The following is a 55,768-nucleotide window of genomic DNA, read 5'->3' as shown; positions in this document are numbered from 1 at the left end:
CGCGGCGTCTGGTGCGGTGCATCGCAAGGCGGAGGGTCGTCCGCGTACTGGGCGTACGCGGGCGATCCCGACAACGCGGCGAGGCGCCGTGCCAGACGCCGCGGGGCAGGCGGGACTTTCGAAACACGCCCTAGCCGCGACCTCCGGTGCGTCCCTCGGACAGTGCCGCGTTGCGCAGGTGTTCGGCGAGCGCCTCGGTGGCCGTCGACGAGGCGCGGTCCTTGACGCCCCAGGCCAGCAGATGGTGGCGACGGGCCCAGGGATCCTGCAGTTCGCACACGGTGAGTGCCTGGTCGGGGTCGATGGCGCGACGCGGTACGACGGCCAGCCCGACGCCTGCGGCCGCGAGGGCGACGAGGACGCCGAGGTCGGCGACGGTGGTGCGGTAGCGCGCCACCGGAGCGTGCGGCCCGAGGTGCTTCTCGATCCAGCGGCGCAGCGAGGAGCCGGCGTCGAGCCCGACGAGCGGGTGCTCGGCGACCTCGCTGTAGGTCAGCGAGGTCCGACCGGCGATGATCCCTCCCGCCTGGCCGATCACCACGAGGGAGTCGTCACCGAGGGGCTCCAAGTGCAGGCCGCAGTCGCGGGCCTCGTCGTCGACGACGACTCCCAGGTCCGCCTCGCCGTCGGCGAGCATCCGCACCGTTTGCGGCGTGCGGCTCTCGTACACCGTGACGTCGACGTCCGGGTGCGCGCGGAGGAACGACACCAGGGCCTGTGGCACGAGCCGATGCATCGCGGACCCGCCCGCCAACAGGGTCAGCGGAGCGGTCGGGGACCGGGTGTAGCTGGCGACGGCGCTTTCGAGCCGCGCGGTCTGGTCCAGCACATCGCGTGCGTGGCGCGCCAGCGTCGTCCCCGCCGGCGTGGGCCGTACGCCCCGTCGTCCGCGGATCAGCAGAGCCACGCCGGCGTGGTGCTCCAGCGAACGCACCCTGGCGCTGGCCGAAGGAAGGCTCAGGTGCATCCGCTCAGCACCCGCCGTGATGGACCCCTCCGTCACGATGTGGAGAAAGAGCCGCAGGTCGTCCAGGTCATAGCGCACCGTCCCAGCCTAAGGCTCAGGCTTAGGCAGGCTGCGCCGAATACGCATTGTGGACCCACCGGTCGCGCGGCGATGCTCGGCGGGTGTTCGAGTTGTTTCCTGTCCTGCTTGCCGGTGTCGCGGCGGGCGTGCTGAACGCCATGGGTGGTGGGGGCACGTTCGTGGCGCTGCCCGCTCTGGTGGCGTTCGGCCTGTCGCCGGTGGCGGCGAACGCGTTGTCGCGAGTCGCCCTCGTACCGGGTGCCGTGGCCAGTGCGTGGGTCTACCGGGGCGAACTCACCCCGATCGGGGACACGTCGACCAAGGCGCTGACGGCGATCAGCGTGACCGGCGGCGCAGTCGGTGCCGGGTTGCTGCTGGCGCTGCCGGCCTCGTCGTTCGACGCCGCGGTGCCGTGGCTGCTCGCCCTGGCCACGGTCGTCCTCGCCTTTGGGCGCCGCATCTCCCGGGCGTTGAGCACTGTGCGGGGCCGCACGGCCGGTATGAGTTCCCGAGCCGTCCTGATCGGACAGTTCTGCCTCTCCGTGTACGGCGGATACTTCGGCGGTGCCGTAGGCATCATGATGCTGGCTCTATGGAGCATCGGCCTCGGTCTTGACGCCGGGGACAGCAACCCGATGCGGACCGTGCAGCTCGCGGCCATCTATCTCGGCGCGACTGTGCTGTTCCTCGTGGCCTCGGACGCACTGAGTGATCCGCTCGTCCTCACCGTGGCCGTGCTCGGGGCGGTGGTCGGCGGCTTCGCCGGCGCCCACTTGGCGCGCCGTCTGCCCGCCCGGCTGCTGCGCGGCGTCATCCTCACCACCGCCGTCCTCATGACCGTTCTGTATTTTCTACGCGATTTTCTGCGCGGCTGACCATGTGGGGGAAGCTGCGATGATCGTCCCCGATCGTTGGGAGCTGAGGCTGACCGACATGAGCGAAGGCGACACGGGAGCCACCGCACCGTATACGGCTGCGGCGCGAGCGAGGCTGGTGATGGCCTACGACGCCTGCGTACTGGCCGACCTCGCGCGAGCCGCGGTTCCCATCGGCGAGCACGAGCTGAACAGCGACGGGACCACCCGTTCGCCGGGGGCCGTGCTGGCCGACGCCGCCCGAGTGCTCGCGGCTGCGCGGCGGTTCTTCGAAACCGCCGCTGTGTTCGAGCGCGTGGGCGGCGCCGACTGGCAGCTGATCGGCGACATCCTGGGGGTGTCTCCACAAGCCGCCCGGGTGCGCTTCGCCATGGCCGAGACCGGCTTCCGGGAGGAACTGCGCCGCCCCGAAGGAACCGGTCCCACCGAAGCCGGTGAGGCGAGCCGTCTGCGCGCCCACATGGTCAGGGAGCCGCTGGAGACGGCCCTAGACCTCGACGACTGGGTACTGCGCCATCAGGACGGCGACGGCGACCTCGGCACCACACCGGTCTCCGGCGGCTTGGCCCGGACCGATCCTCGACGGCACGCCGAGAGGCAACCCTGACCGGGCGCTCCGGGGAGCCGTTGGCCGGAACGGCCCCCCGGGTCGTCGTGGGTTCTCAGGCGCCGATGTCGCGGCCGTCGGCGCGCCACACCGAGACCACGGCCGGGCGGACGATCTTGCCGGGTCCGTCGGGCCAGGTGCTGGCCGGCTTCTCGACGGATGCGCCGTCGACCTCGCCCGGGTGCTGCACGGCCACCACCACGCGCCGGTCCTGGACGATCGGCCCGCAGGTCTCGGCGCCGGTGGGCACCGTCAGGAACTGCTTGAGCTCACCGCGCCGGTCGCCACGCGTGGCGACACCGAAGAGGCCGTCGTGGGAGCCGAGTTGGCTGCCGTCGGTGGCGATCCACAGGTTGCCGTGCGGGTCGAAGGCCACGTTGTCCGGGCAGGAGATGGGGCTGACCTTCTCCTTGGGGAACCCGGCGAAGTAGGTGGACGGGTCGGCGGGGTCGCCGGCGACGAGGAAGACCGACCAGGCGAAGGTGGTGCTCTCGGGCTGGTCCCGGCCCTCGGTGAGCTCCAGGATGTGCCCGTGCTTGTTGGCGTTGCGGGGGTTGGCCTCGTCGGCGGGCGCTTGGCCGCTCTTGCCGCGGTTGGTGTTGTTGGTGAGGACGACGTAGACCTTGCCGGTGTGCGGGGAGGGCTCGATGTCCTCGGGGCGGTCCATCTTGGTGGCGCCGACCTTGTCGCCCGCCAGCCGCGTGAACACGAACACCTCTTCGGCGGTCATGCCCTGGACGTGGGAGACGGCGCCGTGGGCGGTGGCGGTGGCGAGCGGAATCCAGGTGCCGGAGCCGTCGAACTCGCCGTCGGCCGGCAGCTTGCCGCTGCCGTCGATCTCCGAGGCGGGGGAGTCGCCGGTGAGCTTGGCGACGTAGAGGGTGCCCTCGTCGAGCAGCGTCAGGTTGTGTTCACGCGCCGCGCGGCTGTTCCCGTGCTGCATCTGCTTGCTGCCGACGAACTTGTAGAAGTAGTCGAACCGTTCGTCGTCGCCGGAGTAGACGACGGGCCGCCCGTCCGCGGTGAGCCGCACGGTGGCGGCCTCGTGCTTGAAGCGACCGAGAGCGGTGTGCTTGCGGGGCGTGGAGGTGGGGTCGTACGGGTCGAACTCGACGACGTAGCCGAAGCGGTGGACCTCGTTGGGCTCCTGGGCGATGTCGAACCGCTTGTCGAACCGTTCCCACTTCCGCTCGGTGGCACCGGTTCCGATGCCGTACCGCTTGTCGGTGGTCCGGCCGCCGTTCGCGAAGTACTGGTTGAAGTTCTCCTCGCCGTGGAGGGTGGTGCCCCACGGGGTGGTGCCGCCGGAGCAGTTGTTGAGGGTGCCGAGGACCTTGCGGCCGCTCGGGTCCGCGGAGGTCTTCAGCAGGGCGGACCCGGCGGCCGGCCCGGTGAGACGGAACTCGCTGGTGGCGGTCACACGGCGGTTCAGGGGGTGGCGCGGGACGGCGGTGAGGCGCCCGGTGCGCTTGTCGTTCTGGACCACGACGGCGGACAGACCGTGAGCGGCCCAGGCGACCTCGGCCTGCTGCCGGGTGGGGTTCTCGGGGTCGTACCCCCGGAACATGATCACCTCGTCGGTGTACTCGTGGTTGGCGACGAGGAGCTGGAGGTCGTGCTCGCCCTGGATCGGCAGGAGGGCGAGGAAGTCGTTGTTGTACCCGAACTGGCCGGCCTGGGCGGCGGCGGTCTGGTTCTCGGGGTCGAAGGCGGGGGCGCCGCGGAGGATGGGGTCGCCCCAGCGGATGACGACGTTCTGGTCGTAACCGGCGGGGATGGTCACGGCGTCGGCGGTGTTGGGGGCGACGGAGGTGAAGCGGAGGCCGCGGGCGGCGTCACCGCTGCCCTCCGCTGTGCCCTGCCCCTTCGGGGCGGCCTGGGCCTCGGGCGCCGCGGCCGTGAGGGCGGCCGTGCCGGTGGCGGCGGCCACGGTCACGACGGCGGCGGCGCGCAGGGCGGAACGGCGGCTGAGGGCACCGGCGATGACATCGCCGACGTACTCGCCCGAGCTGGTGTTGGGCACCTCGTGGAAACACGCGTCGCCGCAGCGGTAGCGGCAGGTCAGGGCGGACCGTCCGCCGGGATGCGAACCTGACGGCGTTCCGATCAGCGGCAGCAGCTTGCGCACTTTACTCCCCTATACGAACCCTTGGTAGAGCGTGACGCTAGGAGGGCCGAGTGTGCGGTAGCCATGCCAGTGAATGAACTGTCGGTGAACGAGAGGAAACCGTACGGAGGTCGACGGGGCGTGCCGTGCCGGCCCGCGGAACGGGGCCGTGGGGACGTGTGACGGCGGAAGCGAGCACTTCACGCCGGCGGGACATCCCACAACCCCGCCGGTACGACTCACTCTTTCCCGGGCTGCGGCCAGGGCCGGCCAGATGGCGGTCGGGTGGGCGGCGTTCGAGCCGTGGCTGATGGAACTGCCGTAACCGGGCCCCCAACCCAGGCCGACCGGGGCCAAAAACCGGAACGCGGCGTGCGACGGCCCTGTTCGGCGTCCTGAGTCACCAGGGGGCCGGATGGGTGCGACCCGTGTTCCTGTCGTGGGGTGGTCGGTGACGCGGCGGGGTGTGAGCGGCGAGTGCACGGGCGCGGCTGTTCACGGGCGGGAGGGTGGCTCCTCGAACAGGACTCTCAGTGCGACCTTTCGGTAGTGCTGGATGTGCCGCAGTGAGAGGTCCGCGGCGCGTTCCGCGTCTCCGGCCGCGATCGCCTCGTACAGGCCGCGGTGGTCGTCCCACAGCGGGTGGGGATCGTCGATCTGCTGGAAGAGCCAGCGCAGTCGTCCTTCGAGCGAGCCGAGCGTGGTGCTGAGCAGGTCGTTGCCGGCGAGTTCCATGATCTGGTGGTGAAAGGCGGCGTTGGCGCGCGAGATGCGCTCGGGAGTGCCGGACATGGTGGCTCGCCGTGCCGCCTGCAACAGCTTGGACAGGTGCTGGAGTTGGTCCGCGGTCGCGCGCTCGGTGGCGCGGCGCGCCGCCAGGACCTCCAGGGCCTCGCGCATGTCGAAGAGGTTCTCGACGTCCTCGCGGGTCATGCCGCGCACGACGATGCGGCGGGGTGAGAGCGCCTGGAGGAAACCCTCGGACAGCAGAATGCGGATCGCCTCGCGCACCGGCACGCGTGAGACCCCGAACTCCTCCGCCACTTCACGTTCCAGGAGGCGGTCTCCCGGTCTCAGGCGGCCTGTGATGATGCGGTCGCGCAGGCCTTCGCAGACCTGATCGCGCAGCCACATCGAACCGGTGGCCGAGGTGGCGGCCGGCTGCTGTGCCGCCGGGGCGGCGTCAACCGCTGCGGTCTTCTTCGGGTTCACAAGCCCTCCGGGCGTGTCGTGGAAAACAAGGTATACCAAAACCTTGACGCGGAGTTCTCGCGCCCTCCATTTTAGGTATACCAAGCCGGTGAACGGCCTGGCTGTGACGTTGCTGCAGCTGTCCTGGTCCCGCCTGGACCCCGTCCTGGCCCGGTGCCGGACCGTGCCCCTTTCACCTCCTTTCCCATGCTGAATCGAGGGTTCACCATGAGTGCCTCAGCAAGACAGCCCGCCTCAGGGCCTGCCCCGGGGAGCACCCCGGACGCGGACGTCGAGACCGCACCCGGTTCCACCTCCCCCGCGGGCGCCCGGCCCAGCCGGGTGCGCTGGACCATGTTCGTGCTGCTCCTCGGTGTCGTCGCGCTCAACTACATCGACCGCAGCTCCGTCTCGGTGGCCCTGCCACTGATCACGAAGGATCTCGGCCTCTCCAAAGAGACCACCGGCTTCGTCCTGAGCGCGTTCTTCTGGACATACGCGCTGATGCAACTGCCCAGCGGCTGGCTGATAGACCGCTTCGGCGCCCGGTTCATGGCGTCCGGCGCCTGCGTCGGCTGGGGCGTCGTCCAAGCGCTCACCGCCGGCGCGACAAGTGCGGGCTCGCTGCTCGGGCTGCGACTCGCGCTCGGCGCCGTCGAAGCCCCTGTGATGCCGGCCGGCGGCAAGCTCAACGCCCAGTGGCTGCCCGCCCGGGAGCGCGGCAGGGGCGCGGTGCTGCTGGACGGCGGCGCCCCGCTCGGCGCGGCGCTCGGCGGCATCATCATCTCCGGCCTGATCACCTGGACCGGCAGCTGGCGCGTCAGCTTCGTCATCGCCGGTGTGCTGACCTCCGTCGTCGGGCTCTACGCGGCCTGGTACATCCGCAACACTCCGCGCGAGCATCCCCGCGTCAACGAAGCGGAGGCCACGTACATCGAACAGGCCCACGCGGAGGAGGACGCGCAAGCGGAGAAGGGCGGCCGCGCCGGGCTGCTGCCCTACCTCAGGCACCGCTCCTTCTGGGCGATGTGTCTGGGCTGGATGGGCTTCAACGGCGTCTTCTACGGGCTGCTCACCTGGGGTCCCCTCTACCTCTCCGAGGCCAAGGGCTTCGACATCAAGTCGATCGGCTGGTCCACCCTCGCCATCTTCGGCGCCGGCTTCGTCGGTGAACTCGCCGGCGGCTGGCTGTCCGACCGCTGGCAGGCCAAGGGCACCTCGGTCAACACGGTCATGCGCACCCTGCTGGGTGTGGCCGGTGCCGTCGTCGTAGCCGGACTGCTCGGCGTGGTGCTGGTGCCGGACGCCGTCACGGCCGTCGTCCTGCTCTCCACCGTGCTGTTCTTCCTGCGCTGGGCCGGCCTGTACTGGTCGCTGCCGTCCATCCTCGCGGGCCGCGCCAACGCCGGGATCGTCGGCGGCGCCATGAACCTCTCCGGGAACATCGCCGGCATCGTCACACCGATCGTCGTGGGCTTCATCGTCGGCGGCACGGGCTCCTACACCTGGGCCCTTCTGTACTTCGTCGGCGCGGGTGTGCTCTTCACCGCGTCGTCCCTCGCCCTCGACTGCAGCAGGAGGCTCACGACCCGATGACGACGTTCCCGACGACCTCCACAGTGACGACCGCGTTGACGCGCGCGAAGCCCGACGGGCTGCCCCATCGGCTGGGCATGCTCACCCCGTCCTCCAACACCTGCCTGGAGCCGGTGACCTATCGGCTGCTGGGAACCACCGGCGCCGACGCCGGTGTGACGGCGCACTTCGCCCGCGTGCCCGTCACCCGCATCGCGCTGGACGGCGGCTGCGACGCGCAGTTCGACACCGCGCCGATGCTCACCGCCGCCCGGCAACTCGCCGACGCCAAGGTCGATGTGATCGCGTGGAACGGCACCTCCGGCTCCTGGCTCGGCGTCGACCGCGACCGCGCACTGTGCGCCGCGATCACCGAGGCCACCGGCGTGCCCGCCACCACCTCCACCCTCGCGCTGCTCGACGCCTGCGCCGCCTACGGCGTGACCCGGCTGGGACTCGCCCTGCCCTACACCCGCGATGTGGCCGAGCGGATCGCGGCGACGTACGCCAAGGAGGGCGTCGTCTGCACCCTGGAGGCCGAGCCGTTCGGGATCAGCGACAACGAGGCCTTCGCCCGCATCCCGCAGGGCGAGGTCGCCCGCCAGATCCGCGACGCCGCGCGCGGGGACGCCCACGCGGTCGCCGTCGTCTGCACCAACGTGCACGGCGCCGGGATCGCCGGGGAGCTCGAACGGGAGCTGAGGATCCCGGTGTTCGACAGTGTCACCGCGACCCTGTGGAAGTCGCTGGACCTGGCCGGCGCCGCGCCCGCGCTCCCCGGCCACGGCGACCTGCTGCGTACCGGCAGCCTGCGCGCCCGCTTCCAGGAGGTGCTGACGGACCTGCTCGCCGCGACCGGTGCCGACCGCACCACCTTCCGTGTCGACCTGCCCGAGCACGGGCTGCACGTCGACCTCACGGCGGGCGAGGCACACCGCGAGGGTGTGCGGTCCATCCGCCGTGACGCCTCCCTCGACCAGCGGCGGCTGAACACCGTCGAGTGGCTGGAACGCAACCGGACCCCTCTCGTCCAGCCGCACTTCGAGGCTGTCCCGCACCCGCCGCAGGCGCTGATCGACGTCTACGGAGTGCACGCCCAGATGCTCGGCCCGGTCGAACGCGACGGTTCCCTCGCGGGCTGGCTCTCCGTGCACAGCATGGAGGAGCGCGACTGGTCCGACGCCGACACCGCCGCGCTGACCGCCGCCACGGCCCGCATCCACAGCGCCCTCGACCACCGACTCTGACCTCTTCGTACGAAAGGCGATCCGCACCGTGACGCAGGAAAGCACCATCCAGGCCACGACGACCGGGTCCACGGCCCCCAAGGACATCAAAATCGCCCTCGGTGTCGACGTGGACGCCGTCGCCGGCTGGCTCGGCTCCTACGGCGGCGAGGACTCCCCGAACGACATCCAACGGGGCGTCTTCGCAGGCGAGGTCGGAACCCCGCGGCTGCTGAAGCTGTTCGAGCGGTACGGCATACGCACCAGCTGGTTCATCCCGGGCCACTCCATCGAGACTTTCCCCGAGCAGACCCGGATGGTCGTCGAGGCGGGCCACGAGGTCGGCGCCCACGGCTACTCGCACGAGAACCCGATCGCGATGACCCCGCGGCAGGAGGAGGACGTCCTCGCCAAGTGCGTGGAGCTCATCGAGCAGTACACCGGCCGCAAGCCGCGCGGCTATGTCGCGCCCTGGTGGGAGATGTCGCCGTACACCGCGGAGCTCCTGCACAAGTACGGCTTCTCCTACGACCACTCGCAGAACTACCGCGACTTCACGCCCTTCTACGCGCGCGTGGGCGACCAATGGACCAAGATCGACTACACCGCCGAGGCCAAGGACTGGATGAAGCCCCTGATCCACGGCCACGAAGTCGATCTCGTCGAGTTCTGCGGCAACTGGTACGTCGACGACCTGCCTCCGATGATGTTCAACAAGCATGCCCACAACAGCCACGGCTACGTCAGCCCGCGCGTCCTGGAACAGGACTGGAAGGACCAGTTCGACTGGGTCCACCGGGAGTTGGACTACGCGGTCCTGCCGATCACGCTGCACCCCGACGTGAGCGGCCGCCCCCAGGTGCTGCTCATGCTGGAACGCTTCATCGACTACGTCTCCGGCCACGACGGGGTCAGTTTCTGCACGCTGGAGGACGCGGCGGACGACTTCCGCCGCCGCTTCCCCTTCGACGGACCCGACCGTCCGGCCGACATGCACTGAGCCCGCCCGCGGCAGGCGGCCCGTCCCCGCCCCGGGAGGTGCCCGGCAGCGGTGCGTCGGCGCAAGGTCGGGACAAGGGGGAGGAACACCCTCTCGTCCCGGCCGCCTGCGCACCGGAACGGCTCCCCGCGGAAGCGCGGGGAAGCCGCACCGAACCTCGGCTGCTGTGAAGCCGGCCGATGCAATCCCGACGACTTGGCCACGAGTCGCATCCGGTCGTGTACAACCGTTCGCATGATGATCCGTACAGGCGGTCCGGAAGACGCGACTGACATCCTCACCCTGCTCGACTCAGCGGTCGCCTGGCTGGCCGCCCATGGCCGCACCGGGCAGTGGGGCGACCGGCCCTGGTCCACCCGCCCGGCGGCCGCCGACCGCATTCGCGCCTACACCCGCGACTACCTGGTCCGGATCGCGGAGGAGGACGGGCGCACGATCGGCTCCGCCGTCCTTGCCGAGGAGCCGCCCGCCGGCGTCCCGCCGGTGGATGAGCGCGAGCTCTACGTCCGCAACCTGGTCACCGACCGGACCCGTACAGGCTCAGGAATCGGCGCCGCACTGATCGCGGACGCCCTTGACGAGACCCGTCGCCGGGGCATCGGCCTGCTCCGCGTCGACTGCTACGCGGGTGGCGACCGCCGCCTGGTTGAGCAGTACCGGCGCCTGGGCTTCACGCCGACCGACGCGTTCGAGGTGGAGCGGCCCGACCAGGAAGCCTGGCCGGGCCAGGTCCTGGAGATCCGTATCTGACGCCCCGCCGGATCGGAGCAGTCGTCCCTGACAAGGAGATCGCCGCCCGTGTTCCGGCGCGACCTGGACGCAGGCGACGCAGGCGATCGCCACCGTGGCTCAGGGCGTCGCGAAGGGGGCGTACGGGGGAACCGGTCGACCTCGTCCGCGGCCGTGGTCGGGATGACCCGGGCGCCGGCCGCGGACACCAGGGCGGCGACGCCAGTGATCAGGCCTGAGGTCGAGGACGGCCGCGACGACGGCCTCCGCGTTGGCCGGCCCGTCACTCATCCTCAAGAGGACCGCACGGCCGTCGTTCATGGCACGGCCTGCGCGGGAGGCGCGTCAGACCCGGTCCAGGGGCCGGTGCGGGCCGCTGGGCGGTTCTGCTTCGATCGTGTCGCCGGGACGCGCCACGCCGCCTTCCCTCACGATGGTCATGATTCCGGCTTTGCGCACGATGTTCCCCGCCTCGTCGCGGCCGACGACCTGCTTCAGCAACCCGTTCTGGAAGTTGTCGATCTGCAGGCAGGGATTGCGGAGGCCGGTGACTTCCAGGACCGCAGAGTCGCCGATGCGCAGCAACGTTCCGACCGGCAGACCGAGCAGATCGATGCCGCGCGTGGTGATGTTCTCGCCGAGGTCGCCGGGCGCCACCGTGAACCCTTCTTCGCCGACCTCGTCGAAGAGCTCTTCCTGAATGAGGTGGACTTGGCGCAGATTCGGCTGGGTGGGATCCTGCGCGACGCGCGACCGGTGCTTGACGGTCACACCGGCGTGCACGTCACCCTCCACACCGAGCCCGGCGAGCAGTCTGATGCTGTCCCGGTTCGGCTTGGTGAACGAGTACTCCCCGTTGCTGCTGACCGCCGTCACTCTCCCGCTCATATTTCGGAACCCCCCTCTTCGGTGACAACGGTCAGCCACGAGCCTAGCCGTCTCTCAGCGCATCCGCCCCAGCACCTCCCGCACCCGCCGGGCGTCACGGATCCGCTGCTCGTACGTCGCGCCCAGCGTGAGCAGCAGCAGCCCGGCGAGCGCGGGAGGCAGCCAGCGGGGGAGTGCGCCCGCCAACTCCACCAGATAGGGGGCGAGTTCGTGCAGCGCGCCCAGCACGAGCACGCTCCCGCCGAGGACGAGCGGCGCCTGGAGCCGGTGGCGGGCACCCAGCAGGGTGACGACGAGGGCCGCCGTGCCGAGCAGCAGGGGGCGTGGCCAGTCCGCGTCGGCCCATGCCGTGAGCAGGCTCGGCACGAGCGTCGCCGAGAGCCCGGGACCGTATGCCGTCCATGACGAGGCCTGGGGGTCCCGGCGGCGTCGGACGAAGCCCACGGCCAACGCCGGGACGGTCACCGGCAGGGCGTACGCCTCCGGGGCGTCCACGGCCCACGACCCGAGCCGCACCCAGGTGGCCAGCACGAACAACGCGGCGGCCGCGTACCCGGCCTGACGGCGGTCCGCGCGCACGGCGGTGCCCGCGGCGATCACCCCGCACAGGGCCAGTACGAGGGCCAGCACGGGTGCGTCGGTGACGGCCAGCCCGATGGCCAGGAGCGCCGCGACGGCGCCCGTGGCCTCGACCGGAACCGCGGTCCGCGGGACCCGCCCCGCGAGCAGGGCGGCGGCGGCCGGGACGACCAGGACCAGCAGCGCCGTGTGCGCGGCAGGCCAGCCCGCGGCGGCACCCGCCGCACAGGCCAGACCCGCCGCACCGGCCAGGGACGCGCTCGCGCAGACGGCGGTCTGACGCGGGTGTGCGGCGGCCACCGCGAAGATTCCCGTCAGCGCTGCGAGCACGGCCAGGGTCGCGCCCTGGGAGGCGAGCGAGAGGAGTGCGAGGCCGGCCGCGGTGAGCAGGGAGAGGAGGAGGGCGGTGAGGGACGTCGGCGTCCGACGCGCGTACGCCGCCACGACCAGCGCCGCCACGGCTGTCAGCCCCTGCGCGAACAGTCCTGCCATGTACGGGAGTTGCTGTGTGACCGGGAAGATGAGCGAGGTCGCCCAGACCAGGACCACGACACCGGCCGCGGCCGGGTCGCGCCGGGCCGTGGTGGCACGGGCCGCCCCGGCCAGAACCGCCGCGACGACCGCGAGCACCAGCGGCGCGGCCGCCGCGTCCGCCGGCCAGGGCGCCCAGACCGTCACCGCGGCGCGCAGATCCGACGGTGCCCCGGACCAGGCCCGTCCCGTCCATCCGACTGGACCCAGCAGCGCCACGACGACCAGGGGCAGTGCCCACACCACCGCCAGCGTCTGGACGGCGGCCGACGCCCGGGCGACACCGCGCCGCACCGGATCCGGGAGTGGACCGCGGAGGGCCGACAGCAGCCCGACTCCGCAGGCCAGATGGACGGGCACCGTCCACACACCGGGCAGCGACGCGCGCGGGACGCCGCCGAGCGCCGCGACCAGGAGCAGCCCGCCGGTCACCGCGGCGCCGGTGGCAAGTCCCTGCCGCGGGGCGCGCCAAGCGGCGTACAGCGCGATCGCCGCCGCGAGGGCGAGGAGCGCCGCCGCACGGGCGGCGGCGCTCGGTCCGGAGGCCTCCCAGGAGAGCACCCCGGCCGCCGCCACGCCACAGCCGCCCATCCCGTACGCGCCGACGGCGGCGGTGATGCGCAGGGACCTCGCGGACGTGCGCAGCGCGACGACCGTGTCGAACGCGGCCGTCAGCAACAGCGCGGCCGTGATCGCGTACGGGCCCCCGTCGGTGGCCACCGCCCACAGCAGAAGGGGGAGTTGGGCGGCGGCCAGCGCGGCGGGGAAGGGGATGCGCAGGGAACCGAGTCCCTTGCCGTACCCCCACCACACCCCGGCCAGGAACGCCGCCGCGACGGCCCCGTACCCCGTGCCGTCGGCGGCCGTCAGCGCGACCTCGTGCAGCGCGTACGCGTCGAGCACCGTCAGCGCCAGACCGAGGCCCGCCAGCGCCTCAGCCGTCGAACGCAGCCCGCGCTTCAGCAGGAGCAAGGGCGCGCCGAGCGCCGCCACGGTCACCGTGGCGAGCACCAGAGACCGCCCGACGATCCCCAGGTGCCCCCAGCTGACCAGGGCGAACGCGATCGCGGCGACGGTCAGCAGGACGCCGCCGAGGACGAGGAGCACGTTCTGTACCCGGGGCGCGGTGGTCTCGGGCCGCCGCGACACCGGCGGAGGGGGCGGGAAGGCCGGCTGGAGGAGACCGATGAGCTGGGCACGGCGGGCCAGCAACTGGGCCCGGCGGGCGTCGAGTTGCCACAACTCCGCGTCGACGGTCCGCAACTCCTCGGCTGGTGGCGGTAGGTGGGTCATGCCGTGGAGTGTGGCGCGCGTCATGCCGAGGAGCATGAGCGCACGTACTCAGGCCGTACTCAGATCCCGCGCGGCGGAGGCTGTGATCGCGGTCGGCGGAGTGTGGCTGCCGCAGCCTGTCACCAGGACAGGTCGTCCAGCAGCGGTACAGGTGCCTCCCGCTGCTCGTCGGCCAGTGACTGCTCGGCCCAGATGACCTTGCCCCGGGGCGTGTGCCTCGTGCCCCAGCGCTGGGCGAACCGGGAGACGAGGAACAGTCCGCGCCCGCCCTCGTCCGTCGTGGCCGCCCGGCGCAGGTGCGGGGAGGTGCTACTGCCGTCGGAGACCTCGCAGATCAGGGCGCGGTCGTGCAGCAGCCGCACCCGGATTGGCTCGGCACCGTAGCGGATGGCGTTGGTGATCAGCTCGCTGAGGATCAGCTCTGTGGTGAAGCCGACCTCGTCCAGCCCCCACTCCTCCAGTTGCCGGGTACACGCCGCCCGGACGTGGGCCACGGCAGCGGGGTCGAGCGGTACCTCCCAGTCAGCGACCCGCGCAGGGTCCAGCAGACGGGTACGGGCCACCAGCAACGCGATGTCATCGCTGGGGTGTACCGGCAGCATGGTGGCGAACACCGCCTGGCAGGTTTCCTCCGGGGAGGTCGCCGCCGGCTCGGACAGGGCCGTGCGCAGAAGATCCAGACCGGTGTCGATATCGCGCTCGCGGCTTTCGATCAGTCCGTTGGTGTAGAGCACGAGTCGGCTCCCCTCGGCGAGTTCCAGTTCGGAGGTCTCGATGGGCAGAACGCCCAGGCCCAGGGGTGGTGAAGCGGGCACGTCGGGGAAGACCACCGCGCCGTCGGGGTGGACGAGGGCAGGGCCGGGATGGCCGGCCCGAGCCAGGGTGCAGTGGCCGGAGACCGGGTCGTAGACGGCGTACAGGCAGGTGGCTCCGGTGACGGATTCACCCTCGTCCTCGGCCGCCTGGGCGAGGTCGGTCCGGGTGACCAGATCATCCAGGTGTGCCAGGAGCTCGTCGGGAGGCAGGTCCAGGGCGGAGAAGTTGTGGACCGCGGTGCGCAGCCGTCCCATGGTGGCGGCGGCGTGCAGCCCGTGCCCGACGACGTCCCCGACCACCAGAGCCACCCGGGCTCCTGGCAGCGGGATGACGTCGAACCAGTCGCCGCGGACCCCCGCCTGCGCGGGCAGATAGCGGTGCGCCACCTCCACCGCCTCCTGCTCGGGCAGACCGCGGGGCAGCAGGCTGCGCTGCAGGGTGACGGCCATGGTGTGCTCGCGGGTGTAGCGGCGGGCGTTGTCGATGCACACCGCCGCGCGGGCGACCAGCTCCTCGGCGACGACCAGATCGTCCTCCTCGAACGGCTCGGAATGCTCTGAGCGGTAGAAGGTGACCAGGCCCAGGGCGACGCCGCGGGCGTGCAGCGGGACGGTGACGAGACCGTGTATCCCGTGATCGAGGAAGCGCCGGAGCAGATCCGGTTCCTGCGCCCGCCACCTGGGGGAGTTGCGCAGGTCGGGCTCGAGGACCCCCTTCCCCGTCTCGAGGGCCAGGGCGTGTGGTGTGGACCCGGGATAACGGATCAGCTCGCCCAGCGCGAAGACCGGCTCGTCCCGGTGCTCTCCGCCCACGGCCGTACGGCGCAGCTCCAGTTCGCCGCTCACCGGTTCGTCACCTCGGAGGACGGGCTCTGCCAGATCGACGGTGACCGTGTCGGCGAAGCGCGGAGCGGCCAGCTCCGTCAGTTCCTCGGCGGTCCGTGTCACGTCCAGGGTGGTGCCGATCCGCACGCTGGCGTCGTACAGCAGTGTCAGGCGCTCCCGTGCCACCTCCGCCTTGCCGACGAGCGCGCGCAGCTCGGTGGTGTCGCGAAGCGTCGCGACACTGCCGGGCCGGCCTCCATACGGTGCCGTGGGCCGTGTACTGACAGCCAGCAGGCGGTCCGCGGCCAGGTGGACCTCGTCGCTGACCAGGCGATCCGAGGTCAGCAGTTCGGCGGTCCCCGGCTCCAGGCCGAGCTCCGTGACGTGGCGCCCCTCCGCGTCGGCGGACAGCTTCAGCAGGTGGCGGGCCTCGTCGTTCGCCAGCAGAAGTCGCCCGTCGCCCCCGATGATGACGACGCCCTCCCGGATGGCGTGGAGAACCGCGTCGTGGTGCTCGTACATGCGCGTCATCTCGGCAGGACCCAGGCCGTGAGTCTGCCGCCGCAGCCGCCTGCTCACCAGCGCCGCTCCGCCCATCGACAGGGCCAGCACAGCACCCGCGGAGCTCAACAGGACCGGTAGCTGGCGCTCCACCACGGCATTCACGCTCTGGACCGTGATCGCGACCGACACCCCGCCGAGGAAGGAGCCATCGGTGTCGTGAATGGGGGCCGTCGAGAGGACGGAGGGACCTTGGGTCGCGGTGAAGCTCGCCGTCTGGCTCTTGCCGGACAACTGCGCCTTCACAAACCGTTCTGGGCCGATGATGTGCTTCCCGATGAGGCCCGGGTCAGGGTGGGTGTAGCGGATTCCTTTCGCGTTGTACACCACGACGGCGTCCACACCGGACTTCTTACGGACCTCTTCCGCACGTGGCTGCAGCACCGCGGTCGGATCATGACTCTTCAGCGCGGTCGCCATTCCCGGGGAGTTCGCGAACGCCTCGGCGAGGGCGAGCGACCGGTGGCGAGCGTCGGCTTGGCTTTGACTCCGGGCCTGCAACACCAGCGTCACCAATGCCGCAGCGATCAGCAGCACCACGAGCGCCAGCTGCAGGACCAGGACCTGACCGGCGACACTGCGCCAGCGCAGCAGGGAGCCGGGACGCCTTCCGGTCGACGGATACGAGGCGTCTGGCCGGATTCGAGCACCTTTCCCGGCTTTATCCCCTGGTCGACTGAAAAATCGAGTCATGTCAGCATTCTGTGCCCGGGTGCCCGGCGACATTCTGTGCCCGGGTGCCTGGCGACCTCTTCCTGCCGACACCCGGGTACGTGGTGGTGTGCGACGACCACTTGTGCGTCGCTGGGAGGTCGCCAGGCTGCGGCTGTCCTTGCTCTCACAGCCTGGCGACCAGTTCGGTGGGTGGCAACGGGTGCGGGAATCCGGTGCGCTGCCTCGCTCCCGGCCCGTGGCTTGCCGTCCGTTCCCGGTCACGCCGCCCGGCGGGCCGTCGCGCTCCTGGTGGTCAGGATGCGGTGGACCAGCCGGGCACCGGCACGCGCCGTGCGGTGGTCGACGTCGAGGTCCGGATTCAGCTCGGCGACGTCGCAGACGGCCAGCTTCCCGCTCGCCGCCACCGCGGCGCAGACGTGCTCGGCGACCTCCATCCGCACGCCGTAGGCGGCGGGGGCACTCACACCCGGAGCCGTACTGGCGGGGAGCACGTCGAGGTCGATGCTGAGGTGCACGACGTCGCAGCTCGAGAGGAACTCGTCGATGAACGCGTCGACGCGCTGCAGGTCGGGCAGGCCGCACTCGGTGTCGAGCAGGTACCGCACCCCGAGCCTGTCCGCGGTGTGGAAGAGACGGGTGGTGTTGCTCGGCTGGCTCACTCCGAGCACCCAGTAGTTCAGCTGCTGTCCGCGCCGCTCCTCGCCTTGTGCCATCTGGAGGAACGGTGTGCCGGAGCTGGGCCGGACGTCGTCGCGCAGGTCGAAGTGCGCGTCGAGGTTCAGCACGCCGAGGCGAGCGCCCTCGCGCAGGGCGCGGGTGCCGGCCAGCCCCAGGTAGCTGCCGTAGGCGACCTCGTGGCCGCCGCCGAGTACCACCACGGGGTGGCCGCGGTCCACGAGCGAGTTGACTACCCGGCCCAGGCGGTGCTGCCCGTTCTCCAGGTCGCCGCCGGCCACCTCGACGTCGCCGGCGTCCAGCGCCCGCACCGGCGCCGGCAGCGCCATGGACGCGAGGGCGCCGCGCAGCGCGCGCGGGCCGTCCGCCGCACCCTGACGGCCCTTGTTCCGCCGGACTCCCTCGTCACTGCGGAAGCCGACGAACGCGACGTCACCCGGTTCGGTGTCATGGGGTTCGAGGCCGACCACATGGTGCCAGCGGAGGTTGTCGGCCCCGGGCCCGTCGTCCCGGCCCGTCCAGGGCTCGGGCGCCACATCCGCCGTCACCGTCACGGTCTGGGCAGTCATGGCCACAGTGCTGTCCGTGCTCATTCGGCGTCGCTCTCCGCCATCGGGACGCGCACTCCGCGCTGCTGCGCCACCGAGGTGGCGTGCTCGTAGCCGGCGTCCACATGACGGATGACGCCCATGCCGGGGTCATTGGTCAGCACGCGGGAGAGCTTCTGGGCCGCGAGATCGGTGCCGTCGGCGATGCAGACCTGGCCGGCGTGGATGGAGCGACCCATGCCGACGCCTCCGCCGTGGTGGATGGAGACCCAGGACGCGCCGGAGGAGGTGTTCACCAGGGCGTTGAGCAGTGGCCAGTCGGCGATGGCGTCGGATCCGTCGATCATCGACTCGGTCTCGCGGTACGGCGAGGCGACGGAGCCGGAGTCCAGGTGGTCACGGCCGATGGCGATCGGAGCGGACAGTTCGCCGGAGGCGACCATCTCGTTGAACCGCAGACCGGCGCGGTGGCGCTCACCGTAGCCGAGCCAGCAGATGCGGGCGGGCAGGCCCTCGAAGGCCACGCGCTCACCGGCCATCTTGATCCAGCGGTGCAGGTGCTCGTTCTCCGGGAACAGCTCCAGGATGGCCTTGTCGGTGGCCTCGATGTCCTTGGGGTCGCCGGACAGGGCGGCCCAGCGGAACGGGCCGAGCCCCTCTTCGAACAGCGGGCGGATGTGCGCCGGCACGAAGCCGGGGAAGTCGAACGCGCGCTGGTAGCCGGCCTTGCGGGCCTCGTCACGGATGGAGTTGCCGTAGTCGAAGACCTCGGCTCCGGCGTCGAGGAAGCCGACCATGGCCTCGACGTGCTTGGCCATGGACGCGCGGGAGCGCGCGGTGAAGTCGGCCGGGTCCTTGCGCGCCTGCTCGTGCCACTCCTGCATGCTCACCCCGATGGGCAGGTAGGACAGCGGGTCGTGCGCGGAGGTCTGGTCGGTCACGATGTCGATGGGCGCCCCCATCTCCAGCAGCTTGGGGAACACCTCCGCGGCGTTGCCGGTGAGGCCGATGGACAGTGGCTTGCGGGCGTCCCTGGCCTCGACGGCGAGCCGGAGCGCGTGGTCGAGGTCGTCCGCCGCGACGTCGAGGTAGCGGTGGGCGATGCGGCGCTCGATACGGGTGGGGTCGCAGTCGACGCAGATGGCGACACCGTCGTTCATGGTCACGGCGAGCGGCTGGGCTCCGCCCATGCCGCCGAGTCCGGCGGTGAGGGTGATGGTGCCGGCCAGGGTCCCGTCGAACTTCTTCCGCGCGACGGCGCCGAAGGTCTCGTAGGTCCCCTGGAGGATGCCCTGGCTGCCGATGTAGATCCAGGAACCGGCGGTCATCTGACCGTACATGGTCAGGCCCTGAGCCTCGAGGGACCGGAACTCCTCCCAGTTGGCCCAGTCGCCGACCAGGTTGGAGTTGGCGAGGAGCACCCGCGGTGCCCACTCGTGGGTGCGCATCACGCCGACCGGCTTGCCGGACTGCACGAGCAGCGTCTCGTCGTTCTTCAGCGTCTTGAGGGTGCGGACGATGGCGTCGTAGGCGGCCCAGTTGCGGGCGGCCTTGCCGGTGCCGCCGTAGACGACCAGCTCCTCCGGGTGCTCGGCGACCTCGGGGTCGAGATTGTTCATGAGCATCCGCAGGGCGCCTTCCTGCTGCCAGCCGAGGCAGTTCAGTTCGGAGCCGCGGGGGGCGCGGATGCTGCGGGCCTCTTGGGAAACGCCGGCCATGCTGCTGCCTCCTGAGTGGTGATGTCGAAGCTTGTTGCGTGCCCCCATGACACGGGAGGAGCACACCGGTGGCCAGGCGCGTCGGCCGGATTTCTCGGATCCGAGAAACCAGCTCCGCGGAGAGGGACGAACCAGCTCGGCGGACGACGAACCAGCTCACCGGACGGGGACGAAGGCGCTTCCCCTAGAATTTTTCCGACAGCCCGCCGGCCGGGCGTTGGGGGGACCAAGGGTGACGAGGATGGTGAACGGCGTGGCCGTGGAGGGTGCGGACCTCGCCCGTCTGTACGAGGAACAGGCGCCGGGTTCGGCTCCCGCGTACCAGCGGGTGAAGGACCTCGTGACCGAGCAGATCACCAGTGGTCGCTGGCGCGAGGGCGACGCCTTGCCGTCGGAGAACCAGTTCGTCGAGTCACTCGGCCTGTCCCGCATGACGATCAACCGCGCGCTGCGCGAGCTGACCGCGCAGGGCCTGCTCCGGCGGGTCATGGGGGTGGGTACCTTCGTGGCCCTGAACAAGGGCAGTTCCGCCTTGGTCGAGGTGCACAACATCGCCGACGAGGTCCGCCGCCGCGGCCACCGCCATCACACCCGGGTGCTGTCCTTGCGCGAGGAGGAGGCAGGGCCGAAGATCAGCGCCCAGTTCGGCCTCGGCGAGCGGCACACGGTCTTCCGGTCCCGAGTGGTGCACTTCGAGGACGACGTGGCCATCCAGTTGGAGGACCGCTACGTCAATCCGGACTTCGCCCCCGGTTACCTGGAGCAGGATTTCACCCGGCGCACGCCGTTCACGTTCCTCTCCGAGGTCGCGCCGCTGGGCAAGGGGGAGCACATCGTGGAGGCGGTGCTTCCGTCCGCGGAGGAGTGCGCGATCCTGGGCGTCGAGGAGTCGGAGCCGTGCTTGCTGATTCAGCGCCGCACCTGGTCGCAGGGCGCGCTCGTCAGCATCGCGCGGCTGCTGCATCCCGGTTCACGGTATCGCCTCGAGGGCACGTTCGACACTCACTGACCGCCGAGCCGCGCACCGGTCATGCCGCGTCCTGGGAGCGCCGCTGTCCCGGGGACGGATCCTGTGCCCCTCTGCCACCCGCCGGCCTCGCGGGAGCGCGGCCGGACACCGCGGCCGTCAGCCGCGCCGCCCCCTGTTGCAGGACGTGTCGCACATGGTCCGCGTCATGCCGGCTGTAGTGCCGGCTCCATGTGCTGCTGAGCGCCGCCACGGGCCGCTCGTTGTGGTCGAACGCCGCCACCCCCACCGAGCGGAGCCCCTCGGAGACCAGCTCGATCTCCTCCGACCAGCCGCGCTCACGGTCGCGCGCCAGCAGGCTCCGCAGTTCGGACAGTGAGCGCGGGCCCTTGCCCGTGCGGGTGACGAGGTTGCCCGGTCGCGGGAAGAGGGCCCGCAGTTGCGCTTCGCCGGAGTGGGCGAGGATCGAACGGCCGTTGGCCGTCAGGTGCGCCGGCAGCCGGACACCGATGTCGGTGACGAGGGCGACGTCGACGTCGCCGCCCTGACCCGCGGGCGGGCGCTCCTTGAGCAGGTAGACCGACTCCGCGCCGTAGAGGATGCCCAGGTGCACGGTCTGGCCCAGACGATGGGCCAGATTGCGCAGGATCGGGCGCGCGAGCCGCTCCAGTGGTTCGTGCCGCAGATAGGCGGAGCCGATCTCGAAGGACGCGACGCCCAGACCGTACGCCTGCTCCTTCGGGACGTAGGTGACGAAGCCGCGCTCCACCAGCACCGAGAGGATGTGGTAGACGGACGAGCGCGGGATGCCCAGATCCCGGGCCAGCGCGGCGGCCTGCGTGGGGCCCGAACGGCCGGCGAGGTGCAGCAGGATGTCCAGTGCCCGCCCGACCGCGGGCGAGGTGCTGCTCGATTTCGTCTCGATGATCTCGTGTCCGCTCACTGGTTCACCTATTGACGGGCCTGTCTATACAGGAATATACAAGGCTCTCGTTCCATGGGCGCGGCGATGCCCGTCGCAGCAGCGGCAAGCGCCCCCCTCACCTCTCACCCGTCCGGGACGTTTCCGTCCCAAGGAGGGCAGCACGTTGACTACCGACACGGCGACCTTGAGCAGGGGACTCAAGTCCCGGCACATACGTTTCATCGCCTTGGGCTCCGCGATCGGGACGGGGCTTTTCTATGGATCCTCCGAATCCATCAAGGCCGCCGGTCCCGCGGTCCTGCTGGCGTATCTGATCGGCGGAGCAGCCGTCTTCCTGGTGCTGCGATCCCTCGGTGAGATGGCCGTGAGCAACCCCTGCGCCGGATCGTTCGGCGAGTACGCGACGAAGTACCTCGGCCCGCTGGCCGGCTTCGCGACCGGATGGACCTACGCGTTCGAGTTGGTCATCGTCTGTCTGGCGGACGTCACGGCCTTCGGCGTGTACATGGGCTTCTGGTTCCCCGACGTACCGCGCTGGATCTGGGTGCTGGCCGTGGTCGTCATCGTCGGCGCGATGAACCTCTTCAGCGTCAAGGTCTTCGGCGAGCTGGAGTTCTGGCTCTCCCTCGTGAAGATCGTCGCCATCATCGCGATGATCATCGCCGGTGTGGCGATCCTCGTCCTCGGCCTGCACAGCGGCGGCGGCCACGTGGGGGTGTCGAACCTCTGGAGCAACGGCGGATTCTTCCCGAACGGGGCCCAGGGCTTCATCATGTCGTTCGCGGTGGTCATGTTCGCCTTCGGCGGCACCGAGATCATCGGCGTCACCGCCGGGGAGGCTCAGGACCCGGAGAAGACGATCCCGAGCGCGGTCGACACGATCCCCCTGCGCATCGTGCTGTTCTACGTGCTGACCCTCGCAGTGATCATGTCGCTCAACCCCTGGCAGCACGTCGACGCCGCGGGCAGCCCCTTCGTTCAGATCTTCGTCGGCCTCGGCGTGAAGTCCGCGGCGACCGTGCTCAACGTCGTGGTCATCATCGCGGCCCTGTCCGCGATCAACAGCGACATCTTCGCCGCCGGGCGCATCATGTACGGCATGGCCGAGCGCGGCCAGGCGCCCGCGGTCATGCGGCGACTCTCCCGCAGCGGCGTGCCGTGGATGACCGTGGTCATCATGATGGGCGCGCTGCTGTTCGGCGTCCTGCTGAACTACCTGATGCCCGAGAACGTCTTCCTCGTCATCGCCTCGATCGCGACCTTCGCCACGGTCTGGGTATGGCTGATGATCCTGCTGGCACAGGTCGCGGCACGTCGCAAGATGTCCCCGCAGGAGAGGGCCGCACTGAAGTACCCGGCTCCGTTCTGGCCCTACGGCCAGGTCGTCGCGATCGCCTTCATGATCGGCGTGCTGTTCCTTCTCGCCTTCTCCGACAGCACCCGTGTCGCTCTGATCGTCGGCGCCGTCTGGCTGGCCCTCATCTCCGGCGTGTACTACCTCCGGGGCCGTCCGCGGCCTCCCCGTTCCTCGGATCTCGGCGAACACCCGGCGCGGACAGAGGCGCAGCCCGTCTCGGCGGCACAGGGATAACCGGACAGGGAAAACCACACACCCTTGAACACGGATGAGGGTCCGCCCGGCCGGGCGGACCCTCATCCGTGTCCCCACTTCGGCAAAGTCTGGAATCCCAGACGGTGAGTGCCGTCAGCGCCTCGCGAACCTGCTCTGACATGGGACTTCATAGATTCATGACTGTTGTTGTGAATGTCGGCCCCCTGTCCGCCGACGAAGTTGTCTCCGTCGCCCGTCACGACGAGCCCGTGGTCCTCGCGCCGGAGGCACTGAAGGAGATCGCCCGCAGCCGGGAAGTGATCGAGGGCCTCGCCCACGACACGGTCCCGCACTACGGTGTCTCCACCGGTTTCGGCGCACTGGCCACCCGGCACATCCCCACCGAACTGCGCACTCAGCTCCAGCGCAGCCTGGTGCGCTCGCACGCCGCGGGCTCCGGTCCCGAGGTCGAGCGTGAGGTCGTCCGCGCTCTCATGCTGCTGCGTCTGTCGACCCTCGCCACGGGACGCACCGGCGTCCGTACGGAGACCGCCGAGGCCTACGCCGCGCTGCTCAACGCCGGAATCACCCCGGTGGTGCGCGAGTACGGTTCCCTCGGTTGCTCCGGCGACCTCGCCCCCCTCGCACACTGCGCACTGGCGATCATGGGCGAGGGCGAGGTCCGGGACGCGCAGGGTGTGCTCAAGCCGGCCGCCGAGGCGCTCGCCGCCGCCGGGATCACCCCGGTCGTCCTCCAGGAGAAGGAGGGCCTGGCGCTCATCAACGGCACCGACGGCATGCTCGGCATGCTGGTCCTGGCCTGCCACGACCTGCGGCTGCTGCTGCGCACCGCCGACATCACCGCGGCGATGAGCGTCGAGGGACAGCTGGGCACCGACGCCGTCTTCGCCGCCGACCTGCAGGCGCTGCGCCCGCACCCGGGCCAGGCCGACAGTGCCGCCAACCTGCGGGCGCTGCTCGCCGGTTCGGCGATCGTGGCCAGCCACCGCGGTCCGGAGTGCACGCGGGTCCAGGACGCGTACTCGCTGCGCTGTTCCCCGCAGGTCCACGGTGCGGCCCGCGACACCCTCACGCACGCCGAGCTGGTGGCCTCCCGCGAACTGGCCAGCGCGGTGGACAACCCGGTGGTCACGCTCGACGGAAGGGTGGAGTCCAACGGCAACTTCCATGGCGCGCCCGTCGCCTGCGTCCTGGACTTCCTGGCCATCTCGGTGGCCGACCTCGCCTCGGTCGCCGAGCGTCGCACGGACCGGTTCCTCGACGTGTCCCGGAACCACGGCCTGAACGCGTTCCTCGCCGAGGACCCGGGCGTCGACTCCGGACACATGATCGCCCAGTACACCCAGGCGGCGATCGTCTCGGAGCTCAAGCGCCTGGCCGGCCCGGCCTCCGTCGACTCCATCCCCTCCAGCGCCATGCAGGAGGACCATGTCTCGATGGGGTGGGCCGCCGCCCGCAAGTTGCGCCGCGCCATCGACGGGCTCGCCCGTGTCCTCGCCGTGGAGCTCTGCACCGCTGCTCGTGCCCTGGATCTGCGCGCCCCGCTGACGCCGGCACCGGGTACCGCCGCGGTACGTGACGGTCTGCGCGAGGTGGTCGAGGGTCCCGGCGCCGACCGCTGGCTCGCCCCCGAGATCGAGGAGGCCGTCCAGTTCGTGGCCTCCGGCCGGGCCCTTGCCGCCGCCGAGGCCGAGGTCGGCCCCCTCCACTGACGGCCTCCCTCTCCGAGGCGGCCCGTACCGGGGAGTCGGCGGCGGCCCCGGCGCGCCCATCGCGGTGCGCCGGGGCCGCCGCCCTCTCGCCGCGAGAGACATGACGAGGCCGTACGAGCCCGTACGGGCTCACGGGCTGGTACGAGCTCTCACGACGAGCGAGCCGGTTCCCCTGGGCGGCGTGGCGCGTCAGCCACGCCGCCGACGCGGCGGCTCAACTCGCGGGCGGTCCGGGCCACCTCCGCGGCGAACTGCTGCCGGCGCTCCGGATCCACTTCCGCGGCGGGGAAGGTGACCGCCACACCCGCGATCGGGTGGGCGCTGTGATCGAGAACGGGGGCGGCGACGGAGGAGAAGCCGGTCGTGACCTCGCCGTCCTCCGTCGCGTATCCGCGGCGCCGTACTTCCACGAGGAGGTTGCGCAGAGCGGACAGCGAGGTGGGCCCGAGCCCATTGCGCAGGACGAACGCCGAGGCATCGGGAAACAGGGCGCGTACCTGAGCCTGCGCCAGGCGTGCCAGCACGGCCCGGCCACTGGCGGTGAGGTGTGCCGGCAGCCGGACGCCGACCTCGGTGACCCGCGGCGCGCGTCCCGGTGCTCGCTCCTCGATCACGTAGATCACCTCTCGGCCGTGCAGCACGGCCAGGTGCGCGTTGTGCCCGGTACGGTCGACGAGCTGTGCCAGGGGAACCCGCGCCAGGCGCTGGAAGGGTGCCTGGCGGCTGTATCCGGAGCCGAGCTCGAAGGCGCTGACTCCCAGGCCGTAGCGACGCTCTTCGGGCAGGTGCACGACGAAGCCGTCGCGTGCCAGGGTGTCGAGCAGGTGATAGGTCGTCGACCGGGGCAGTCCCACGTCGCGGCTGATGGCCGCGGCCGGCACCGGGCCGGCCTGGGCTGCGAGGTAGCGGAGGACGGCGAGCACCTGTGCTGCGGCAGGGACCGTGGACATATCGCGAGCGTACGTCCGTCCGGAAACCTTGATTCCGCTTCGCCTCGAGGCGTCTGGGATACGAGACGGATTGCGGCCCCCGGGCGTAGTAAGAGCGCCATGACCTGGTGCTTCATGGGACACATGGCACAGACTGCTGGATCGGCCGACGCCCCGTCGGCACCACAACGCGGCGCCCGGTCGGTGGCCGTCGCCGCGGCCCACACCGACGAGGTGACATTCCCAGGCGTGTACAACAGCGTCAGGCAGCTGCGCGCCGACGCTTGGAACTCGCTGGCGGAACTGACACGTCGACTGGGCCTCGGCCCGAGCGCCGGTACTTGCCCGGAGCCGATGACCGAGCAGTTGGAAGAACTGTTCCGGCTGCTGACACCGATCGAGAACTGCTATGCCTTTCCCGGCAAGGCGGGCCTCGGCGAGCTGCGCCGGCTCCACGAGATCGGTGACCGGCGCCGGCTGGCCGAGCGCGCGGACGACCTGAACCTGGCACTGGGCACGGACACCTACCGGCATGCCCCGCCGGCACCGGAACACGCCGAGGAAGCGGCCGCCGAGGAGCCGCCTTCGCCGCACGAGCCCGCGACCAAGCCGTACTTCGAAGTGCTCGTCGTCGGAGATCTCGACGAGAGGGAGGAGCAGGCGCTGCGGGAGGCCCTGCGCCAGCTGCGCCGTGACGAGGACGAATTCGTCTACGACCTCGTCGTGGCCCCCAGTTTCGAGGACGCGGTGATCGCGGCGCTGGTGAACCCCAGTCTGCAGGCCGTCGTCATCCGCCGCCGATTCGCCAACCGTTCCCGGCACGACCTCCAGGTGGTGCGGCGCTTCTTCGAAGGAACCGCTGCCGAGGCCCTTCCGGAGGAGGACCGGTTCGAGCAGCGGGCCCAGGCGCTCGGCGCCCGGTTGCTGGAACTGCGGCCGGAGCTGGACCTCTACCTGATGACGGAAGGGGCGGTGGAGAGGACCGCGGGCACGCTCAGCCGGGGCTTCGCGCGGGTCTTCCACGCACGGGAAGGACTTCTGGAACTTCACCTGTCGATCCTGCACGGCATCGGCGAACGCTACACGGCACCGTTCTTCACCGCCCTTCGAGCGCACAGCCGGCGCCCGACGGGGGTCTTCCACGCTCTTCCCATCTCCCGCGGCACCTCGGTGGTCGGCTCTCGCTGGATCCCGGAGATGGCCCGCTTCTACGGGCTCAACATCTTCCTCGCCGAGACGTCCGCCACCTCCGGCGGCCTGGACTCGCTGCTGGAGCCCACAGGCCCGCTGCGGGAGGCCCAGGACCTCGCTGCCCGGGCGTTCGGTGCCCGGCAGACGTACTTCGTCACCAACGGCACGTCCACCGCCAACAAGATCGTGGTGCAGGCCCTGGTCCGGCCGGGCGACATCGTGCTCGTGGACCGCAACTGTCACAAGTCGCACCACTACGGTCTGATGCTCGCCGGCGCCCACGTGGTCTACCTCGACGCCTATCCGTTGGATCAGTACGGCATGTACGGAGCCGTGCCGGTGGAGGAGATCAAGCGAAAGCTGCTGATGCTGCGGCGGGAAGGCCTGCTGGACCGGGTCAGGCTCCTCCTGCTCACCAACTGCACTTTCGACGGGATCGTCTACAACCCCGCCCGGGTGATGGAGGAGTGCCTGGCGCTCAAGCCGGACCTGGCGTTCCTGTGGGACGAGGCGTGGTTCGCCTTCGCCCGCTTCCATCCGGTCTACCGCCGCCGCACCGCCATGGCCGCGGCACGCGAGCTGACCGAGCGCTACCGCGACGCGGGCTACGCCGAACAGTACGCCGCACACCGCGAGGCCCTAGGGGACGACCAGGACGACGAGACCCTGCTCAGCCACCGTCTGATGCCGGATCCGGACACCGTCCGCATCCGGGTGTACGCCACCCAGTCGACACACAAGACGCTGACGTCACTGCGTCAGGGCTCCATGATCCACGTCTTCGACCAGGACTTCAGACACAAGGCCGCCGAGACGTTCCACGAGGCCTATATGACGCATACGTCGACGTCGCCGAACTACCAGATCCTCGCCTCGCTCGACCTCGGCCGCCGACAGGCCGCACTGGAGGGCTTCGAACTGGTGCAGAAGCAGCTCGAGCAGGCGGGCGTACTGAGGGACGCGATCGACCAGCACCCGGTGCTGAGCCGGTACCTGCACTTCCTCACCACGCCCGAGCTCATACCCGCCCGGTTCCGTTCCTCCGGTGTGGACCAGCCCCTGCGGACGGGACTGGCGAAGATGGCGGCCGCCTGGGAGGACGACGAGTTCGTCCTCGATCCGACCCGGGCGACCCTGCACATCGGCCGCACGGGCATCGACGGGGACACCTTCAAGCACGAACATCTCATGGACCGCTACGGCGTCCAGGTCAACAAGACCACGCGCAACACACTGCTGTTCATGACCACCATCGGAACCACGCGCAGCGCGGTCGCCTACCTCATCGAGGTGCTCGTCAAGATCGTCGAGGAACTGGAGGAGAACATCGAGGAGATGAGCCCCCGCGAACGTGCCCTGCACCGTCGGCGAAGCGCCGCTCTCAGTGACGGGTCCGCCGCCCTGCCGGACTTCAGCGCGTTCCATGCCGCGTTCCGTCCGGGCGCTCACACGCCGGAGGGGGACCTGCGCAAGGCGTTCTTCCTGGCGTACGACGACGACAAGTGCGAGTACGTGATGGCGGAGGACGTCGCCGAGGCCGTGGCGGCCGGGCGGGAGGTCGTCTCGGCCACCTTCGTCACGCCGTACCCTCCGGGCTTCCCCGTGCTCGTGCCGGGCCAGGTGATCAACGAGACGGTGCTGCGCTACATGGGGGCTCTCGACACTCGCGAGATACACGGATACCGGCCCGACACCGGTTACCGGGTCTTCACCGAGTCCGCGTTGAAGGAGATGACGGCATGACGGGCGGCCAGGTGCTGCGGGCGCACGACCGGCCGGTGACGCGCTGGAAGAACGGCGGCGGTCTGACCCGGGAAGTCGCCGCCGACGCCTCCAGCGCGGGTCTGGAGGACTTCGTCTGGCGTGTGAGTCTCGCCGACGTCGCTCGCGGCGGTCCCTTCTCCTCCTTCGCGGGCGTGGACAGGATCATCACCGTCGTGGACGGGGCGGGGATGGAGCTGATCGTCGACGGTGTCTCGCACACCATCGCCGACTCGTACGAGCCCTTTTCCTTTCCGGGCGATGCGGTCACCGACTGCCGGCTGCTCGCCGGCCCCATTGTCGATCTCAACGTGATGACGCGGCGCACCCGCGCCACGGCGCACGTCCGAATGGCGCGTGAGGGGTTCTCCGTCGTCCCGCGGAGCGGGGTCCTGGTCCTCGTGATCGCCTTGACGGGCACGGCGGCCGTCGGGGAGCCCGGCGTCACCCTCGACCGGTTCGACGCGGTCCTGTTCTCGGACCGCGACGCCGGCACCCTTCGTGTCGACGGGGTGGCGGCGGTCGTCACCGTCACCACCACTTCCGGCTCGCCGGGACATGACCGGAGCGGCACACGGGGCTGACCCCGGTTCGGCTTCTCAGTGTCTTCTCAGCGGGCGTCACCGAGGCTGGAGGAGTCCTGGGGACGACCGGGTCCTTTTCGCACGGAGGAAGCGAGTCCTTCTCGCATCGAAGAGGGGGAGCCCATGGTTTCCCACACCACAGCCCCACCCGTCACTCCTCGCCGGGGCCGCACGGCCCCGGGAACCGGGGGCACCGGTGACAGGCTGAACCGTTTCTTTGACGACGCCTGCGACCGCACCCCGTCGGCCCCGGCCCTCGAATGCGGATCGCGGCTTCTGACCTACGCCGATCTCGACGCACTCGCCAATCGAGCAGCCCGGTATCTGCACCGTGTCGGCATCGGTCCGGGCAGTCGCGCGGCCCTGCTGCTGCCCCGGTCCGTGGACATGTACGTGTGTCTGCTGGGCGTGTGCAAGGCGGGCGCGGCGTTCGTGCCGATCGACCCGGCTGCGCCGCCCGACCGGATCGCCTTCATCCTGGACGACGCGGGAGCGGCCGTGGTGCTGACCACGTCGGCGCTCGCGTCCGGTGCCGCCTGGGCGGAGCGGCGCCCGACGTGCCCGGTGATCGAGGTCGACACGTGTGCCGCAGAACTCGCCGCCCTGCCGCCCGAGCGGCCTGCCGTCGTGGCCGAGGGCGCGGACGATCCGCTGGCGTACGTGATGTACACCTCGGGGTCCAGCGGCAGGCCGAAGGGCGTGGAGATCGCGCAGTCGAGCATCTGCAACTTTCTGCGCGTCGTGTCACCCGTCTACGGCATACGGCCGCACGATCGCGTGTACCAGGGCATGACCCTCTCGTTCGACTTCTCCATCGAGGAGATCTGGCCCACCTGGGCGGCCGGCGCCACGCTCGTCGCCGGACCGTGCGGCCCCGGGCAGTTGGGCGACGATCTCGCCGACTTCCTTCAGGAGTACCAGGTCACCGCCCTGTACTGCGTCCCGACGCTGCTGGCGACGATCTCCCGTGACCTCCCGCGGCTCCGCCAGGTCGTCGTCGGCGGCGAGGCGTGCCCCGCCTCGCTCGTCGAGCGGTGGAGCAGGCCAGGACGGCGCATCCTCAACACCTACGGGCCGACCGAGGCAACCGTCACCGCCACCTGGCAGGAACTCCGGCCGGGGCGTCCGGTGACCATCGGCCGCCCGCTGCCGACCTGCTTTGCCGTCCTCCTGGACGAGCGGCTGCGGCCCGTGCCGCTCGGCGCCGTCGGTGAGATCTGCCTGGGCGGTCCAGGCCTCGCACGCGGCTACGCGGGACGGCCCGACCTGACCGCCGAGCGCTTCGTCCAGCACCCCTTGGCGCCCGGCTCGGGCCGCCTGTACCGCACCGGAGACCTCGGCAGGATCACCGGCGACGGGGAGATCGAGTACCTCGGCCGGGCCGACGACGAGGTGAAGATCCGCGGCTACCGGGTGTCCCTGGAGGAGGTCGACAACGTGCTGCTGGAGGACCCCGGTGTGGCCCAGGCGGCCACCACCCCCGTGTCGCCGCGCGAGGGACACGACGACGACCGTGTTCTCGCCGCCTATGTCGTGCCCGCCGGGGACGGCGCGGTCCCCGACGATGATCTCGCCGCCCGGCTGCACCGGCGCCTGCGCCGGTCGCTGCCCGCCTACATGGTGCCCGCGACCCTGGACTTCCTCGATCGGCTGCCCGTCATGCCCAGCGGCAAGACGGACCGCACGAGACTGCCCGCACCCACCGGCCGCCGGCTCGCCGGCACCGGCCAGGTGGCGCCGGTCCGCGACCGACTCGAGGCCAAGGTGCGCGACGCCTGGGCACGGACGCTCGGCATGACCCCCGGCGAACTCTCCGCGGAGGCCGACTTCTTCACCGACCTCGGCGGTCACTCCCTGCTCGCAGCCCGTGCGGTGTCGCTGCTGCGCGACCCGGGCGGTGGGCCCGGTCCCACTCTTCGTGACCTGTACGAGAACCCGACCGTGAGCAGCTTCGCGGCACGGCTGCGCTCCACGGCCGACGCCTCCCGCGCGCCGCGGCAGCCCCGCCCCGCCCCCCTGCGGCACGGCCGCGCCCGTATCGCGCGGGCCGGTCTCGTCCAGGCAACGGCCTTCTACGCACTGCTCTTCCTGCTCACCGGTCCGGTGGCCGCATCCCTCGTGCTGCGCCACGGACAGGTGCTGGGCAGGGGGGCCACAGGGCTGACCCTCTCGGTGCTGGCCGGCTGGTTCGCCGCGCGCTGGCTGGTTCCCGTCCTTCTCGCGCGGCCGCTGGCGGCGGGCATCCGGCCCGGCCGGTACCCCCTCTGGGGGGCGACGTACCTGCGGCTGTGGCTGCTGGACGTGCTGCTGCTGGGGATCAGCCCGCTGCGGATGCTCAGCGGATCCCCACTCATGGGCCCGTACCTGCGGCTCCTCGGCGCCCGCGTCGGTCCCCGCACCACCATCGCCACCGGCCTCGTCGGCCTGCCCACCCTGCTGTACGTCGACCGGGACGCCACGGTCGGCTACGGCGCCACGCTGCGCCCCTGGCAGGTCGCCGACGGATGGGTCACCGTCGCCCCGATCACCGTCGGCGAAAGGGCTTACGTCGGTGCCAACGCGGTCCTCGAACCAGGCGCCTACCTGGGCCCCGGATCCGCGCTCGGCGAGCAGTCCGTGGCGGGCCCGGACAAGGCCGTCCTGGCCGGAGCGCGCCGCGCCGGATCGCCCGCACGCCCGGTCGAGGCACTCGCTCCGCTCGTCGAGACGATGCTGCACGACCGGACCGAGGCGAACCGCTGGCGGCCCCGGCAGTTGGCCGCCGTCGTGCTCGGTCTGGTCCTGCTGGAAACCTTCCTGGTCGCCGCGGTCCTGCCGAGTGCCGCCCTGCTCTGGTGGGCCTGGTCGCGCGGTGGCCCGCCCGCCGGTCTCGCCGCGACCGCGCTGTCCGGCCCGGTCTTCGTGACCACGGTGTGCCTGGGCGTCGCCGCCGGGAAGTGGGCGGTCCTGCCGAGGACACCCCGCGGAATCCATCCGGCGCACTCGGCGCTGGGCGTGCGCAAGTGGATCGCCGACAAGCTGCTGGAGCAGAGCCTCACCCTCACCAACTCGCTCTACGCCACGCTCTACACCGTTCCGCTGCTGCGGCTGCTCGGCGCCCGCGTCGGCCGGCGCGCCGAGATCTCCACCGCGGCGCACATCGATCCCGACCTGCTCACCCTCGGCGACGGCAGCTTCGTCGCCGACATGGCCGGCGTCGGCGTCGCCGCCTTCGCGGCCGGGCGCATGGCCTTCGAGCCCACCGACATCGGCGAACGCGCCTTCGTGGGCAACGCGGCCCTCGTCCCGGCCGGGACGAGGCTCGGCCCGGGCTCGCTCGTCGGCGTGGGCACGGTGCCGCCCCCGGAGCGCGTGCCCGCCGGCAGCACCTGGCTGGGCTCACCGGCCCTGCGGCTGCCGGTACGCCAGGACAGCGGGTCCTATCCGGAGGAGAAGACGTTCCGGCCCACCCGCGGGGCCGTGCTCGGCCGCCTGGCCATCGAGTTCTTCCGCGCCACCCTGCCCATGTCGGTGCTCGCGACCACGGCCTTCCTGTACCTGCTCGCCCTGTCGAGCACCGCCCGCCACACCGGGTCGTGGGTGCCGCTGCTCGTGTCGCCGCTGTTCGCCGCCGGCGCGGTGCTGGCCGTCATCGGGTGCTGCGTGCTGGCCAAGTGGGTCGTCGCCGGACGGTACCGGCCACGTGTGGAGCCCCTGTGGAGCCTGTTCGTGCGCCGCACGGAGTTCGTCACCGGACTCTTCGAGGCGGCGGCGGTACCCGCGGGCGTGGGCGCCCTGGTGGGCACGCCGTTCCTGCCGCCGGTGCTGCGCCGGCTCGGTGCCCGCATCGGACGGCGCACCTGGATCGGCACCACGTACCTCACCGAGTTCGACCTCGTCGAGGTGGGCGACGACGCCTCGATCGGCATGCAAGCCTCCCTGCAGACCCACCTGTTCGAGGACCGCGTGATGAAGATGTCCACGGTGACCGTCGGCCCCGCCGCGAGCGTCGGCGCGCGGACCGTCGTCCTCTACGACACCCAGGTGGGCGCCGGTGTCCGGCTCGGGGCGCTGTCCCTTGTGATGAAGGGCGAGCGTCTGACGCCGGGAACGAGCTGGCACGGGCTCCCCGCCGAAGGAGACGGCGGAGCACCGGCGGCCGACCGAGCCGACGACGCACCCGCGGTGAGGCAGCCATGACACACCCGAGGCATTCCGAGGCCGCCGCCGGACGCCGGCCCCTCGCTCTCGTCTACCGCGGCCCGGCCTCGCTGCCCGGCTGCCCCGAGGCGGTCGCCGGACTGCTCTCCTCCGGGCCGTGGAACCTGGACGTCCGCTTCACCGGCCCGGACGAGGCGCTTCCGCTGTCGGCCGAGTCTCTTTCCCGGGCTCTGCTGTACGCCCAGCCCGGTGGCGGCACGCTCGCCTCCGCCTACCGGAGACTGCGGCGGCGGCGCCGGGAGATCCGCGACTTCGTCCGCGACGGCGGGCGCTACCTCGGGTTCTGCCTCGGCGGCTACCTCGCCGGGGCCACACCGGGCTTCGGCCTGCTCCCCGGTGACACCGACCAGTACATCTGCTCCCCGGGGGCCACCGTCCACGATGAGAGCGACACACTGATCACGGTGACCTGGAGAGACCGGCCCCGCACCGTGTACTTCCAGGACGGCCCGCTCTTCGTCCTCGACGAGCACGCCGACGCCTCGGTCCTCGCCACCTACGACAACGGCACCCCCGCCGCCCTCGTTACCCGCTTCGGCCGCGGGCGGGTGGCGGTCACCGGTCCCCACCCGGAGGCCACGACCGACTGGTACACCGATCACGGACTGCCTGTGCACCACACCTTGGACCTGGCCATGGACCTGGTGGAATCGGTGCTGGAGAGATGACCCCACCGCCCGTTCTGCGGCTCGTGGTCGCGGATCCGCAGGCCGATCCGGCGTCTCTGGACGCCCGGGAACGGCGGCGGGCCCTCGCCTTCGCCCGGGCGGCGGACCGCGACCGGTACGTGACCGCGCACCCGGAACCGCGCCGCATCCCCGCCGCCCGGCTCGGCATCGCACCCCGGCAGGTGACGCTCACCCGGGAACCGTGCCCGGTGTGCGGCGCACCCCACGGCCGGCCGGCAGTGGCGGCCGGCACACCCCACTTCTCCCTCGCCCACAGCGGCGACCTCTGCCTGATAGCGCTCGCCGCCACGCCCGTCGGCGTCGACATGGAGCGAGTCCCGCCACGCGATGTCGCGACCGGACTCGCCTCCTGCTTCCACCCTCGGGAGCGGGCCGAACTCACGGCGCTGCCCGAGGACGGACAGCCCCTGGCCGTCACCCGGACGTGGGTGCGCAAGGAGGCGTACCTCAAGGGCCTCGGCACCGGCCTGGCCCGGGAACTGTCCACCGACCACCTCGGCACGGGCGTCACGCCGGCCGAGGGTCCGCCCGGCTGGACGATCGCGGACATCGCCATGGACAGCAGCCGCGGTGCGGCGATCGCGTTCCGCCAAAGGAGCGCCGGGAAACAGCCGCTCGGGTGCGGAGCTATGGTTGTATTTAAGGGGCTGCCATGCGGACGCTGATCATCGAGGACGAGCACGCACTCGCCGAGGCGATCGCCGACGGACTTGCCGCCGAGGGCTTCGTCTCGGATCTGGCACACGACGGCCCGGACGGACTGTGGCGGGCCCTCCACGAACCGTACGACGTCATCGTGCTCGACATCATGCTGCCCGGCCTGTCCGGGTACGAGGTCCTCAAACGCCTGCGGGCGGCCCGAGCCTGGACACCGGTGCTGATAGTCAGCGCGAAGGCCGGGGAGTACGACGAGGCCGACGCCCTCGACCTCGGCGCCGACGACTACCTCAGCAAACCCTTCTCCTACGTCGTGCTCGTCGCCCACCTCAGAGCCCTTCTGCGGCGAGGGGCACCCGCCCGCCCCGCCGTCCTCACCGCCGGAGACCTCACTCTCGACCCCGCGCGCCGCCGCTGCCGCCGGGGGCACCGCGAGATCGACCTGACCACAAGGGAGTTCGCCCTCCTCGAATACCTGCTCAGGCACCCCGACGAGGTGATCAGCAAGACGGACATCCTCACCCACGTGTGGGATGAGTACTTCGACGGCGACACCAACATCGTCGAGGTCTACGTCGGCTACCTCCGCCGCAAGATCGACGCCCCCTTCGGTCGCCGGACCATCGAGACCGTCCGCGGTGCCGGCTACCGGCTGCGCGGCGGTGCGGGGTGACCGATGGCCGCGGGCATCCGGTACTGGTGGGCCCGTCGGTCACTGCGCCTGCGCCTGACCGCGGCCGCGGCCGCGGTCATCGCCGCCGGTCTGGCCGGAGCCGCCGTGCTGCTCGTCGTCTGGCTGCACGCCAGCCTGATCGGCGGACTCGACCAGACCGCTCTGCAACGAGCCCAGGTCGTGGCGGCGGAGGAGGAAAGCGACCAGACCACGGCAGAAGTGCCCACCGCCGGCCACGGGGGAGTCGCCGTACAGGTGATCGCGGGGAAGGGGAAAGTGCTGGCCAGCTCCGCCAACCTGCGTGGCCGGCCGCGCGCTTTCACCTTCCCGGCGAGCCGGGCCGACACCCCGCACGCCCACACCGTCGACGACATTCCCGTAGGGACGGGCGGGACATGGCGCGCTGTCGGCATCCCCGCAGGCACCGCCCGTGACCCGGTGACCGTCTACGTGGCCGTACCCACCGAGAGCGTCGAGCACGGTCTGGCCCAGCTCACCGTCGGCCTGGCCGCCGGAGTTCCGGCGGTCGTCGCCGCCCTCACCGGAGTCGTGTGGCTGTTCACCGGGCGCGCGCTGCGCCCCGTGGACGGCATGCGCGCCCAGACCGCCGAGATCACCGCGTCCGACCTGAGCCGCCGCCTCGACGTACCGCCCGCCGACGACGCGCTCGGCCGGCTGGCCACGACCCTCAACGACCTGCTGGCGCGTCTGGACACATCGACCCGGCGGCAGCGGCGGTTCGTCGCGGACGCGGCCCACGAACTGCGCAACCCCCTGAGCACCCTGCACACGCGCCTGTCCGTCGCAGCCCAGCACCTCGGCCCGGCCGACGGGCAGTCCCTCGCCACCGGACTCCTTCCGCAGACCGAACGGCTCACCCGGCTCGTCGACGACCTGCTCCAGCTCGCGCGGCTCGACGCCCGGCCGCGGCTGCGGGCCTGCCCCGTCGACCTGGATGAGATCGTCTTCACCGAGGTGCGCGAAGCCCGTCGGCGTACGCGGCTCGTCATCGACCAGCATGCCGTCGGCGCGGCACGTGTGGCGGGCGACGAGGACGCCCTCGCCCGTGTCGTACGCAACCTGCTGGACAACGCGCTGCGCCATGCCGACACCCGGATCGACGTCAGTCTCCAGACGCTCGGCGACACCGCGGAACTGATCGTCGCCGACGACGGGCCCGGCATCCCCGAGGCCGATCGTGAGCGCGTCTTCGGGCGCTTCACCCGGCTCGACGACGCCCGTGCCCGGGACACCGGCGGCAGCGGTCTCGGCCTCGCCATCGTCCGCGACACCGTCACGGCTCACCACGGCAGCACCCGCATCGAGGACAACCGGCCCGGCGCCCGGCTGATCGTCCTACTGCCGGCGACGGGACAGGGTCTGTGAAGAAAGAAGAAAGTCCACGGCCGGCCCGCCAGGATCTGCCCCTACCGCGGACTGCCCCACGACCGGGCCGGACAACCGCCTGCCGACTCGTCGTCGGCGGGCGGGCTCTGCTCGCCGCAGCGCGCACCACGAGTGTGCGACGGGCCCGTCAGTGGCGGACGAACGGGTGGTTCAGGTGGGCGGTGGCCAGGAGGTGGCCGCGGTCGCGGGCGTTCCTGCTCACCCTGCCGACATCATCCGGTCCATCTCGACCTTCAGCACTCCGATGGACGTGACAGTCGCCGAGTCGGCCATCGAGACGTTTCTCCCGGCTCACTCGGCGACAGTCGAGCATCTGCAGTCCCTCAGGCCGTACTGGCACGCAGCGAGAGGAACTGGAGCACACCGAAACCGGCGACGGTCACGGCCTGCATGGGGATCCAGACGGCACCCGCGGTCGTCGGCGAGAACCAGGCGAGCATCGCGACGATGCTGAGCACGGCCCACAGCGCATTGGCGTCGATGACCGCCTTCACGGCGAGGGCCGACGGCTGCCTCCGGGTGGCGAGGTAGCCGACCCCCGCGGCGTACAGCACCAGGAAGATGCCAAGTTCGAACAGCAGACCGGATCTGATGCCGAGCAGGTTGCCGACCGGCTTCGAGTCAATCATGTAGACCAGTCCGTTGACGCCGGTGACGATGGCGTCGAGGGCGAGGAAGCGGCGCAACATGGTCTGCGGGTGGTCGGTGCGGGAGAGGGCGCCGAGCAGGGTGGTGGCGGACATGCCGATCAGCCTCCGTCGAGGTCGAAAACGCGGGTCACGGGGGCCGGGGCGCCTGCGCAGTGGGCCGCCGGGCCCCGGTGACTCCAACCTTGGCCGGTTCCGCACGGAAGATCGATTACCGCTGAGGTAATGAGGCAGGTCAGCAGGTCAGGACATGGATGCGGCGGACACCACGCGCATGCCCAGCCCGCGGACTCGGTAGATGCACGTGTCGTCGCCCCACAGCGACGCGTCCGCCGTCACGTAGGGCCCCAGCGCGTCCGTGCCGCTCTCCACGATGTCCATGTCCACCCGGATCAGCCGGTTGGCCGGGGTGATCTGGCCGCGGTACGTCCAGGTTGTCTCGCGGCCGGGCAGCACCGGCTCGAACCGGGGGTGTGGGATGCCGTCCGCCGCGCCGCGTTCGAGCAGGTGGTACTGGAGCAGCTGGCACATGGCCTCGACGCCCAACGACCCCGGTTGCACCGGGTCCTGGAAGAAGTGCGCCCGGAAGAACCACTCGTCCGGGACCACGTCCTTCTCCGACCGCAGCCGCCCGAGCCCCCTGCTGCCCCCGTCCGGCCAGGAGCCGGTGATCCGGTCGAGCATCAGCAGCATCGGGCCCGGCAGCCGCGGTTCCCCGGCGCAGTAACGGGCGGGCCGGGAGGTCAGATCGACGATGCGGTCGCAGGGCTCGTCGAGACGGGCCCGGTCCTCGGCCGACACCGTGAGACCCTGCTGGTGGTCGAAGGCCGACTGCGGGAAGTAGCCGAAGGCCGTGGACAGTTCGAACAGCGGTACGCCGTCGGCCGTGCATCTCACCCGGAACGACTCGATGATCATGTCCCCGCTGTGGGAGACACGGGTCAGTTCGGCATGGGTGCGGACCGTATCCGTCGCCGGAGTGACCTCACCGGTGACCGTCCCCGACCCGTCGAGGTTGCGGAACAGCAGATCCGTGTCGGTGGTCAACGCGCTGCCCACGTACGAGGCCAGCCACCCGCAGGGTTGCAGCGCGATCTCCATCAGGACGGCGAACGGCATCGTGCGGCCGCCGCTCTGCTCGAAGTACCAGGCCCGCGCGGGCACGTCGTACTCCGCGACGACACCGCTGCCTTCCCTCATACCGCCCTGCGGACCGTCCACCGAGACGATCCGGCTCATGAAGTGGTACGGGGGACCGGGCAGCCGCGCGACCTTACGGGTGCCGTCGAAGGGCTCGTACGCGATGCCGAACGCCTCACTCGGTCTGCCCCAGGCGCACGCCAGCAACGAGGCGTAGCCGAAGGGGAGTCCATCGGCCGCCGTCGCCACCGGCTTCTCCTCCCGGTGCCCGGCCAGCCCGCCGAGCAGGGGCAGGGGCACCGGTGTACCGCTGCCCTGCACGGCGGGCGGGCCCGAGCTTCGCCAGTGCGACAGCGGCCAGTCGGGCACCAGCCGCAGCGCCACGTCCTGGCCCAGGAACGCCTTCGTCCCGTCCACCCAGCCCACCACATCGGCGTACAGCGTCGGCACCGGCCCGGCCGAGACACCGCGCACGAACACCTCGTAGACGACCCGCCGGCCGGCCGGAGTCGCCTGCCCTCGGCACATCGCCCTGAAGGGCTGACCGTCGACGGGCTCGAAACGCCAGCCGTCCCGGTCCACGGTGAAACCCATGGCCGTGAGGTAGAACGCCATCGCCTGGAGACCGCCCTGGAGCATCAGGGTGCCCGGCATGCAGGGGTCGTTCTTGAAGTGCCCCGCGAAGAACCAGTCGTCCGGCGACAGAGGGGTCTCGGCCCGCAGGTACCCACGGCCCCACGGCCCTCCGGCCGGGTCGAACGCGGTCACCTCGTGCAGCAGCCGCAGCCTGCCGTCGTCGAGCCCCGGTGAGCGGACGTGGGCCGCCGTCGCCTCCCAGCCGGAGCCGAAGCAGTCCGCCGGCCGTCCCTGCGTCAGGGCCCGCACCCGGTCCGCGTCGAAGCGGGACCGCCCGCAGCGCACGGCGGGCGGGTCGAGCGGCAGGTCGTCGCCGGGCGGCCGCTCGGCGGGATCCCACCGCACACCTCCGCTCCCCGCGAGCTCCTCGGGGGTGAAGAACCCGGCCTGGCCCTCGCGTACGGTGAGCCGGAGTTCGCCGTCCACGTAGCAGTCGTAGTGGAAGAAGGACAGCCGGACGCCGTCGTGCTCCGCGTGGCCGGCGACGTGGATCTCGTAGCGCACGGTGTCGCCCGCTTCCGGCGGGCTGCCGTGGTACGTCACTTCGCAGCCGAGCAGCCGGTAGGCGCGCTCACCCCGGTTGAGGAGGTCGACGCCCAGCCAGCTGAGCAGGAGCAGATCCGCCTGGCCCGCCTCGATCATCAGCCCGGCGGGCATACGTCCGGTGGAGTCCAGGTACCAGCTGTCGGGCAGGACGTCGGTCTCCGTCCAGATCGTCCCGTCGGTGCGCACCGGGCCGGGCGCGGCGAGCGCCGCCGGCACCGCGTCGATGCCGGTGACCCGGTCCGCGAGCAGCATGGGCGGCTCGGGCATCCGGGTCTGCACCGTGTACCCGTCCTGCTCGGCGAACCGGGGGCCGAACAGGGTGGAGATCTCCCGGGAGGCGAGGTGCTCCAGCTGAGCGCGGTCGAACCTCGGCCCCGGCCTCAGGGGTTGTGCGGATGCCGCTCCCGGCGGGGGAGCAGGCAGGGACGCCGGGCGGGCCGCGGGCCGTACGGGGGCCGGCGGCGGCCCGGCCGGCGGACGCGGTGCCGGGGGGACCGGTGGGCCCGGTGGCCCTACGGGTACGGGCACGCCGCTCTTCAGCGCGGTGACGGCGAGTGCGGACATCCGCAGGAACCGCTGATGGGCCTCGGTGTGCCCGGCGAGGATCTCCTGGTGCAGCGCGGCGACCCGCAGGCTCTGCCGGAGGACCGCGGCACGGGCGCCCGCGCCCGCCACGCGCGGCTCGCGTCCGTCCGAGTCCGTCGGCGGGACGTCCGGCAGGTGGCGCCGCGGGTCGGCACCGGGGCGGGTCACGGCGACGCCGGCCGGTGCCTCGGACCGGCCGGCCTCCCGGTCCGGCACCGGCGCCAGCTCGGGGGCCCGGGGCAGGGTCACCAGGGTAGGCTCCAGCGGCGGCAGACACGGCGACGCGGGTACGGGCACGGTGACGGTGGGACCCGGACGCGGGACCTCGGTGGCGGCTTCCGCGAGCTGGGCGAACAGCTCGTCGGCGCGAACCGGCACCCCCGCGACGACGAGTTCGGCCACCGCCAGGCAGGGCTGCCGCAGCCCGGTGTCGCCCGGGGCGTCCAGGGCGACGGCCACATGGTCCCGGTCGCCGAGTACCCGCTTGATCCAGCCGGTGCACAGCCTGCGCGGCCCGTGCTCCACGAAGACCCGCACACCGTCGGCCCACGCCTGCTCGACCGTGGCCGCGAAGTCGATCGTGTTCATCCCCTGCGCGGTGAGCGCCTCGGCGGCCCGCTCGGCCGTCGGCCGGTACGACTGCCCGGTGGCTCCGCTGTAGAACCGCACACCGGGCACGTCGACGGTGGGTTGGTGGTGGGCCTGACGCCATACCTCTCGGATCTCCGCCAACTCCGGTGCGTGGGCGGCCATGTCGTAGTCGAGCTCGATCGCGCGGTCGGCGCCGATCCTGGCCACGACGGCCGCGCACGCGCGGGACTCGCCGCCGATGACGCAGACTCCGGGCGCGTTCACCGCCATCAGATGGACCGCGACCTCGGCGGCGAGCTCGGTACGGACCGTCTCGAGGGGCGCACTGACCAGATAGCTCGACCAGCGGCGGCCCTGGACGCCCAGACGCTCCCAGTGCCGCCGGACAGCCCGGAGTTCACCGGTGAGTTCGGTCGTGAACAGACCGCTGTCCCGGGTGGCGTCGTACAGCCTCGCGGCGTCCGGCCAGGCACCCAGCGCCACCAGGGCGGCCGACTCGCCCGAGGAGTACCCGAGAGCGGCGTCCGGCCGCAGCCCGAGCACCTCCCGGGTGAACACGGTGTGGAATACGGCGAGTTCGGCGGCGGCCCAGATCTGGTCGAGCACTCCGCGCTCCACCCGGGACCGCAGCCGTGCACCGATCGCCCCGTGCCGGGCACGGACGGCCTCCCCGAGCGACGGCAGCGCGAGCATCAACTCGTGGCCCATACCCGGGTACGTGGCCGAGCCGTTGGTGTACACGAACGCGGTCTGCCCCGTGACCGGCCTGTCCCGGTACAGCACATCGGCCGGACGGGTCCCGCCCCCGGCCAGCCAGCGGCGGGCGGCCTCCATACGGGCCGACAGCGCGTCGTCGTCGGCCACGAGTGCCAGCCGGGCCGGTCCGGCGTCGGACTCCGCACCGGCGTCCAGCGCGGCCAGCACCTCCCGGCGGTCGGCCCCGGAAAAGACGTGCAGGCGCGGGGCCGGGCCGCGCAGCCACGGCCGGGTGTCTCCCGCGCGCAGCCGGACACTCGCGGTGGGCCCTTCCATCGGTGTCACCACGGCCTTCGCGGTGTGCGCGACGGTCGCGGTGTCCGCGGAACCGCCCGGGCGCGGCACCGCGCGGTGCTGGAGCGAGAGCGCCGCGACCGCGACGCAGACCAGCCCGTACGCGGCGTGAGCGCGCCCGAAGGCCGAAGCCGGGTCGAACACCGCGTCGGGGCCGTCCCCGATGACCATGTCGGGTGCGCCGGCGCCGCCCTCGTCGAGCAGGGTCTCGTCGAGCAGGGCGACGACGGTGTCGCCGTCCCTGCGCGCGGTGTCCAGGGACTTGAGGACCAGAACGACGGCGGCGTCCCCCGGTTCGTCCTCGCGTCCGAGCTCCCGCAGTGCGGCCCGATGCACCGCCTCGCAGGACAGGTCGGTGGCACCCACGAGCGCGGCGTCGACCTCGCCCGACCGGACGGCCCGGGCCGCGAGTTCCAGCGCCACCAGCCCGGACGCCTCCTCCGCCGAGACCGCGAACCCCGGGCCCGCCAGGTCGAGTTGCGTACTGATGCGGTTCGCCACGAGGTTCGGCATGCTGCCCACCACCCCCTCCGCGGTCATGGGCGGCACGAACGAGTCCCGGGCGAGGCCCGCCGACGCCGCCGTGGTGGGAAGCCCGGCCTGCTCCAGCCAGTGGCGAACCCGCCAGCGGGCGCCCGCCCGGGCCACCTCGGGGTCCACCCCCATGCCCACGACCACCATGGTCCGCTCCCGGGGCAGGGACACCGACCGTACGGCCTCCCGGGCGGCCTCCAGCACCAGAAGTTGATGCCGCACCGTTCGCTGAAGGGTCAGGGGCGGAAAGCACAGATCCCTCAGTTCCACAGCGACCTCTGTGGCGGGGCCACGCCGCTCACCGCCCAGCACCGCCCGCCGGAAGTCCTCGCTAGAGGTCCCGTCGCCGACTCGGGCGCCGAGGGCCACGATCGCCACCGGCGTACGGCCGCCCGGCGATTCCCGCACCCGGGCCGGGGCGGGCACGGCGGCGGCCTGCGGGCGGATCGGCCGCGGTACGGCCGGCACCGGGTCGCCGTCCGGAAGGTCCACCACCAGATGGGCGTTGGTCCCGCCGAACCCGAACGCGCTCACCGCCGCCCGGCGCGGCCCCGACCACGGTTCCGGCGCGGTCAGCACCCGCAACGGCGTGCCCGCCAGCGCCTCCAGCGGCTGTTCCGCGCAGAGCGTCGCCGGACGGATCCCCGCACGCAGCGCGCCGAGCACCTTCAGCAGCCCGGCCACGCCCGCCGAGGCCAGCAGATGCCCGACGTTCGACTTCACCGAACCGATGGGCACGTCGTCACCGGCGCCGAAGACCCGGGCCATGCCGCGCGCCTCCACGGTGTCCCCGACCGGCGTCCCCGTCGCATGGCACTCGACGAGCGACACGGTCTCGGGCGCGACGCCCGCCACCTCGTACGCCAGGCGCATGGCCCGAACCTGGCCTTCCTCCGACGGACTGATCAGTCCGGCGCCTCGCCCGTCGTTGGACAACCCGACACCTCGGATCACGCCGAGCACGGGCAGTCGGGCGGCGCGGGCCTCGGACAGCCGCATCAGGGCGACGAACCCGGCGCCCTCGCCGTGCACCAGCCCGTCCGCGTCCCGGTGGAGGGGCCGGCTGCGTCCCGTGCGGCTCGTCGCGGACAGCCCGCAGAACCCCACGTGCAGATAAAGGGGGTCCGCCCGGCTGACCGCGCCGGCCACCATCAGGTCCGCCGTGCCGTCGTGCAGCCGGTCGCACGCCAGCTTGACCGCATACAGCGACGACGCGCAGGCGGCGTCGAGGGACCACGCGCCCGCGCCCAGCCCGAGGGCCCGGGCCGCGAGTTGGGCGGGCAGCCCGGACGAGTAGCGGTTCCGGGCGTCGGGCCGCTCCCGGCGCTCTCCCGTCAGCAGGGCGTCACGGAGTGGGGGCCGCTGGCCTGACAGCCAGACGTGCTCGGCGAAAGCCGCCCCTGTGGGCGTGGGATAGGAAAGGTTTCCCAGCACCAGCCCCGCGCGCGGCAGAGGGCCGTCGCGACCCGCCTCCGTGAGCGCCTGCCGGACGCCGTACATGACCCAGTGGAAGAGCGGGTCCAGCGACAGGATCCGCTCCGGGGCGATCCGGAAGCCGTCCGGGTCGAAGACGGACTCGAACCCCCGTACGTACCCGCCGACATCGGTCCAGGTGCGGTCGAGGTGGTCGTCCACCGAGCCCATGGCCCAGTGGCGCGGCAGCCGCCACCTGCCCTCCGGGATGGCCGACAGGCTGGTGCGGCCGGAGGCGACGTTGTCCCAGAACGTGTCCGGATCGAGCGCGTCGGGCAGCACACAGCCCCGGCCGACGACGGCGATCGGTTCGAATGGCATGCAGGTCTCACTTCACGGCAGGGCGGGGCTGGTTCGCAGGGGCCGAGGCGCGGGAGGGGTGCCGCTCGGCAGGGGCAGAGGCTCGGGAGGGGGCGAGGCTCGGGAAGGGTCGAGGCTCGGCAGCGGCCGGGGCTCAGGACGGGCTGCGGTTCAGGAGGGGCTGCGGTTCAGGAGGGGCGGCGGACGAGTTCCACGCCCAGCAGTTCCAGCCGGACGGCTCCGTCGGCGTCGATCAGTGCCGCATCGCAGCGCGCCCCCGTGCTGTGAACCTTCCGGCCCCGCAGCACACACCGCGCGGTGCCGTCCACCGGGCCGCGCCGATGCACCCTGCACTCCGCGACGGCCATCGGCAGCGTCGCCGCACCGAGTTCCTCCTGCGCCCAGACCAGGGCGAGTTGGAGCGCGCCGTCCACGGCGGCCGGGTCGAGCGGCCAGTGCTCACCCGGCCATTCCAGGACACGCACGCCCGCGACGATCGCCTCGGCTCCGTGCTCAGAAACACCGTGCAGCGAGCGGACGGAGTGGAACCGGGGGCCGTGGAAGAGGCTCTCCCCGTCGTACAACTCGGTCCGGTCCAGCGGCTTGAGGCCGTCCGGGCTGCCCCACGCGGCCGGATCCGGCTCTTCGGTCCCGGTGTCCAGCACGGCCCGGAAGTGCGCCACCCCGCTCTCCCCCCGCAGTTCCGCCTCCAGCCCCGACGGCGAACCGGCCGCGCCCCGGCTGCCGTGCACGGTGAGCCGGTGGCCTGTGCCGCCCAGTTCGGGCAGGGCGTACTTCTTGTACACCCGCAGGTCGCGCAGGACGAGGGGGCCGGCACCCGGCAGCCAGGCGGTGGCCGCCCCCGCGAACCAGTTCAGGACCATCGCCACGGGCAGCACGGGAACCCCGCTGATCGCGTGGTCGGCCAGCTGCGGCAGGCTGTCCGCCCGGACCAGCAGCTGCGCCGGACGCGGATCGCCGGCCGGGGACAGGGCCGCCGGATCGTCCCCGGCCACCAGGACGACGCGGGCCTCACCGGCTGCGCCGTCCAGCTCGGCCGTGAAAGCGGCCGCCCCCTGCTCCAGAGGGATCAGCGGAACGCCGGACCGGCCGAAATGCCCGGCCAGAGCGGGCGTGACCATGCCGCCGCGCCACGGGCCCCAGGCGACGCACCGCACCAGGCAGCCGGGGCGGCGTGCCTGCTCGGCGGACGCGACCTGAGCCAGGACCTCGTTGGCCATGGCGTAGTCGCTCTGCCCCGCGTTGCCGAACACGGCGGCCACCGAGGAGAACAGGCAGATCACGTCCAGCGGATCGTCCGCCGTCGCGTCCAGCAGCGCGCGCAGACCGTCCACCTTGGTGGACATCACCAACTCGGCCTGCTCGTCGGTCTTGTCGGCGATCAGCTTGTCGGCCAGCACTCCCGCACCGTGCACGATGCCGGTGACCGGCCCCCACGCGTCACGTACGTCGCACAGGGCGGCGGCGACGGCGTCTTCGTCGCGAACGTCCACCTGGACGTACCGGACGGGGGACCCCGCCGCCTCCAGTGCCGCGAGCGTCGCCCGCACCTCGCGCGCGGCCAGGATCTCCCGGGCCCGCGCCGCGATCCGGGCGGGCGAGGAGTTCGCCCCGTCCTCGGTGGAACGCTCGGCGAGCAACCGGGTGAGAGCCGGTTCGTCGGCGGCCGACGCCAGCCCTTCGGGCTCGGGAACCGGTGCCGTCCTGCCGAGCAGCACGATCCGAGGACGGTGGGTCCTGGCCAGGTCCAGCAGCGCGGCGGCGGTCACCCCGCGGGCACCTCCGGCGGCCACGATCACCGACTCCGGCGTGATCCGCCGGCTGCTGCCGGGCGGCACCGGCTCGGGTACCGCCCGCAGGGTGGTGCGGGTACCGTCCGCGCGGAGACCCACCTCGGGGTCAGGGCCGCCTTCGAGCAGCTCCCGCACGATCGCCTCGGCGACCTCCTCGTCGCTCCGTCCGCCCCGCTCGCAGTCGACGGCCCTGACCGAGGCGCCCGGCCACTCCTTCGCCGCGGTCCTGGTCAGACCGGCGATGCCGCCCAGCCACGCGCGGTCGGGTGCGTGACCGCCGAGCCCGAAGTCGCCTCCGGTGTCCTGCACGGTCACGAACAGCCCGCCCCGTTCGGCCACCTGCGCCGCGACCGTGCGCGCCGCACGGAACACCGAGCGGTGGACCGCCCGCGCATCCTCCGGCGCGGCGCCCCCGGTCAGCCCGCCGAGGTGTACGACACCGCGCGCGTCCTCGGGCACCTCCGCCACGGCGGTGGCGTCCACGCCGTGCTCCGCCAGCTTCCGCGCGACGAGGTCGGTGATCGCGGCGCTCTCGAGGTCCCCGTCCGTCACCACGAGCGGCCCGTCCAGGAGCCCCGCCGTCGCCAGGCCGGGCGCCGGTGACTCCACCGCGCGCGGGACCAGCCTGGTCAGCGCCGTCTCCTGCCCGGAGCCGGTGCGCATGGCGGGGATCTCCGGTGCGGCGGGGATTTCGGGGGCGTCGGGGATCTCCGGGATGGTGGGGGACTCGGTCACGGCCGGGGAGTCCGGCACCGGGGCCCCGGGCGGCCGGCCGGCCGAGGTGAGCACCTCGACGATCTCGCGCAGCGTGCGGAGCTTGCCGAGCTCTCCGACGTCTCCCGTCGCCACGTCGCCCACGCTCCGGCGTACCGCCGAAAGGATCTCGACGCGCTTGATGGAGTCGACTCCCAGATCCGCCTCCAACTCCATGTCCACGTTGAGCATCTCCGCCGGGTAGCCGGTGAGCCGGGCCACCACCGAGAGCAGTAGTTCTTCCAGTTCGGGCGCCGACAGTGGCGCGGCATCGGCGGCCGGTGCCGGGGCGCCCACCGGGACAGCGGCCGGGGCCGGCGGGTCCACCGGGACGGCGACCGGGATGTGGTCCTCGGCGGCGACCGGTGTGGCGGGCGACGGCGCCTCGCCTGACCCGGCGGGTACGAAGGCGGGCACGGTTGCGGGAGCGGCTGCCGCGGCCGGGGCCGGTGTCACGGGTGCCGGGGCCAGCCGGGGTGCCGAAGGACGGGGGAGCGGCAGCGGTGCCGGGGGAGCCGGGGCGTCGAGCACCCGGTCGACGCCGACGCCCTGTACCCCGAGCATCGCGGCCAGGGTGGTCTCGGTCATCCGCAGAAAGGCCATGTGGCTGTCGGTCAGCATGCGTTGACAGGCCGCGTGGGCCTCCGCCGTCTGCCGCTGGACGCTCTCCACCGCGGCGTACCACTCGGCGCCGAGGACGGCCCCGGGCTCGGCACCGTACGCGGACACGGCGTCGTACGCGGGCTCCGGCTCCTGGACGGGCGCCGTCCCGTACACCGGCGGCTCCTGAGTGTGGGCGGGAGCGGGGGTGTACGCGGACACGGGACCCGCCGGGATGTCGGACGCGGGTACGGGACGCGGGTGGGCGTGTTCCGGCCTGCGTTCCAGCGCAGGCGCAGGCGCCGGTGGTTCGGCGGCTTCGGTACGGGGCGGGTAGACCTGACCGTAGTTGGCTCCGCTGATCTTCACGGTCATCCGGGGCGCGCGCTCCTTCACTGAGGTTCCAGGCGAGGCGTACGGCGCCCAGAGGGGATCGAAGTCGAGAGGGACACCGCGTACGGCGAGTTCGCCGAGCGCGGTGTGCAGGGTGCCGACCCCGGACCGGTCCGGCCGGTCCAGGGGGACGGCCGCGTGCTCACGGCCACCGAGGATCTGTCCGACCAGGCCGGTCAGCGCGGTGCCCGCGCCGACCTCGACGAAGGTCCGCACCCCCGCCGCGTACATCGCCTCGATCTGGTCCTGGAAGAGCACCGGTGCGGCCAGGTGGCCGGCGATCCGGCGGCGTACCTCGTCGGGCGACGGCGGGTACGGTGCCGCGTCCGCGTTGCCGTACACCTCGATCCGGGGCTCCGTGAGCGGGACCGTGCGCAGGAACGCGGCGAGCGGCTCACCGGCCGGGGCGACCAGCGGGCTGTGGAAAGCGGTCGACGTGGCCAGCCGGCGCGTGCCGACACCCTCGGCCGCGAACGCCTTCTCGGCGTGCTCGACAGCCTCCGTCGTACCGGAAAGAACCACCTGGCGCGGGGAGTTGTGGTTGGCCGGCCAGATGTCGCCGAAGTCGCCACCGGCCAGCACCGCCGCCACGTGGTCGCGGTCCGCCGCCACGGCCAGCATCGCGCCCGGTACGACGGCCGCGTCCCGCATCAGCTCACCGCGCCTGCGGGCCAGACCGACCAGCGTGTCGGCGTCCAGGACACCCGCGCAGTGCAGCGCCACCAGCTCACCGAAACTGTGGCCCGCCACGCAGTCCGGACGCAGTCCCAGACCCCGCAGTACGTCCAGCAGCGCGAGCGCGTGCACCGCGAGCGCGGGCTGCGCCCACTCGGTGGCGGCCAGAAGCTCCGCGCGGGCCGCGCGCTCCTCGTCGGTGAAGGCAGGCGGCGGGAACACCACCCGGTGCAGGGGCCGCCCGTCGAACCTGGTACCGCCCAGCCGGTCCCACACGGCCTGGGCGGCCGGTGACAGCATCGCGAGGTCGGCGCCCATCCCGACGTACTGGGATCCCTGCCCCGGGAACAGGAAGGCGAGACGGCCGGGCGCGGGGTTCCCGAAGGCGTACCGGACGCCGTTCGGTGTCGCGAACGCGGTGCCGGGCCGCTGCCGGATCAGCGTGAGCGCCCGCGCGTACTTCTCCCGCAGGTCCTCGGTGCCGGTGGCGACGACCGCCAGCCGCACCGGGTCGGTGGGCGAGAACGCGCGGTGGCTCTCCCGGGCGAGCGCGGCCAGCGGACGGCTGCCGTCCGTTTCCGGCGGCACCAGGTCGGACGGCGACGCGCCGCTGAACAGGACGAGTTCGCTCGGCACGGAGCGATGGCGCGCCGGCACCCGGGCCAGGGTATTCGAGGGCACGTACTCCTCCAGTGCGACGTGGAAGTTGCTGCCTCCGAAGCCGAAGCTCGACACCGACGCCCGGCGCGGATGACCGGCGGGCCGCACCCACGGCCGGGTCTCGGTGTTCACGTAGAACGGGCCGTCCGGGGTGGCGGCCGCCGGGACCGGCCGGTCGACCTTGATGGTCGGCGGCAGCACCTTGTGGTGCAGGGCCATGACCGCCTTGAGCAGCCCGGCCGCACCCGCCGCGCACTTGGTGTGCCCGATCTGCGACTTGACCGAGCCGATCGCGCACCACTGCCCGTCCGTACGCCCCGACGCCTCGAACACCTCGCGCAGGGCGGTCAGTTCGGCGGCGTCCCCGGCCTTCGTGCCGGTCCCGTGTGCCTCGACCAGCTCCACGGTCTGCGGACCGTAGCCCGCCTGCTCGTAGGCGCGCCGCAGAGCCCGTGCCTGACCGCCGGGAAGCGGGGCGTAGATCGCCGTACTCCTGCCGTCGGACGAGGTGCCGATGCCGCGGATCACCGCGTGGATCCGGTCGCCGTCCCGCTCCGCGTCGGACAGCCGCTTCAGTGCGTACATCACGACCGCTTCGCCGAGCATGGTGCCGTCCGCCGCGTCCGAGAACGGACGGCAGTCACCGGTGCGGGACAGCGCGGGCGTCTTGGAGAAGCACAGGAACATCCCGATGTCGTTCCCGGTGTCAACCCCTCCGCTGATCACCAGGTCGGCCCGCCCGAGCGCCAGTTCACCGACGGCCGTGGACAGGGCCGCCAGAGAGCTGGCACACGCGGCGTCGGTGGTGTGGTTGGTGCCGTGCAGGTCGAACCGGTTGGCGATCCGGCCCGCCACGACATTGCCGAGCAGGCCCGGGAAGGTCGACTCCTGCCACGGGCTGAAGTGCGCCGAGATGCGGTCGCACACGGCCTGCGCATCGGCCTCGTCGAGACCGCTCTCCCGCAACGCCTTCAGCCACACCGGGCGGTGGGCGCGCCCGTACATGTGCGGGAGCAGCTCCAGGGCGGCCGCGCCCAGGACGACGCCGACCCGGTCCCGGTCCAGCCTCGACAGACCGCCGGCGTCGGTCAGCACTTGGTCGGCGACCAGCAGGGCGAGCAGCTGGGAGCTGTCCGTCGCCGACAGGTTGGCGGGCGGCACGCCGTACGCCAACGGGTCGAAGTCCACCTCCGGCAGGAAGGCGCCCCGGCGGGCGTACGTCTTGTCGGGCGCGGCCGGGTCCGGGTCGTAGTGGTCCGCCACCAGCCAGCGGGAGGCCGGCACTTCGGTGATCAGGTCCCGGCCGCCGGTCACGATCCGCCAGTAGCCGGCCGCGTCGGCCGCGCCGGGCACCAGGGCGCCGACACCGACCACGGCGACGGGCACCTGCCCAGGGGTGGAGGCGGACACGGCATCTCCTCGGGGCCGGACGGCCGCTGCTGACGCCTCCCGGGCGCCGGGGCCGCTCATGCCAGCCCGCACGGGGTGTAGGCGAGCGCCTCGGAGGACAACGGAACTCCGTAGGTGCGCAGTTGATGGGCGCGGGTGAGCACCGCGGCGCCTTCGAGCAGATTGAGCGCGATCTGCACCACGGACCGGTTCGCCGGTTCGGCCAGGAACGTGCCCGCGACCCAGCGGTTGAACGCGCCCATCGCCGGCCCGCACCAGATCTGGTAGTCGGCACGCCGGGCCGCCTCGCCGGTGATAGCCCACCGACTCGAACTGCCCAGGTACCAGCGGAAGACCAGCGCCATACGGTGCTTGGGATCGGCCTCCGCACGCGTGATCTCCGAGGGATCGCGCCGCTCCCAGAACGCGCGCGTGCGCTGCCAGACCTCGTCGAACGAGGCGCGCAGCACGTCCCGTTCGATCGCGGCGCGCACCGCGGGTGGGATCTCCTCCAGCGAACCATGGGCCCGGTAGGCCGCGTGGAGCCTGCCGGCCCGCTGGGCGAACATCGTCCCCCGGGACAGCACTTGCAGCGTGACACCCAGCTCGAACATGTCCGCCGCCGGGGCCATGGCCACATCGGCGACATCCGCCTCGCAGAGCATGGCCTTGGCCTCCTCGGACAGGCCCGCTTCGACGGCCGTCTGGTTCACCGATCCGACGACCACGTAGGACGCGCCGAGCGCGAAGGCGGCGGCCACCGCGTCCGGCGTACCCAGCCCGCCGGCCGCGCCGATCCTGACCGGCCGGGGGTAGCCGAACCGCCTGCACAGCGCGTCGCGCAGCAGGACGATCCTCGGCAGCAGGGCCGACAACGGCCGGTTGTCGGTGTGACCTCCGCTGTCGGCCTCCACGGTGATGTCCTCGGCCACCGGCACCAGGGCCGCCAGACCGGCCTCCTCCGGGGTCAGCCTCCCCTGGGCGACGAGCCGGTCCAGCAGCGTGGCCGGAGCGGGGGAGAGGAACCTCTCGGCCACCTCGGGCCGGGAGACCTTGGCGAGCATCCGCGTGCGCCGGACGATCCCGCCGTCGGCGCCCCGGCGCAGTCCCCGGGCCGAGCACAGCACCACGGCCGGGGTCAGCTCCATGAACGCCGACGCCGAGATCCGGGGCACACCGCAGCGCAGCAGCAACTCGGCGACGCGGAACTCCAGTGCGGGCTCGGCCGGTGAGTGGATGAGGTTCACGCCCCAGTTCGGACGGGACCCCAGCTCCTGGGCCAGCGCGTGCACGGCCCGCTCCACCTCGGCATACGCCAGGCCGCCTGCGCCGAAGAACCCGAGCATCTCCGCCCGGGCCATCGCGGACACCATCCGGGTGGTCGCGATGCCGTTCGCCATCTCGCCCGCCACATAAGGGAAACGGACGCCGTGCGCCTCGCAGAAGGTGCGCCCGCCGAGCCACTCGGGATACAGCGGCGGCAGCGTACCGAGCACCGGGCCGTCGGGTACGGGGCCGGTCGCGAGGCCCAGCTCGCGGCCGCTCGGCCCGCTGATGATGTGTAGGGGCTCCCGGATCCGTCGGGCACGGGCGGCGATCTCCTCGAGGGAGAAGACCGGTGGGGACGCGGCGGGGGCGTCAGAGGCGGAGAGGACGGGCAAGGAGGGGCTCCAGCGGGAGAGGAAGGGGAGGTATGCGGGTCAGGCGTACCGGGCGGACGGGACGGCGGCTGAGGGCGTGGGCGATGGCCCGGCGGGAACCCGGTCCCTCGGGGCCAGGCCGGACCACAGGTAGTCGAGGTCCACCCGTCCGGAGGCCGCCGACGGCCCGAACAGGGCCCGCACCCGGGTGTCGTCGAAGCGGCGTCGGTGGGTCAGGTAGGACGTCAGACCCGGGTAGAAGTCCACCAGCGCTTCCAGCGCCGACGGGTCGTCCGGCTCCGTGGCGACCAGGTCGATCGACAGCTGAACCAGCCGCTCCAGCAGGTTCACGATCGTCGGCACGGGTACGTCGCGGTCATGGACGACGTGGTACGTGTCGACTCCGCCCGAGGGTGTCCGGCCGGCCAGCCGCACCATGACCTCGGCCGCGTGCTCCACCTGCATCAGGTTCAGCCGGCCGTGCGGATGACCCACCAACCGGACGCGGGGACGGCCGCCCGGGTCAGTACCCTCGGGGCCGTCGTGGCCCGGGCTCCCGGGACCGGCGGTGCGTCGCGCGTCGCGCAGGATTCGCTCGATGACCTGAAGCGGATGCGAGGGCAGTTCCGGGTGCGGCGGCAGGTCCGTGACCAGGATGCTCGGCCGCAGTACCGCGACCGGACGGCGGTGCTCCCGCGACCACGCGTGGATCAGCATCTCCGCCTCGTACTTGGAGCGTTCGTAGGCGTTCTCGAAGCCGTACGCGTCGTCCAGTTCGTCCTCGTACGCCACCCCCTCACGCCGACTCCCCGCAACGAAAGCGGTGCTCACGTGGTGGACCACGGGTCTCTCACGTCCGGCGGCGGCCAACTCCAGTACGCGGCGGGTCCCCTCGACGTTGGTTCGGCGCAGTTCGGGAAGCTCTCCCTCGAGGTTGATGCTGCCCGCGCTGTGCCAGATCGCGCCGAGACCGTCGGCCAACTCCTGGAACGCGCGCCTGGACAGTCCCAGTCCGGGTTGCTCCAACTCGGTCTCCACCACCCGCAGCCGGCCGGGGAGTTCGGCGACGAACGGCTCGGGCGCGCCGGTCAGTTCGAAGAACCGGGTGACGCGGTGCAGCGCGTCACCCGACCCCGCGTGGGCCAGGACAGTCACCGACCGGTGCGTGTCGAGCAGACAGCGCAGCAGGCGCAGTCCGAGGAATCCGGTGGCGCCGGTGAGGGCGACGTGCATGACCTTGGCTCCAAGGGCTCCGAACAGGGACAGGACCGCGATCGCGTGCGAGGGCGGCGAAGGCTGGGCCGCCGCGGCGGCCGGGGAGCGGAAGGCACAGAGTGTCAGATTGCGGACGATGACGGCGCCTTCGATCCCACCGGCTCACCTGAACGGATTACGCACGCCACGGTCCGTAGGTGTCCCGGACGGCCCTTCAAAGCCCCGTCGCGGGCCAGGCCACGGGCTGTACGGACGTGACGGGAGCAGTCGGGGGTGAGCGGGCCGCTGGGAGGCCTGTCCTCCCTTCGGGTGATCTCGCGGACGGCGGCGGGGAGGCGGCTTCCGGGGGTTGCGCGGCGCCGCCCGCGGGCGGCGCGGGACGTTGGGCCCGGTGGGGGCAGGAAGAGCGCGTACTCCTGGCGCAGGGGGAGCGTGTTCTCCGTGGGCCCGAGGGTGGGTTGGCCGCTCACCGCGGCCGGATATAAACCGTGTTGATCCAGGCCGAGGTGACGCATTCGGTGCCGCTGCGGATCCGCACTCGTCGGCGGTCCCTCTGATCGGTGGTCCATCCCGCAGTCGGTCGGGATGGTCGAGTGCCCGGCCTCGCCCCGCCTGCCCGTCCCTCGGCACGAATGGAAGTTCCCCGATGTCCCAGTCCGTTGAGTCAGCCCAGTCCGTTCCCTTCCCCAGCCGCCCCACTCACACGGTCGACCGAGCCTTCCTCAGCATGGAACGCCGCCACCCCGACGTCCGCTGGGACGCCGGCGGCGTCGCGTACCTGAGCGGGCCGCCCCCGAGCCTGGCGGACCTCCGCGCGTACGTGGGCTTCCGCCTGAGCGAACTGCCCCTGCTCACGAGCCGGGTGGTGGGCGGCTCACGGCGCCCCCGGTGGCGGCCGGACGCGGACTTCAGCATCGACCGGCACGTCCACGAGGTGGTCGCGGAGGACGCCGAGGGGTGGGACGCCGGCCTGCACACCGCGCTCAACGCGCCGTTCGCGCCCGGCACCTACTGGGGGGTCTGGCTGGTCCACGGCCATGCGCCCGACGAGTACGCCCTGTGCTACCGCTTCCACCACGCCTGCCAGGACGGTTCGGCCGCCGCGATGACGTTCCGGGCCATGCTGGGTGAGGGGGAGCCCTCGGCCCGCCCGGTGCCGGGGAAGGGCCGCCTGGCCGGTCTGCCCAGACGGGTGGGCACGGCCGTCGGGCTGGCCGCGATGTTCATGGCCGGCTCCTTCGCCGTCCGCGGCCACCGTCCGGTCGTCCCCTTCGTCCCCACGGGAGAGCGGCGGCTGTGGCGGGGCCGCGTACCGGCGGATGCTCTGCGCCGGATCGGTTCGGCGCGTGGCGGATCGGCCCACGACGCCCATCTGGCCGCGCTCGCCGGGGCGTTGTCGGCCTGGTCGGCCGAGTCCGGTGTACGGCTGCCTCGGGTGACGGCACTGCTGCCTGTCGACGCGCGCCGCCCGGACGAGGAACAGACCTGGGGCAACCGCTGTTTCGCCCTGCCGCTGGAGCTGCCCGTGCGGACCGCCCCGGAACGCGGCACCCGGCCCCAGAACGGCGACTCGCCCCTGCGGCGGCTGGAGCACGTCATGGCGACGACCCGTAAACTGCGCGGCGAGGCATGGCGGCAGGCGATTCAGGACCTGGTCCGCCACATGCCCGACCGCCCGACCGAGTGGTACCTGCGCAGGATGCTCTCCCCGCGCGTCACCCAGGTCATGGCCACGTCCATGCCGGTCGCCGAGAAGGGCAGCCTGGGGAACACCCAGGTGACAGGCGTCGCGCTGCTCCCCCTGCTCGTGCCCGGGCACCTCTTCGGAGTGGGCCTGTCGTTCTTCGGCAGTTGGGCCGAGGTGGCCTTCGTGTCCGACCGCGCCCTTCCGCTCGGGGAGTTGCTTCCGGAACTGTGGGAGCAGGCCGTGGGTGAGCTGGAGGGGGCCTCCGCGCCGGAGTGAACGGGGGCGCCGCCGGGGTGCCGTATCCAGCGCTCGGGTACGGCCCCCCCGGGCCGAGCCGTCTGTGCCGGACCGCCGCTTGAGCGCCCAGCCCGAGCGGATCACACGGCGTCGGCCGCCGGGGCGGCGCCGGCCACGGCGGGCAGGGCCGGGACGGCGCCGCGTGCGCGACGCCTGCCTGCTCGTCGTTCCCGGCGCAGGGCTCTTTCGGAACGTTCCGCGAGGCGAAGACCTTGCTCGCGGCCAGGCCGGACGGGCCGGCACCGATCACACATGTTCTCCGCATGACTGACCGACCTTCCTGGACCGGGGCGGAACCCGGGCGGGCGGACCTGCCGACACCCCGGTCCTGGCCACGCTAGGAGCGTGTCTCAGTAACCGGCAACCCGCCTGCGGTTCGTGATCATTCATGCAGGATGATGTTGGTATGGGTGGTGGCGATGGGTTGTTC

General features: G+C 72.0%; 32 protein-coding genes and 2 pseudogenes. 18 read left to right on the top strand and 16 right to left on the bottom strand.

The genetic code is table 11. The annotated features are described in order from the left end of the window. Window positions 1-130: 130 nt before the first annotated feature. Window positions 131-1,045, bottom strand: coding sequence for a LysR family transcriptional regulator (locus tag ACFY4A_RS35865; RefSeq protein WP_390833498.1), 915 nt, complete (start codon window positions 1,043-1,045; stop codon window positions 131-133). Between the two features lie 83 nt (window positions 1,046-1,128). Between ACFY4A_RS35865 and ACFY4A_RS35860 the strand changes: the two genes are divergently transcribed. Together ACFY4A_RS35860 and ACFY4A_RS35855 are read left to right on the top strand one after the other, a co-directional pair. Continuing rightward, on the top strand, window positions 1,129-1,902 hold the full coding sequence (locus ACFY4A_RS35860; RefSeq protein ID WP_390833497.1) for a sulfite exporter TauE/SafE family protein: 774 nt from the start codon (window positions 1,129-1,131) through the stop codon (window positions 1,900-1,902). Window positions 1,903-1,921: 19 nt separating this feature from the next. After that, window positions 1,922-2,509, top strand: a complete 588-nt coding sequence (locus ACFY4A_RS35855; protein WP_390833496.1) for a hypothetical protein — start codon at window positions 1,922-1,924, stop codon at window positions 2,507-2,509. 55 nt (window positions 2,510-2,564) lie between these two features. Here the strand turns inward: ACFY4A_RS35855 and ACFY4A_RS35850 are convergent, their stop codons facing one another. The 3 genes and pseudogenes from ACFY4A_RS35850 to ACFY4A_RS35840 all read right to left on the bottom strand — a co-directional run bounded on the left by ACFY4A_RS35850 (window position 2,565) and on the right by ACFY4A_RS35840 (window position 5,828). Continuing rightward, a complete protein-coding gene (locus ACFY4A_RS35850; RefSeq protein ID WP_390833495.1) occupies window positions 2,565-4,637 on the bottom strand; it encodes a PhoX family protein in 2,073 nt (690 codons plus the stop codon). 228 nt (window positions 4,638-4,865) lie between these two features. Continuing rightward, a pseudogene (locus ACFY4A_RS35845) lies at window positions 4,866-5,039 on the bottom strand (lipase); the annotation flags it as partial. A gap of 72 nt (window positions 5,040-5,111) precedes the next feature. Then, complete coding sequence (locus ACFY4A_RS35840) at window positions 5,112-5,828, bottom strand: GntR family transcriptional regulator (protein ID WP_390833494.1); 717 nt, start codon at window positions 5,826-5,828, stop codon at window positions 5,112-5,114. A gap of 207 nt (window positions 5,829-6,035) precedes the next feature. On the opposite strand from ACFY4A_RS35840, the gene ACFY4A_RS35835 reads away from it, so the two are divergent. The 4 genes from ACFY4A_RS35835 (at window position 6,036) to ACFY4A_RS35820 (ending at window position 10,358) form a co-directional block, all read left to right on the top strand. Continuing rightward, the gene (locus ACFY4A_RS35835) at window positions 6,036-7,403 is read left to right on the top strand and encodes an MFS transporter (RefSeq protein ID WP_390833493.1); all 1,368 of its coding nucleotides are present in this window, start codon (window positions 6,036-6,038) and stop codon (window positions 7,401-7,403) included. After that, complete coding sequence (locus tag ACFY4A_RS35830) at window positions 7,400-8,629, top strand: GAF domain-containing protein (RefSeq protein ID WP_390833492.1); 1,230 nt, start codon at window positions 7,400-7,402, stop codon at window positions 8,627-8,629. The genes ACFY4A_RS35835 and ACFY4A_RS35830 overlap by 4 nt, the downstream gene beginning before the upstream one ends. Before the next feature lie 28 nt (window positions 8,630-8,657). Then, a complete protein-coding gene (locus ACFY4A_RS35825) occupies window positions 8,658-9,608 on the top strand; it encodes a polysaccharide deacetylase (protein WP_390833491.1) in 951 nt (316 codons plus the stop codon). Between the two features lie 234 nt (window positions 9,609-9,842). Further along, on the top strand, window positions 9,843-10,358 hold the full coding sequence (locus ACFY4A_RS35820; protein WP_390833490.1) for a GNAT family N-acetyltransferase: 516 nt from the start codon (window positions 9,843-9,845) through the stop codon (window positions 10,356-10,358). Window positions 10,359-10,682: 324 nt separating this feature from the next. On the opposite strand, the gene ACFY4A_RS35815 is transcribed toward ACFY4A_RS35820, so the two are convergent. The 5 genes from ACFY4A_RS35815 to hutU all read right to left on the bottom strand — a co-directional run bounded on the left by ACFY4A_RS35815 (window position 10,683) and on the right by hutU (window position 19,445). Further along, on the bottom strand, window positions 10,683-11,225 hold the full coding sequence (locus tag ACFY4A_RS35815) for an MOSC domain-containing protein (protein ID WP_390833489.1): 543 nt from the start codon (window positions 11,223-11,225) through the stop codon (window positions 10,683-10,685). 54 nt (window positions 11,226-11,279) lie between these two features. Continuing rightward, on the bottom strand, window positions 11,280-13,628 hold the full coding sequence (locus ACFY4A_RS35810) for an SCO7613 C-terminal domain-containing membrane protein (RefSeq protein ID WP_390833488.1): 2,349 nt from the start codon (window positions 13,626-13,628) through the stop codon (window positions 11,280-11,282). Window positions 13,629-13,747: 119 nt separating this feature from the next. After that, on the bottom strand, window positions 13,748-16,522 hold the full coding sequence (locus tag ACFY4A_RS35805) for a SpoIIE family protein phosphatase (protein WP_390833487.1): 2,775 nt from the start codon (window positions 16,520-16,522) through the stop codon (window positions 13,748-13,750). A 239-nt stretch (window positions 16,523-16,761) separates the two neighbouring features. Continuing rightward, on the bottom strand, window positions 16,762-17,748 hold the full coding sequence (hutG, locus tag ACFY4A_RS35800; protein ID WP_390833486.1) for a formimidoylglutamase: 987 nt from the start codon (window positions 17,746-17,748) through the stop codon (window positions 16,762-16,764). A gap of 20 nt (window positions 17,749-17,768) precedes the next feature. Next, a complete protein-coding gene (gene hutU / locus ACFY4A_RS35795) occupies window positions 17,769-19,445 on the bottom strand; it encodes a urocanate hydratase (RefSeq protein WP_390833485.1) in 1,677 nt (558 codons plus the stop codon). A 241-nt stretch (window positions 19,446-19,686) separates the two neighbouring features. On the opposite strand from hutU, the gene hutC reads away from it, so the two are divergent. Next, window positions 19,687-20,454: a histidine utilization repressor gene (gene hutC, locus ACFY4A_RS35790; RefSeq protein WP_390833484.1), complete on the top strand. Its 768-nt coding sequence runs from the start codon at window positions 19,687-19,689 to the stop codon at window positions 20,452-20,454. Between the two features lie 19 nt (window positions 20,455-20,473). On the opposite strand, the gene ACFY4A_RS35785 is transcribed toward hutC, so the two are convergent. Then, the gene (locus tag ACFY4A_RS35785; RefSeq protein ID WP_390833483.1) at window positions 20,474-21,355 is read right to left on the bottom strand and encodes an IclR family transcriptional regulator; all 882 of its coding nucleotides are present in this window, start codon (window positions 21,353-21,355) and stop codon (window positions 20,474-20,476) included. Between the two features lie 145 nt (window positions 21,356-21,500). Between ACFY4A_RS35785 and ACFY4A_RS35780 the strand changes: the two genes are divergently transcribed. Then, a complete protein-coding gene (locus ACFY4A_RS35780; protein WP_390833482.1) occupies window positions 21,501-22,928 on the top strand; it encodes an amino acid permease in 1,428 nt (475 codons plus the stop codon). Between the two features lie 158 nt (window positions 22,929-23,086). Then, window positions 23,087-24,622, top strand: coding sequence for a histidine ammonia-lyase (gene hutH, locus ACFY4A_RS35775; RefSeq protein WP_390833481.1), 1,536 nt, complete (start codon window positions 23,087-23,089; stop codon window positions 24,620-24,622). A gap of 149 nt (window positions 24,623-24,771) precedes the next feature. Here hutH and ACFY4A_RS35770 read toward each other — a convergent pair whose 3' ends face one another. Then, window positions 24,772-25,572, bottom strand: coding sequence for an IclR family transcriptional regulator (locus ACFY4A_RS35770; protein ID WP_390833480.1), 801 nt, complete (start codon window positions 25,570-25,572; stop codon window positions 24,772-24,774). 123 nt (window positions 25,573-25,695) lie between these two features. Here ACFY4A_RS35770 and ACFY4A_RS35765 point away from each other — a divergent pair, with 123 nt between their 5' ends. From ACFY4A_RS35765 to ACFY4A_RS35730, 8 genes and pseudogenes are all read left to right on the top strand, one after another. Further along, complete coding sequence (locus tag ACFY4A_RS35765) at window positions 25,696-28,485, top strand: aminotransferase class I/II-fold pyridoxal phosphate-dependent enzyme (protein ID WP_390833479.1); 2,790 nt, start codon at window positions 25,696-25,698, stop codon at window positions 28,483-28,485. Then, a complete protein-coding gene (locus tag ACFY4A_RS35760) occupies window positions 28,482-29,087 on the top strand; it encodes a HutD family protein (protein WP_390833478.1) in 606 nt (201 codons plus the stop codon). Before ACFY4A_RS35765 ends, ACFY4A_RS35760 begins: the two co-directional genes overlap by 4 nt. 123 nt (window positions 29,088-29,210) lie before the next feature. Further along, window positions 29,211-33,266 carry a Pls/PosA family non-ribosomal peptide synthetase gene (locus tag ACFY4A_RS35755; protein ID WP_390833477.1) on the top strand — a complete coding sequence of 1,352 codons (4,056 nt, stop codon included), beginning with the start codon at window positions 29,211-29,213 and terminating at the stop codon, window positions 33,264-33,266. Further along, complete coding sequence (locus ACFY4A_RS35750; protein ID WP_390833476.1) at window positions 33,263-33,955, top strand: BPL-N domain-containing protein; 693 nt, start codon at window positions 33,263-33,265, stop codon at window positions 33,953-33,955. Before ACFY4A_RS35755 ends, ACFY4A_RS35750 begins: the two co-directional genes overlap by 4 nt. Further along, window positions 33,952-34,641 carry a 4'-phosphopantetheinyl transferase family protein gene (locus ACFY4A_RS35745; RefSeq protein ID WP_390833475.1) on the top strand — a complete coding sequence of 230 codons (690 nt, stop codon included), beginning with the start codon at window positions 33,952-33,954 and terminating at the stop codon, window positions 34,639-34,641. The genes ACFY4A_RS35750 and ACFY4A_RS35745 overlap by 4 nt, the downstream gene beginning before the upstream one ends. Beyond that, a complete protein-coding gene (locus ACFY4A_RS35740; protein ID WP_390833474.1) occupies window positions 34,629-35,306 on the top strand; it encodes a response regulator transcription factor in 678 nt (225 codons plus the stop codon). Before ACFY4A_RS35745 ends, ACFY4A_RS35740 begins: the two co-directional genes overlap by 13 nt. A gap of 3 nt (window positions 35,307-35,309) precedes the next feature. Then, window positions 35,310-36,692 (top strand): sensor histidine kinase, encoded by a 1,383-nt coding sequence (locus ACFY4A_RS35735; RefSeq protein ID WP_390833473.1) that lies wholly within the window; start codon window positions 35,310-35,312, stop codon window positions 36,690-36,692. Between the two features lie 235 nt (window positions 36,693-36,927). After that, window positions 36,928-37,044: pseudogene (locus tag ACFY4A_RS35730) on the top strand (transcriptional regulator); the annotation flags it as partial. Here ACFY4A_RS35730 and ACFY4A_RS35725 read toward each other — a convergent pair. From ACFY4A_RS35725 to ACFY4A_RS35705, 5 genes are all read right to left on the bottom strand, one after another. Then, on the bottom strand, window positions 37,037-37,456 hold the full coding sequence (locus tag ACFY4A_RS35725) for a hypothetical protein (protein ID WP_390833472.1): 420 nt from the start codon (window positions 37,454-37,456) through the stop codon (window positions 37,037-37,039). The pseudogene ACFY4A_RS35730 and the gene ACFY4A_RS35725 sit on opposite strands and share 8 nt — an antisense overlap. A gap of 147 nt (window positions 37,457-37,603) precedes the next feature. Next, complete coding sequence (locus tag ACFY4A_RS35720) at window positions 37,604-44,236, bottom strand: beta-ketoacyl synthase N-terminal-like domain-containing protein (protein WP_390833471.1); 6,633 nt, start codon at window positions 44,234-44,236, stop codon at window positions 37,604-37,606. A 167-nt stretch (window positions 44,237-44,403) separates the two neighbouring features. Further along, window positions 44,404-50,520, bottom strand: a complete 6,117-nt coding sequence (locus tag ACFY4A_RS35715) for an SDR family NAD(P)-dependent oxidoreductase (RefSeq protein WP_390833470.1) — start codon at window positions 50,518-50,520, stop codon at window positions 44,404-44,406. Window positions 50,521-50,576: 56 nt separating this feature from the next. After that, window positions 50,577-52,160 carry a PfaD family polyunsaturated fatty acid/polyketide biosynthesis protein gene (locus tag ACFY4A_RS35710; RefSeq protein ID WP_390833469.1) on the bottom strand — a complete coding sequence of 528 codons (1,584 nt, stop codon included), beginning with the start codon at window positions 52,158-52,160 and terminating at the stop codon, window positions 50,577-50,579. A 39-nt stretch (window positions 52,161-52,199) separates the two neighbouring features. Then, window positions 52,200-53,372 carry an SDR family oxidoreductase gene (locus ACFY4A_RS35705; RefSeq protein ID WP_390833468.1) on the bottom strand — a complete coding sequence of 391 codons (1,173 nt, stop codon included), beginning with the start codon at window positions 53,370-53,372 and terminating at the stop codon, window positions 52,200-52,202. A gap of 628 nt (window positions 53,373-54,000) precedes the next feature. Between ACFY4A_RS35705 and ACFY4A_RS35700 the strand changes: the two genes are divergently transcribed. Further along, a complete protein-coding gene (locus ACFY4A_RS35700) occupies window positions 54,001-55,317 on the top strand; it encodes a hypothetical protein (RefSeq protein WP_390833467.1) in 1,317 nt (438 codons plus the stop codon). Window positions 55,318-55,768: the final 451 nt, after the last annotated feature.

The sequence above is a fragment of the Streptomyces sp. NPDC001292 genome, from assembly GCF_042896465.1.
Taxonomy (GTDB): Bacteria; Actinomycetota; Actinomycetes; order Streptomycetales; family Streptomycetaceae; genus Streptomyces.
The sequence above is the reverse complement of the archived record's forward strand: the minus strand, read 5'-3'. Positions and strand labels throughout refer to the sequence as shown.

What these genes read in the sequence shown, in the direction of transcription:
- ACFY4A_RS35855 (WP_390833496.1), top strand. Translation starts at nt 1,922, where the DNA reads ATGATCGTCCCCGATCGTTGGGAGCTGAGGCTGACCGACATGAGCGAA.
- ACFY4A_RS35835 (WP_390833493.1), top strand. Translation starts at nt 6,036, where the DNA reads ATGAGTGCCTCAGCAAGACAGCCCGCCTCAGGGCCTGCCCCGGGGAGC.
- ACFY4A_RS35830 (WP_390833492.1), top strand. Translation starts at nt 7,400, where the DNA reads ATGACGACGTTCCCGACGACCTCCACAGTGACGACCGCGTTGACGCGC.
- ACFY4A_RS35820 (WP_390833490.1), top strand. Translation starts at nt 9,843, where the DNA reads ATGATGATCCGTACAGGCGGTCCGGAAGACGCGACTGACATCCTCACC.
- ACFY4A_RS35815 (WP_390833489.1), bottom strand. Translation starts at nt 11,225, where the DNA reads ATGAGCGGGAGAGTGACGGCGGTCAGCAGCAACGGGGAGTACTCGTTC.
- ACFY4A_RS35810 (WP_390833488.1), bottom strand. Translation starts at nt 13,628, where the DNA reads ATGACCCACCTACCGCCACCAGCCGAGGAGTTGCGGACCGTCGACGCG.
- ACFY4A_RS35805 (WP_390833487.1), bottom strand. Translation starts at nt 16,522, where the DNA reads ATGACTCGATTTTTCAGTCGACCAGGGGATAAAGCCGGGAAAGGTGCT.
- hutG (WP_390833486.1), bottom strand. Translation starts at nt 17,748, where the DNA reads ATGACTGCCCAGACCGTGACGGTGACGGCGGATGTGGCGCCCGAGCCC.
- hutU (WP_390833485.1), bottom strand. Translation starts at nt 19,445, where the DNA reads ATGGCCGGCGTTTCCCAAGAGGCCCGCAGCATCCGCGCCCCCCGCGGC.
- hutC (WP_390833484.1), top strand. Translation starts at nt 19,687, where the DNA reads ATGGTGAACGGCGTGGCCGTGGAGGGTGCGGACCTCGCCCGTCTGTAC.
- hutH (WP_390833481.1), top strand. Translation starts at nt 23,087, where the DNA reads ATGACTGTTGTTGTGAATGTCGGCCCCCTGTCCGCCGACGAAGTTGTC.
- ACFY4A_RS35770 (WP_390833480.1), bottom strand. Translation starts at nt 25,572, where the DNA reads ATGTCCACGGTCCCTGCCGCAGCACAGGTGCTCGCCGTCCTCCGCTAC.
- ACFY4A_RS35765 (WP_390833479.1), top strand. Translation starts at nt 25,696, where the DNA reads ATGGCACAGACTGCTGGATCGGCCGACGCCCCGTCGGCACCACAACGC.
- ACFY4A_RS35760 (WP_390833478.1), top strand. Translation starts at nt 28,482, where the DNA reads ATGACGGGCGGCCAGGTGCTGCGGGCGCACGACCGGCCGGTGACGCGC.
- ACFY4A_RS35755 (WP_390833477.1), top strand. Translation starts at nt 29,211, where the DNA reads ATGGTTTCCCACACCACAGCCCCACCCGTCACTCCTCGCCGGGGCCGC.
- ACFY4A_RS35750 (WP_390833476.1), top strand. Translation starts at nt 33,263, where the DNA reads ATGACACACCCGAGGCATTCCGAGGCCGCCGCCGGACGCCGGCCCCTC.
- ACFY4A_RS35745 (WP_390833475.1), top strand. Translation starts at nt 33,952, where the DNA reads ATGACCCCACCGCCCGTTCTGCGGCTCGTGGTCGCGGATCCGCAGGCC.
- ACFY4A_RS35740 (WP_390833474.1), top strand. Translation starts at nt 34,629, where the DNA reads ATGCGGACGCTGATCATCGAGGACGAGCACGCACTCGCCGAGGCGATC.
- ACFY4A_RS35735 (WP_390833473.1), top strand. Translation starts at nt 35,310, where the DNA reads ATGGCCGCGGGCATCCGGTACTGGTGGGCCCGTCGGTCACTGCGCCTG.
- ACFY4A_RS35725 (WP_390833472.1), bottom strand. Translation starts at nt 37,456, where the DNA reads ATGTCCGCCACCACCCTGCTCGGCGCCCTCTCCCGCACCGACCACCCG.
- ACFY4A_RS35720 (WP_390833471.1), bottom strand. Translation starts at nt 44,236, where the DNA reads ATGCCATTCGAACCGATCGCCGTCGTCGGCCGGGGCTGTGTGCTGCCC.
- ACFY4A_RS35705 (WP_390833468.1), bottom strand. Translation starts at nt 53,372, where the DNA reads ATGCACGTCGCCCTCACCGGCGCCACCGGATTCCTCGGACTGCGCCTG.
- ACFY4A_RS35700 (WP_390833467.1), top strand. Translation starts at nt 54,001, where the DNA reads ATGTCCCAGTCCGTTGAGTCAGCCCAGTCCGTTCCCTTCCCCAGCCGC.